Source organism: Pseudomonas sp. TE24901, from assembly GCF_054058375.1.
The window spans coordinates 57,672-98,313 of record NZ_JBSSAF010000021.1 but is presented as its reverse complement, the minus strand read 5'-3'; the positions used below and the strand labels follow the sequence as shown (position 1 = coordinate 98,313).

Annotated in this window: 10 protein-coding genes (1 of these 10 running past the window's edge); 5 read left to right on the top strand and 5 right to left on the bottom strand. The window is 65.3% G+C overall.

The window, feature by feature from the left end; all coding sequences use genetic code 11:
* Positions 1 to 235 precede the first annotated feature (235 nt).
* The 3 genes from ACVWVP_RS29125 to pvdP form a co-directional block, all read right to left on the bottom strand.
* Positions 236 to 11,569, bottom strand: coding sequence for an amino acid adenylation domain-containing protein (locus tag ACVWVP_RS29125; protein ID WP_457409492.1), 11,334 nt, complete (start codon positions 11,567 to 11,569; stop codon positions 236 to 238).
* On the bottom strand, positions 11,566 to 24,477 hold the full coding sequence (locus tag ACVWVP_RS29120; protein WP_457409491.1) for an amino acid adenylation domain-containing protein: 12,912 nt from the start codon (positions 24,475 to 24,477) through the stop codon (positions 11,566 to 11,568). The genes ACVWVP_RS29125 and ACVWVP_RS29120 overlap by 4 nt, the downstream gene beginning before the upstream one ends.
* A 264-nt stretch (positions 24,478 to 24,741) precedes the next feature.
* Positions 24,742 to 26,361, bottom strand: a complete 1,620-nt coding sequence (gene pvdP / locus ACVWVP_RS29115) for a pyoverdine maturation tyrosinase PvdP (protein ID WP_178924904.1) — start codon at positions 26,359 to 26,361, stop codon at positions 24,742 to 24,744.
* A gap of 142 nt (positions 26,362 to 26,503) precedes the next feature.
* Here pvdP and pvdM point away from each other — a divergent pair, with 142 nt between their 5' ends.
* Genes pvdM through pvdO form a run of 3 tightly spaced genes read left to right on the top strand, consistent with a single transcriptional unit; the run spans position 26,504 to position 30,046 of the window.
* On the top strand, positions 26,504 to 27,853 hold the full coding sequence (gene pvdM, locus ACVWVP_RS29110; protein ID WP_457409489.1) for a pyoverdine-tailoring dipeptidase-like protein PvdM: 1,350 nt from the start codon (positions 26,504 to 26,506) through the stop codon (positions 27,851 to 27,853).
* A 19-nt stretch (positions 27,854 to 27,872) separates the two neighbouring features.
* A complete protein-coding gene (gene pvdN, locus ACVWVP_RS29105; protein WP_457409487.1) occupies positions 27,873 to 29,141 on the top strand; it encodes a pyoverdine-tailoring periplasmic protein PvdN in 1,269 nt (422 codons plus the stop codon).
* 32 nt (positions 29,142 to 29,173) lie between these two features.
* Positions 29,174 to 30,046: a dihydropyoverdine dehydrogenase gene (pvdO, locus tag ACVWVP_RS29100; protein ID WP_457409485.1), complete on the top strand. Its 873-nt coding sequence runs from the start codon at positions 29,174 to 29,176 to the stop codon at positions 30,044 to 30,046.
* Between the two features lie 242 nt (positions 30,047 to 30,288).
* Here the strand turns inward: pvdO and ACVWVP_RS29095 are convergent, their stop codons facing one another.
* On the bottom strand, positions 30,289 to 31,116 hold the full coding sequence (locus ACVWVP_RS29095) for a N(5)-hydroxyornithine transformylase PvdF (RefSeq protein WP_259175722.1): 828 nt from the start codon (positions 31,114 to 31,116) through the stop codon (positions 30,289 to 30,291).
* Positions 31,117 to 31,315: 199 nt separating this feature from the next.
* Here ACVWVP_RS29095 and ACVWVP_RS29090 point away from each other — a divergent pair, with 199 nt between their 5' ends.
* Both ACVWVP_RS29090 and ACVWVP_RS29085 read left to right on the top strand, forming a co-directional pair.
* Positions 31,316 to 32,968 carry a cyclic peptide export ABC transporter gene (locus tag ACVWVP_RS29090; protein ID WP_178925977.1) on the top strand — a complete coding sequence of 551 codons (1,653 nt, stop codon included), beginning with the start codon at positions 31,316 to 31,318 and terminating at the stop codon, positions 32,966 to 32,968.
* Positions 32,969 to 33,077: 109 nt separating this feature from the next.
* Entirely contained in the window at positions 33,078 to 35,519 is a 2,442-nt protein-coding gene (locus tag ACVWVP_RS29085; RefSeq protein WP_178925978.1) for a TonB-dependent siderophore receptor, read from the top strand.
* A 140-nt stretch (positions 35,520 to 35,659) separates the two neighbouring features.
* Here ACVWVP_RS29085 and ACVWVP_RS29080 read toward each other — a convergent pair whose 3' ends face one another.
* A protein-coding gene (locus ACVWVP_RS29080) for a non-ribosomal peptide synthase/polyketide synthase (protein ID WP_457409481.1) crosses the window boundary here: on the bottom strand, positions 35,660 to 40,642 show its 3' portion. Its footprint extends 6,864 nt past the window's final position; only the last 4,983 of its 11,847 coding nucleotides appear in the window; its start codon lies beyond the right edge, outside the window — the gene reads right to left on this strand; its stop codon occupies positions 35,660 to 35,662.

Sequence of the window (40,642 nt, the reverse complement as noted above, 5' to 3'; positions counted from 1 at the left end):
GCGCTGGGCCAAGGATGGCCCATCGCGGCGGCCCACGCTCCAAAGCCTTCGTTCGGGCACACCGAGCCTAAGCGAGGTGCCGAGTGGTGGGGCGAGGACCTTTTGGTTACTTTTGGGTCCTTCCAAAAGTGACCCGCTGTAAGAGCGGAACCATAAGCCGCCGTTACCGCAGCAACGGATATGTACACAGACAGATCGCTATCGCAGGCAAGCCCGCTCCTACAACGTACCCCCCTCACGAAACCACCTCCCCAACCACCACCCCATCCAACCACCACCGCGCCAACCCCTGCACATTCGGCGCCTTGAGCAACGTAAAGTGATTCCCTGCGCCATACCACACCTGCAACCCACTCCCCTGCCTCCCCCAGCCCTCAACCATCAACCCCTGCTCCCGCTGATTCCCCGCCGCATCCAGGGCCGGGTCCTGGGCCAACACCAACCGCACCACCCCGCGATACCGCTGCCCCGGCCGATACACCGTACGCAACGCCGCCGCATAGGTCCGCGCCGGCCCCTCCATCGCGTCCACCGAAGCACGCCCCGGCAACAACCCAACGTTCACCATCCCCCCATGCAACAGCTGCCGCTGCACACCTTCATCACACCCGGCAAAGTCCAAAGTATCGATCCCCAACGACTTCCCGGCCGACACCTGCATCGCCTCGATCAAACGCAACAACGCCGCCGTCGTCGTATACGGCCGCCCCACCACGCCATTGCCACCGGGCGACTCACTGTCGATCACCGTCAACGACGCCACCTCACGCCCCATCGCCTGCAACCGCAGCGCCATCTCCAGCGCCACCCAGCCACCAAACGAATGCCCCACCAGGTGCACCGGCCCGTGCGGGCACTCGTGCGCCAGCGCCGCCAGGTAACACTGCGCCGCCGCTTCCACCTGGCTGTGGGGCACCGCCTCGCCGTCCAGGCCGCGCGGCTGCAGGCCGTACAACGGCCAGTCACGCCCCAGGGCCTCGCCGAACCCGACGAACCCGGTGACGCTGTCCCCCGCCCCTGGCACGCAGAACACCGGGGCGTTCCCCGCCCGGCCACCCTGGATACGCAACAACGGTTGATGCACCGCATGCGCCATCGGCACAGCACCCGCCAAGGCGTCGGTCATCGCACGGCCCAGAGCCTGGATATGCGGCGCCTGCATCATGCTCTGGTGATCGCCCGGCACGTCCACCTGGCGCAACTGCCCCGGTGCCAACGCCTCGCTCCAGCCCAGGGACTGGCTGCGACGGGACAGTTCGGTCGGCCGCTGCTCGGCGCTGAACAGGTGCACCGGGATTGGCAGCGGGAACAGGCTGTAGTGCGCCAGCGCATGCCCATGCCCCACTTCGCGCTCGATGAAGCTCAAGAGGTCGGCGTCCGACGCCGCCGCCATTTGCGCGTATAGCAAACCTTGATCGCGACAGCGTTGCAGCAAGCCCGCAAAGTCCAGCTGTCCAAGGCTCGCCTCCAGTTGCCCAAGGCTTTCCAGTTCATTTGCACCTCCCTGTGCTTTCCAATACGCCGTGCACTGCAACAGCAAATGCCGCTTGAGGGCCTCGGGCCCGCTCCAGCGCGCTTTGCCCTGGTCGGTCATGCGAGGCACGTAGCTGTCGATCAAACCGAGGAACGCCACCGGCTCATCCAGCCCGAGCAATTGCATGGCGACCTCATAGGCCAACACACCACCAAACGACCAGCCCGCCACGCGATACGGCCCGTGGGGTTGCAGGCTGCGGATCAGCCCGACCATCCGCGCCGCCAGGCCTTCCAGGGTGTACAAGTGCGCTTCACCCAGCGGCACGCCCGGCAGGCCATAGATGGGATAATCCCCCGGCAGGTGCTGGCCCAAGGCAGGGAAATACACGTCCATGCCGCTGAACTCATGCACCAGGAACAACGGCGGTTGCGCGCCGCTGCTGCGCACGGTGATCACCGCGGGATCACGCTCCGGCTCACCCGTGCGCTGGCGCAGCAGGTTCGCCACGCCGGCCACGCTCGCGTGCTGAAACAGCTCCGCCAGGGACACCGGTAACCCGGCCTCTTCCAGCAGGTTGACCAGACGGATTGCCAGCAACGAATGACCGCCCAGCTCGAAGAAGCTGTCGTGCCGGCCCACGTGTTCCACCTTCAACACCTCGGCCCAACGTTGCGCCAGGGTCTCTTCCAGTGCGTCGGCGGGTGCTTCGAAATCGCGGCTGCACAGGGCATCCATGACCGGAACAGGCAGGGCTTTACGGTCGACTTTACCGTTGGCAGTCAGCGGCAGTTGCGCCAGCGGCACATAGGCCGAAGGCAGCATGTAGTCCGGTAACTGGCCGTGCAGGTGGCCGCGCACGCGATCAATGTCCAGCGCCTCTGCCGCCCAGGTGAAATAGGCCACCAGGCGTTTGTCTCCGGGATTGTCTTCACGGGCCAACACCACCACCTCCCGGATGCCGGCGAAGGTGGCGAGACGCGCTTCGATCTCACCCAGCTCGATGCGGAAACCGCGAATTTTCACTTGGTCGTCGTTGCGCCCGATGCATTCGAGCAAGCCGTCCGGCGTCCAGCGTCCCAGGTCACCGGTGCGGTACATCAGGGCACCCGGGTTGAACGGGTCGCTCACAAACTTCTCGGCCGTCAGCTCGGGACGGTTCAAGTAGCCCCTGGCGACGCCGTCACCACCGATACAGATTTCACCCGTCACGCCCAGCGGTACCGGCTGCAAGTGCGCGTCCAGCACATGGATGTGGGTATTGGAAATCGGCCGGCCCACCGGCACGCTTTCCGCATCAAAGGCAATGGCGCGCACTTCATAGGTGGTGGCGTAAGTGGTGGTTTCCGTCGGCCCGTAGCAATGCACCAGGCGCAACGCCGGGGCTCGCGCCAGCAGGCTGCGGAATGCGGCCGGGTCAGCGCGCTCGCCGCCGCACAGCAGGATGCGCAACCCGGCCAGGGCATCGGGGATCATCTGCACATACTGGTTGAACAGCGCCGTGGTCACGAACAGCACCGTCGCGCCTTCCAGGGCCGCGCCGAACGCAGCCGGGGCGAGCAAGGTGGCGTGGTCGATCACCTGCACCTGGCCGCCGTTGAGCAGCGGGCCCCAGACGTCCATGGTACTGGCGTCGAACGCCGGGTTGGAGGCGAACGCCACGCGGTCGGCGGCGTTGAAGTCGGCATAGCCGTTGTTGATCACCAGGCGTGTGATGCCACGGTGCGGCACCAGCACACCCTTGGGCGTCCCGGTGGAGCCGGAGGTGTACATAATGTAGGCCACGCTGTCCGAGGACTGCGACAGGTCCGGGTTGTGGCTGGGCTGCGGGTCGAGGACCAGGGTGTCCAGGTCCAGGCGTCGCGCCGGGTAGCCGACTGGCATATCGCTGCGGGTCAACAGCCACGCCGCACCGCTGTCCTGCAGCATGAAGCCCTGGCGTTCGGCCGGCGCATGGATGTCCAGCGGCACATAGGCCGCCGCGCACTTGAGCACGGCCAGTTGGCTGACCAGCAGGTCGACAGAGCGCGGCAGCAGGATCGCCACGTTGTCGCCCGGCAGCACGCCCAGGCCCAGCAGGTGATGGGCCAGATGATTGGCGCGAGTGTTCAACTCACCGTAGCTCAGCGTCTGCTCGCCATGACGCACGGCCAAGGCGCCTGGGCGGGCTTGGGCCTGGGCTTCGAACAGGCGCTGCACGGTGTGTTCACGAGGGAACGTGCGCGCCGTGGCGTTGAAACCTTGCAGTTGCAGAACTTCGGTCGCCGGCAGCACGGGCAAGCGGCCGATAGCAATCTCGCTGCGTTGCTCCAGGGCCTGCACCACCTGCTCCAGCGCCACCTGCAAGTACTCGCACAAACGCCGTGCGCCCTGCCCCGTGGCCTTGAGGCTGAACCCGGCGCCGAGGTCATCCACGCTCAACGACAGGCCATAGTTGGTGTATTCCTCGGCCTTGAGCACTTGAATGCCCTGCCACGCCTCGGCCACACCACCGGCCTGCGGCGCGCTGTGCCGGTAATTGAACAGCACGCTGAACAGCGGGGTGCCCACCGGCACGCCACTGCAACGCTGGGCCAGCGCCAGCGGCGCGTGTTCATGGCTGAGCAGTTGCGTCAGCCGCGCATGGGTGGCCCGCAGCGCCTCACGCACCGGGCGCTCGCCCAGGTCGACGCGCAGCGGCAGGGTGTTGATGAACACCCCCATGGCCCGCTCGGCACCCTCGCCGCCTTGCAGGCGACCGAGCATCACCGTGCCAAACACCACCTGCTCACGCCCGGAGACTTTGCCCAGCACCTGCGCCCACGCCAGGTGCATCAGGCTGGCGCTGCTCACGCCGGCCTCACGGGCCTGGGTACGCAAGCGCAGGCTCAACTGTGGGTCGAGGGCCAGTTGCGCGGGTTCGTCATCGTCCAGCGCTTCGACCTCGGTCGGCTCGTCGATGTCGCCCAGCATCTCGCGGAAGAACCCTTCGTGATCACCGCCACCCAGGCGGGTCTGGGCCACATAGTTGCGATACGGCACCGCCGCGCCCAACCGGTCTTGCTCACCCAGCAGGAACGCCTGCATGTCGTGTTGCAGGATCTCCAGGGCGATGTGGTCCATCACCAGGTGATGGAACAGCAAGGTGGCAACCACCCGCCCGGGTTCTTGGACATACACCAGGCGCATCAACGGGGCCTGGCCCACGTCCAGGCGCAGGGGTAACGGCCCGGGTTCAACACGCAGCGCCGCATCGCGCCACACCACTTGCACCGGTTCTTCCAGGCCGTCCCAGTGGAACGACGAACGCAGGATGTCGTGCCGTTCGATCACGGCCTGCAAGGCCATGGCGAACGCTTCCAGGCGTTCGTGATGATCGAAGGCAAATTGCGCCTGCAACAGGTAGGCATCGCCTTCGGGCACCGCGCGATGGTGATAGAGCATGCCCGCCTGCAACGGCGCCAGCGGGTAGATGTCTTGCACATTCGCCGCACCACCGGGGATGCACGCGACGATGCGGTCGATGGCTACTTGCTCCAGGGTGATCAGCGGCAACAGGTCCGGGGTGATATGCGTGCAACCAGCGCCAATTCGATTAGCGGGCACAGCCACTTCACGGCTGCCGCCCAATGCCGCCGCCAAACCGGCCAGCGTCGGCTGGGCAAACAGCACTTTCACATCCGCCGACAAGCCCAGGCTGCGCAAGCGCCCCATCAGGCTGACTGCCAGCAGCGAATGCCCGCCCAGCTCGAAGAAATTGTCGTGACGACCCACGCGCTCCACGTTGAGCAACTCGGCCCACACACTCGCCAGGGTCACTTCCGTGTCGCCCTGGGGTGCCTCGTACTCGCGCACGGCCAGCGATTCCAGGCCCGGCGCCGGCAGCGCCTTGCGGTCGAGCTTGCCGTTGGGGCTCAGGGGCAGCGCATCGAGGTGGACAAAGGTCGTAGGCACCATGAATTCCGGCAGGTGCTGCAACAGGTGGGCACGCAAGGCCTTGATGTCACTGTGTTCACCGGTGTAGTACGCCACCAGGCGCTGCTCGCGGGCGATGACCGCCGCTTCGTTGATCGCCGGGAACTCGGTGAGCCGCGCCTGGATTTCCCCCAGTTCGATGCGCAAGCCACGGATCTTCACCTGATCGTCATTGCGCCCCAGGTATTCGATGGTGCCGTCAGGCAGGTAGCGGCCCACGTCACCGGTGCGGTACAGGCGGCCCTCGGTGAACGGGTCCTTGAGGAAGCGCTCGGCGGTGAGTTCCGGGCGGTTCAGGTAGCCCCGCGCCACTTGCACACCACCAATGAACAGCTCGCCCACCACGCCCAGGGGCACCGGCTGCAACTGGGCGTCCAGCAGGTACATGCGCGTATTGGCAATTGGCTTGCCGATGGGCGTGTTGTCCGGCGTCACCGGCCCCGCGCAGTTCCACGCGGTGACATCCACCGCCGCTTCCGTCGGGCCATACAGGTTGTGCAGTTGGCTGCCCGGCAGTTGCCGCTTGAAGCGCCGCACCAGGCTGCCCGGCAAGGCTTCGCCGCTGCAGATCACCCGCACCAGCCCGGCGGCCTGGCTCAACTCGCCATGGGCGAGGAACACGTCGAGCATCGACGGCACAAAATGCAAGGTGGTGACCTGCTCCGCCGCGATCACCCGGCACAGGTACTGCGGGTCCTTGTGCCCACCCGGCGCAGCCATCACCAGGCGTGCGCCAGTCATCAACGGCCAGAAGAACTCCCACACCGACACGTCGAAGCTGAACGGGGTTTTCTGCAAGACCGTGTCGTCGGCCGTCAGCCGGTATTCGTCCTGCATCCACAGCAGGCGGTTGACCACCCCGGCGTGATCGTTGATCACCCCTTTAGGCTGCCCGGTGGAGCCGGAGGTGTAGATCACATAGGCACTCACGGCCTCGGTGTGCGGATTATCAAGGGACAGGTGCTGCCAGGTCGGCTGCTCCAGGTCGATCACCGGCGCGTCGCCCAGCAAGCCCCGCGTGCTGCCTTGGGCCAGCACCACCTGGGGGGCGCTGTCATGCAGCATGTAGGCGATACGCTCCGGCGGATAGGCCGGGTCCAATGGCACATAGGCGGCGCCGGCCTTGAGGATCGCGTACAGGCCGATGACCATCTCCAGGCCGCGCTCCACGCAGATCGCCACCCGCGAATCGACGTGCACGCCCTGCGCCAGCAGGTGGTGAGCCAGACGGTTGGCCTGGGCGTTGAGTTCGGCGTAGGTCAACGTCTGCTCGCCAGCCTTGAGCGCCACGGCCTGGGGCGTGCGCGCCACTTGCGCTTCGAACAGGCCGTGCAGCGTCTGGACGAGGTTGTAAGGGACATCGGTGGCGTTGAAGTCGAACAGCACCTGCTGACGCTCCCGCTCGCTCACCAGGGGGATGTGGTCCAGCACCGCCTGATCGTTCTCGACCATGGCCTGCAACACGCGAACGAAGTACCCCACATAACGCTGCATCGTGGCTTCATCGAACAGCGCCACCGCATATTCCAGCGCGCCGAGAATGCTGCCCTGCACTTCGCCCAGGTTCAGCGACAGGTCGAACTTGGCAAAGTGACTGTTCTCCACAATGCCTTCCAGCGCCAGGTCGCCCAGGGCCAGTGTGGGCGCGCTGCTGTCCTGCCAAGTCAGCAGGGTCTGGAACAACGGGCTGTGGGCCAGGCTGCGCACCGGCCGGGTGATTTCCACCACCTGCTCGAACGGCAGGTCCTGATGGGCCTGGGCTTGCAGGGTCTGGGCCTTGACCTGGGCGAGCAACCCCTCGACGCTCAGCTCGCCCGAGGTGTCGATACGCACTGCCAGGGTGTTGACGAACAGGCCGATCAGCCCTTCCACCTCGCTGCGGGTGCGGTTGGCCACCGGCGAGCCGATCACCAGGTCCGGCTGGCCGGACAACCGCGCGAGCAAGGCCGCCCAGGCGCTCATCAAGGTCATGTACAAGGTGGTGCCATGGCGTTGGCTCAAGGCCTTGAGCCCGGCCGTGAGGCGTTCGTCCAGGCGCACGTCGACGCTGCTGCCGGCGTAGTCCTGCTGCGCCGGGCGCGGGCGGTCGGTGGGCAGCGTGAGCAAGGCCGGCGCACCGGCCAGGGCCTGCTGCCAATAGGTGCTTTGGCGGTGCAGCACCTCGCCGCTGAGCCACAGGCGTTGCCACACGGCAAAGTCACCGTACTGGATCGGCAAGGCCGGCAGCGGGTCCGGCAGGCCGTGGCTGAACGCCTGGTACAGCGCCATCAACTCGCGGGTCAGCACGCCCATGGACCAGCCATCAGAGACGATGTGGTGCAGGGTCAGCAACAGCACATGGTGATCGTCGGCCATCACCACCAGACGCCCGCGCAGCAACGGGCCACGCTCCAGATCGAAGGGCGCCGAGGCTTCGCCATGGATCAACGCGTCCAGCGCCTGTTGCGGCTGCGGGTGGCGGCGCAGGTCCTGCACTTGCAGGGGCAGCACGTCTTCGGCCGGCACGATCAGCACCTGGGCGGTGTCGCCGTGCTGGGCAAAGCGACTGCGCAGGGTTTCGTGGCGCGCCACAATGCGCGCCAGCGCCCGTTGCAGGGCCTGCACATGCAGTTGCCCACGCAGGCGCAGGCCGATGGGGATGTTGTAGGCGGTGTTGGCGCCTTCCATCAACGCCAGGAACCACAGGCGCTGCTGGGCGAACGAGAGCGGTACGTCTTCATCGCGGTTGGCCGGCAGGATATCCGGCAAGGTGCTGCGCCCGGCCTGGGCCAGCACTTCGGCGACCGCGCACAGTTCGGCGTTGGCAAACAGGTCGCCCAGTTGCAGCTCTACCCCCAGGCGCTGGCGCACCTGGGAAACCATGCGCATGGCCAACAGCGAATGCCCGCCCAGTTCGAAGAAATGATCGTGGCGCCCGACGCGTTCGACTTGCAGCACGCCGCTCCAGATACTCGCCAGCACGCCTTCGATCTCGCCCTCGGGCGCGGCGTATTCGCGGGTGAACACGGCGGCCTGGTCCGGCGCCGGCAAGGCCTTGCGGTCGAGTTTGCCGTTGGCGGTGAGGGGCAACGCATCCAGCTTCATGTAGGCCACCGGCACCATGTAGTCCGGCAGATGCGCCACCAAGTGGGCGCGGATATCGCCCACCGCCAGCGGATCGAGCTGTGGGTTCTCGGTGAAGTAAGCCACCAGGCGTTCTTCACGCACCAGCACCACCGCTTCAAGGATGCCGGCCAATTGGTTGAGCTGGGTTTCGATCTCCCCCAGTTCGATGCGCACACCACGGATCTTCACCTGGTCATCGTTGCGCCCCAGGTATTCAAGATTGCCCTCCGGCAACCAGCGCGCCAGGTCGCCGGTGCGGTACATGCGCCCGCCGTTGAACGGGTCATCGAGGAAGCGTTCGGCGGTGAGCTCCGGGCGGTTCAGGTAACCCCGCGCCACGCCCTTGCCGCCCACGTACAGCTCCCCCGCCACGCCCAACGGCACCGGGCGCCGTTGTTCATCGAGCAGGTACACCGTGGCATTGGCGATGGGTTTGCCGATATGCAGCACCCCGCCCGCCTCCACCTTGCCGGACGTGGCGACCACCGTGGCCTCGGTGGGGCCGTAGTTGTTGATCAGCTCGAAATGCTGCGCCCGGCCGAACTGGCGCAAGCGATCGCCGCCGATCAACAGGGTGCGCAACGTAGGGTGTTCGATCTGCTGGCTGAAGGCGTACTCGGCCACCGGCGTCGGCAGGAAGCACACGTCCAGCGGCTGCGCGCACCACCAGGCCAGCAGGGCGTCGATATCTTCGGCGCCGTCATTGGCCGGCGGCAGGTGCAAGGTCGCCCCCACGCACAGCGCCGGCCACACTTCCCAGGCCATCGCATCAAAGCCGAAACCGGCGACGCTGGCGGTGTGGCGCCCGGCGCACAGGTCAAAGGCCGCGCAGTGCCAGTCCACCAGGTTGGCCACGGTGTGGTGCTCCACCATCACCCCTTTGGGCAGGCCGGTGGAACCGGAGGTGTAGATCACATACGCCAGGTGCGAGGGGGTGATGGCCACCTTGGGGTTGCTCGCCGAATGGTGCTGCCAGGTGTAGCGGTCGAGGTTGATCACCGGCACTTCCAAGGCGGGCAGGCGATCAAGCAGGGCATGTTGGGTCAACACCGCCACTGGGGCGCTGTCGCTCAGCAGGTAGTTCAAGCGCTCAGCCGGGTGCGACGGGTCCACCGGCACATAGCAGCCACCGGCCTTGAGGATCGCCAGCAACCCGGCCAAGGTGTCCAGGCCACGGCGGGCGACGATGGCCACGCGGTCATCGGGCTTCACGCCCAACGCCAGCAGGTGATGGGCCAGCAGGTTGGCCTGCTGATTCAGCTCGGCGTAGGTCAGTTGGCGGCCTTGATACACCGCAGCGATGGCCTCGGGGGTCTGGGCCGCCTGGGCTTCGATGCGCCCGTGCAAAGTGGTGCCCTGGGGGAAGTCGGTGTGGGTGGCATTGAACTGTTCGAGCAGCAACTGCTGTTCGGCGGCGGGCATCACGGCCACCTGGTTCAGGGCGGTGTGGGGCGCCTGTTCCAGTGCCGTCACCAGGTTTTCCAGGGCGGTGCGCAGGTAGGTACACACGCGCTGCGGGTCTACGGCCGTGCTGGCGAGCAGGCTCAAGCCAAATCCTTCGCCCAGGTCATCCACACTCAAGGTCAGCGGGTAGTTGGTACGTTCTTCGGCACTCAGGGCCGCGATGCCCTGCCAGGCCGATGCGGCGTCGGCACTGGCGGCCGGCGCACTGTGGCGGTAGTTGAGCAAGGCACTGAACAGCGGCGTCGGCGCCACCACCCCACTGCAACGCTGGGCCAGGGCCAGGGCCGCATGCTCATGGCGCAGCAAAGTGGTCAGCCGCGCGTGGGTGGCCTTGACCCCGGCGCGCACGTCGGTGGCGTCCACGTCCACGCGAAACGGCAAGGTGTTGATGAAAATGCCCAGGGCCCGCTCGGTGTCATGACTGCCCTGCATGCGCCCCATCAACACGGTGCCGAACACCACCTGCTGCTTGCCGGCCAACGCCCCCAGCACCTGCGCCCAGCCCATATGGAACAGGCTCGCCGCGCTCACCCCCAATTGCCGGGCCTGGGCGCGCAAACGCTGGGCCAACGGCGCAGGCAGCGGCAGGCTGATCTCGGTAATGCCACGGGCATCGCCCTGCACATCCTGCAGGCCGAACGGCAAGGTCGGCTCGCTGATGTCGCCGAGCATCTGGCGGAAGAAACTTTCGTGCTCCTGCTCACTGATCCCCAGCCGCGCCTGCGCCACATAGTTGCGAAACGGCACCGCCTGACCCAGCGCCGCGCCCTGCCCCAACAGGCACGCCTGCAGCTCATGGCACACCACTTCCAGCGCGCTGTGATCCAGGGCCATGTGGTGGAACAGCAAGGTTGCGACGATGCGCTGATTGGCCGGGTCGTCGGCGCGCACCAGGCGCAGCAACGGCGCCTGGGTCACGTCCAGCCGGTAGTGGCGGGCATCAAACAATGCATGCAGTTGCGCGGCAATGTCGCCGTCGGCCGGGTCCAGTGCCAGGGCCTGGATCGGCAACTGCGCCTGGCGCCACACCACTTGTGACGGTTCTTGCAGCCCTTCCCACACCACCCCGGTGCGCAGGATATCGTGGCGGTCCATCACCGCCTGCAAGGCCTGGGCGAACGCGTCGAAACGCGCCAGGTTGTCGAACGAGAACTGCGACTGCATCACATACGGGTCGCCCCTTTCGGCACTTACGTGGTGAAACAGAATGCCTTCCTGCAACGGCGCCAGCGGGTAGATGTCCTGGATGTTCGCCACGCCGCCGTCGACCGTCGCGACGATGCGCTCGATCTCCTCCTGGCTCAACGTCGACAACGTCAGCATGGCCGGGGTGATGTGCTCGGTGCCGGGCACGATGCCATTGGCCGGCACCTCGACGTCACCGGCCTTGGTCGCCGTGTAGTCGCCGGCCTTGATCAGCTCGATCAGCTCCGGCTTGTGCTCGCGCAACGCGGCCATGATGGCCGGGTCACTCAGCGCCTGTTTGTTGCCTTGCACCGCCAACTGTTCGCCCTTGAGCGCCAGTTGGATGTCTTTGCTCTTCAGCGTCGCCAGCAGTTCGAGAATGCTCACAGGACGATCTCCATTCGTTCGGTTATGGCGGCGTAGCCAGCCAGGGTCGGCTGTTCGAACAACGCCCGCACATCGGCTTCCATGCCTTCCTGGCGCAAGCGCCCGATCAAGCTCACGGCGAGCAGCGAATGCCCGCCCAGTTCGAAGAAATTGTCATGCCGCCCTACCCGCTCCACGCCCAGCAGTTCGGCCCACAGCCGCGCCAACAGGGTTTCGGTTTCGCCTTGCGGTGCGGCGTACTCACGTACGCTTAGCGCCGCCATGCCCGGGGCCGGCAGGGCCTTGCGGTCGAGCTTGCCGTTGGGGCTCAGGGGCAGCGCCTCCAGGTGCACGAACAGCGCGGGCACCATGAAGTCCGGCAGGTGCTGCAGCAGGTGGGCGCGCAGGCTGTCGATGTCGGTGTGCACGCCGGTGTAATAAGCCACCAGCCGGTCTTCGCGGGCCACCACGGCGGCTTCGCTGACCTGGGGATGGTCGAGCAGGCGCGCCTGGATTTCCCCCAGTTCGATGCGCAGGCCACGGATCTTCACCTGATCATCATTGCGCCCCAGGTATTCGATGTTGCCGTCGAGCAAGTAGCGGCCGACGTCACCGGTGCGGTACATCCGGCCGCGGGTGAACGGGTCCTTGAGGAAGCGCTCGGCGGTGAGGTCCGGGCGGTTGAGGTAACCGCGCGCCACTTGCACACCGCCGATGAACAGCTCGCCGACCACGCCCAGGGGCACCGGCTGCAACTGCGCATCGAGCAGGTACATGCGGGTGTTGGCGATGGGTTTGCCGATCGGCGTGTTGTCCGGCACTTGCGGCCGCGCGCAATTCCACGCGGTCACATCCACCGCGGCTTCAGTGGGGCCGTACAGGTTGTACAGGCCGATCTCCGGCAATTGCTGCTTGAAGCGCCGCACCAGGCTGCCCGGCAGGGCTTCGCCGCTGCACATCACGCGCACCAGCCCGGCCGCCTGGCTGACGTCGCCGTGGGCGAGGAACACATCGAGCATCGACGGCACGAAGTGCAAGGTGGTGATGTGCTGCGCCGCGATCACTTCGCACAGGTAGGCCGGCTCCTTGTGCCCGCCCGGACGTGCCATCACCAGGCGTGCACCGGTCATCAGCGGCCAGAAGAACTCCCACACCGACACGTCGAAACTGAACGGAGTTTTCTGCAGCACCGCGTCATGGGCCTTGAGGCCATAGGCGTCCTGCATCCACAGCAAGCGGTTGACCACCCCGGCGTGCTCGTTGATCACGCCCTTGGGCTGGCCGGTGGAACCGGAGGTGTAGATCACGTAAGCCTGGTGCTGCGCCGTCAGGCCTGGCACCTCAGGGTTGCTGCAGGGCTGGTGCTGCCAGGTCGGTTGGTCGATGTCGATCACCGGCACATCGCCCAACAAGCCTCGGGTTGCGCCCTGGGCCAGCACCACCACCGGCGCACTGTCTTGCAGCATGTAGGCGATGCGGTCGAGGGGGTACGCCGGGTCCAGCGGCACGTAGCCGCCGCCGGCCTTGAGGATGGCGAACAGGCCGATGACCATGTCCAGGCCGCGCTCAAGGCAGATGCCCACCCGCGAATCCGGCTGCACGCCCTGCTCGCGCAGGTGATGGGCCAAGCGGTTGGCGCACTCGTTCAGTTGTTGATAGGTGAGGTGCTGGTCTTCGGCCTTGACGGCGATGGCATCCGGCGTGCGTCGTACCTGGGCTTCGAACAGGCCATGCAGGGTTTGGTCGAGGTCGTAACTCACCTCGGTGGCGTTGAAGGTCACCAGCAGCCTGTGCCGTTCTTCTTCGCCCAGCACCGGCAGGCGATTGAGCGCGTGCTGCGGCGCCTGCTCCAGGGCCTCGACCAGGCCGCACAGGGCCACGTGCAGGTAACCGCAGACCCGTTGTGGGTCGAGTTGCGCCAAGGCCGTCACGTCAAAGCCGTCGCCCAGGTCATCCACGTTCAGGGTCAACGGGTAGTTGGTGCGCCCGTCATTGACCAGCGTCTGCATGCCTTGCCACGCCTGTTGCGCGCCCACCGAGCGGGTCGCCGCGCCGCGATGGCGGTAGTTGAGCATCGAACTGAACAGCGGCGCGGGTGCGGCCACTCCGCTGCAGCGCTGTGCCAGGGCCAGGGACGCATGCTCATGCCCCAACAGCGCACTCAGCCGTGCATGGGTGTCTCGCACGGCAGCGCGAGCGCCTTGCGCGTCGATATCCAGGCGCAGCGGCAAGGTGTTGATGAACACCCCAAGGGCACGGTCGGCGCCCTCGCCCCCTTGCAGGCGGCCCACCAGCACGGTGCCGAACACCACGCTGTGACGGCCGGAGGTGGCCGCCAGCACTTGGCCCCAGGCCAGGTGGAACAGGCTGGCGGTGCTCACGCCCAACAGACGGGCCTGGGCACGCAAACGGCGATTGAGGTCGCTGTCCAGGTGCAGGGTGTGTTCGGTGATCGCGCTGCCGTCGCCGCGCACATCCTGCAAACCGAACGGTAGGGTCGGTTCATCGATATCGCCGAGCATGCCGCGGAAGAACGCCTCGTGCTCCTGCTCGCTGATCCCCAGACGCGCCTGGGCCACGTAGTTGCGGTACGGCATCGGTGCTGCCGTAGGGGCCGGCTGGCCGAGCAAGTGGCCCTGCATTTCGCGCAGCACCACGTCGAACGCGGTGTGGTCCAGCGCGATATGGTGATACAGCAGCACCATCACCACCCGCGCATTGGCCGGGTCTTTGGCATACATCAGGCGGATCAGCGGCGCCTGGCTGATGTCCAGCCGGTAGCGTCGCGCATCGAACCGCTCATGCAGGCCCGCCAGCACATCGCCTTGCAGGTGCAGCTCCTCCACGCTCAGCTGCGCGCGGCGCCACACCACTTGCAGCGGTTGCGCCAGGCCTTCCCAGACCACGCCGGTACGCAGGATGTCGTGGCGGTCGATCACCTGTTGCAGCGCCTGGGCGAAGGCGTTCAGGCGCTCGACGCTGTCAAAGGCCAGGTGCGATTGCAGCAGGTACGGGTCGCCACTTTCGGCGGTGATGTAGTGGTAGAGAATGCCTTCCTGCAACGGTGCCAGTGGGTAGATGTCTTGCACATTCGCTGCGCCACCCGGGACGCGGGCGACCACGTCGTCGAGGGTCGCCTGGTCCAGCGTCACCAGCGGCAACAGGTCCGGCGTGATGCGCTGGCAGCCTGCCGGGATAAGGTTGGCCGGCACTTGCACCTCGCGACCACTGCCCACGGCGGCGGCCAAAGCGGCCAGGGTCGGCTGGCTGAACAGCACGCGCACATCGGCGCTGAGGCCCACCTGACGCATGCGCTCGATCAGGCTGACGGCCAGCAACGAATGGCCGCCGAGTTCGAAGAAGTGGTCGTGCCGACCGACCTGCTCCACCTGCAACACCTCGGCCCAGATTCGCGCCAGGGTGGTTTCAACCTCGCCCTGGGGCGCCTCGTAGTCGCGGCTGAGTAAGGCGGCCTGATCGGGTTCGGGCAGGGCCTTGCGGTCCAGCTTGCCGTTGGCGGTCAGCGGGAGCGCGTCGAGTTTCACATACGCCACCGGCACCAGGGCGTCGGGCAATACGGCTTGCAGCTGTTCGCGAAGGGCCTCGATCGCCAGCGGCCGTTGCTCGGTGAACCACGCCACCAAGCGGCCGTCGCGCACCAGCACCACCGCTTCACCAACACCGTCCAGAGCGGCCAGGCGGCTTTCGATTTCGCCCAGTTCAACCCGCACACCGCGCAACTTGACCTGGTCATCGTTGCGCCCCAGGTACTCAAGGTTGCCGTCGGGCAGCCAGCGCACCAGGTCGCCGGTGCGGTACATGCGCCCCGGGTTGAACGGATCTTGCAGGAAGCGTTCGGCCGTCAGGTCTGCGCGGTTCAGATAACCCCGCGCCACGCCGCTGCCGCCCACGTACAACTCACCGGCCACGCCCACCGGCACCGGGCGCTGTTGCGCGTCCAGCACGTAGGCGTAGGCATTGGCGACCGGCCGGCCGATGTGCAAGCACTGGCCAGCCCGCACACGCCCGGAGGTGGCGACCACCGTGGCTTCGGTGGGGCCGTAGTTGTTGATCACGGCAAAACGCCGTTCCTGGGTGAACTGGCGCAGGCGATCGCCACCGATCAGCAGGATGCGCAAGCTCGGGTGCTGCAGGTGCTGGCTGAAAGCGTATTCGGCGACCGGCGTCGGCAGGAAGCTCACATCCAACGGCTGCGCCAGCCACCAGGCGAGCAGTTCGTCGATGTTCTCGTTGCCGACGCTGGCGGGCGGCAGATGCAGGGTGGCACCCACGCACAGCGCCGGCCAGACCTCCCAGGCCATCGCATCAAAGCCGAAACCGGCCACGCTGCTGGTGTGGCTTGCATGGTCCAGGCCGAAGGCTTCGCAGTGCCAGTGCACCAGGTTTTCCACGGTCCGGTGTTCCACCATCACGCCTTTGGGCTGGCCGGTGGAGCCGGAGGTGTAGATCACGTAGGCCAGGTGCGCCGGGGTCAGCGCAGGCACTTGCGGGTTGTGGGTGGGTTGCTGCTGCCAGCTCGAATCCTGCAAGTCCACGCTGGCCACCGATCCCAACAATGCGCGGGTGCTGGCTTCGGCCAGCACCGTTACCGGGGCGCTGTCTTGCAGCAGGTAGCGGATACGCTCGGCGGGGTATGCCGGGTCGATGGGTACGTAGCCGGCGCCGGCCTTGAGAATGGCCAGCAAGCCCACCAGCATCTGCGGGCCACGCCGGCAGCAGATCGCCACGCGGTCGTCCGGTTGCACGCCGAGCGCCAGCAGATGATGGGCCAGTTGGTTGGCGCGTTGGTTGAGTTGCGCGTAGCTCAGCGCTTCGCCGTCTTGCACCACGGCAACCGCGTGGGGTTGGCGCTCGGCCTGCACCTCAAACGCGCCGTGGAGGGTCTGGCCCGTCGGGTAGTCTGCGGCAGTGGTGTTGAAGTCAAGCAGCAGAGTATCGCGCTCGGCCACCGGCAGCACGGCCAGTTGATTGAGCGCAGTGCCCGGTGCGGTTTCCAGTGCTGTCACCAGTTGCGCCACCGCGTTGTGCATGTAGTCGCATAGGCGCCTGGCACCGATCTGCGGCAAGGCCAGCACCGTCAGGCCAAACCCGCTGCCCAGGTCGTCCACACTCAACGTCAGCGGGTAATTGCTGCGTTCTTCACCGCCCAGCAACTGCACGCCTTCCCAGATGCCCTGGCCATCGCGGGCCATTTCGCCCGGGCTGCTGTGACGGTAATTGAGCAAGGCACTGAACAACGGCAACGCGGCCGCCACGCCACTGCAACGTTGGGCGAGTGCCAGGGAGGCGTGCTCATGCCCGAGCAAAGCGGTCAAGCGTGCATGGGTGGCCTTGACTGCCACGGCCGCGCCAGCCGCCACGTCGACCCGCAATGGCAGGGTGTTGATGAACATGCCCAGGGCCCGGTCCGCGCCCTCGCCGGCCTGCATGCGGCCCATCAAGACGGTGCCGAACACCACCTCATCGCGCCCGGCCACCAGCCCCAGCACCTGCGCCCAGGCCAGGTGCATCAGGCTGGCCGCGCTGACGCCTGCCAGTCGCGCCTGCTCGCGCACCCGCTGGGCCAGCGTGGCGTCCAGCGCCAGCTCGGCTTCTTCGATATCACGCCCGTCGCCCTGCACATCCTGCACACCAAAGGGCAAGGTCGGCTCATCGATGTCGGCCAGCATGTCGCGGAAGAATTGCTCGTGCTCGGCCACGCTCACGCCGAGGCGCGCCTGGGCCACGTAATTGCGGAACGGCGCGGCCGCCGGCAAGTCTTGCGCCTGGTTGAACAGGAAGGCGCGCATTTCCTGACCGACCACTTCCATGGCGGTGTGGTCCAGCGCCAGGTGATGGAACAGCAGGATCGCCGCCACCCGCCCGTTGGCCGGGTCATTGGCATAGACCATGCGTAGCAACGGCGCCTGGGTGATATCAAGGCGGTAATGACGCGCATCGAAACGCGCGTGCAGTTGCTCGATGATGCCGCCGTCTGCCGGGTCCAGCGCCACTTCTTGCACCACCAGTTGGGCGTCGCGCCACACCACTTGCACCGGGCTGTCCAGCCCCTCCCAGACCACGCCGGTACGCAGGATGTCGTGGCGCGCAACCACCTGTTGCAAGGCGCCCATGAACCCGTGCAGGCGCTCCAGGCTGTCAAAGGCCATGCGCGATTGCAGCAGGTACGGGTCGCCGTGTTCGGCGCTGATGTGGTGATACAGGATGCCTTCCTGCAAGGGCGCCAAGGGGTAGATGTCCTGCACATTTGACGCGCCGCCTGGCACGCTGGCGACGACTCGGTCGATGGCCGCCTGGTCGAGCTGCACCAGGGTCAGCATGTCCGGCGTGATCCGGGTGCAGCCCGCAGGAATGCCATTGGCCGGCACCACCACTTCGCGCCCACTGCCCACCGCCGCTGCCAGCGTGGCCAGGCTCGGCTGGCTGAACAGCACGCGCACATCGGCGCTCAGGCCGACCTGGCGCATGCGTTCAATCAGGCTGACCGCCAGCAACGAATGCCCACCCAGCTCGAAGAAGTGATCGTGACGCCCTACCCGCTCAAGCTTGAGCACGTCCTGCCAGATCTGCGCCAGCAGGGTTTCCACTTCGCCTTCCGGTGCTTCATAGCCACGGCTGAGCAGCGCGTTCTGGTCCGGCACCGGCAGGCCCTTGCGGTCGAGCTTGCCGTTGGCGGTGAGTGGCAACAGCTCCAGCCACACATAGGCAGACGGCACCATGTAGTCGGGCAAGCGGCCTTGCAGGTGGCTGCGCAGCGCTTCGATGTCCAGCGTCGCCTGCGCGGTGTAGTACGCCACCAGGCGCTTGTCGCCCGGTTCGTCTTCACGCACCAACACCACGCTGTCGTTCACCCCAGGGAAAGCGGCCAGGGCCGCTTCGATTTCCCCGGGTTCGATGCGGAAACCACGAATCTTCACCTGCAGGTCGTTACGCCCCTGGTACAGCAAGGTGCCGTCCACCTGCCAGCAGGCCAGGTCGCCGGTGCGATACAGCAGACCGTCGCCGAACGGGTTGGCGATGAATTTTTCGGCGGTCAATTGCGGCTGGTTCAAGTAGCCCTTGGCCACGCCCGCACCGCCAATGTACAGCTCGCCGACCACCCCCAGCGGCAGCGGCTGCTGGCGCGCATCGAGTACATAGGCCTGGGCGTTGGCGATGGGCCGGCCGATGGGAATGCCGCCCTCGCCCACGGCGGTGATTTCATGGGTGGTGGAAAAGGTGGTGGCTTCGGTCGGCCCGTAGCCGTTGAGCAGGTGCTGGGGCTTGCCGTGCTGGAGCACGCGACTGATCACCAGCGGGTCGAGCACATCGCCGCCGACGATCAGGTAGCGCAGTTGGCGCAAGTGCGGCATCAGCGCATCGGCGTATTGGTGGAACAGGCCCGCCGTCATCCACAACACGCTGACGGACTGCTCCTGCAACAGCTGGGCGAACGCGGCCTGGGACAGCAACACCGCGTGTTCGACCACCACCACGCAGCCGCCGTTGAGCAGCGGCGCCCACACTTCCAGGGTGCTGGCGTCGAAGGCCGGGTTGGAGGCGAAGGCCACGCGGTCACGTTCGTTGAACTCGGCATAGCCGTTGTTGAGCACCAGCCGCGAGATGGCCCGGTGCGGCACCTGCACACCTTTGGGCACGCCAGTCGAGCCGGAGGTGTAGAGGATGTACGCCACACTTTCTGCCGACTGGGGCAGTTCGGGATTGCGTGGGGACTGCGCGTCCAGGTTCAAGTCGGCCAAGGTGTTGAGCACCCGGCGCGCGCCGCTGTCCTGCACGATAAAGGCCTGGCGCTCGACGGGGGCGTTGACGTCCAGCGGCACGTACACGGCGCCGCACTTGAGGATCGCCAATTGGCAGACCAGCAGGTCGAGGGAGCGCGGCAAACCGATCGCTACGCTTTCGCCGGGCTGCACGCCTTGGCCGATCAGGTGATGAGCCAGGCGATTGGCACGACGGTTGAGGTCGCGGTAACTCAGGGACAGCTGGCCATGCACGGCGGCCACCGCTTCGGGTCGGGCCAACGCCTGGGCTTCGAACAACTGGTGCACGGTGAGCTGCGCCGGGTAGTCGCGGGCGGTGGCGTTGAAGTCCACCAGCAGTTGGTGACGCTCGGCGGGTGGCAGAATCGAGATAGCCTGCAACGGCGTGGTAGGCGCCTGTTGCAGCGCGGTCACCAGGTGGCGCAGCGCGGTGAGCATGTAGTCGCCCACCCGTTGCACATCCAACGTGGCCAGCCCTTGCACGGTGAGGGCGAAGCCGCTGCCCAGGTCATCGACGTTGAGCACCAGCGGGTAGTTGCTGCGCTCTTCGGAGCTGAGGATTTCGATACCAGACGCCGCGAATGGGCTGGCCCCCGGTGCTTCGCCCGGGGCGCTGTGACGGTAGTTGAGCAGTGTGCTGAACAACGGCAGCGACGCCGGCACACCGCTGCAACGCTGGGCCAGGGACAACGAGGCATGCTCATGCCCGAGCAGCTGCGCCAGGCGCGCGTGGGTGGCGCGCACCCCGGCTTGAACGCCGAGCGTGCCGAGGCTGACTCGCAGCGGCAAGGTATTGATGAACATGCCGAGGGCGCGGTCGGCGCCCTCACCGCCCTGCAGGCGGCCCAGCAGCACCGTGCCGAAGACCACGTCCTGCTGGCCCGATACCTGGGCCAGCACCTGCGCCCAGGCCAGGTGCACCAGGCTGGCGGTGCTCACGCCCAATTGCCGTGCCTGCTCACGCAGGCCCAGGCTCAACGCCGGTTCCAGCGGCAAGTGCACCTCGACGATGCCACTGCCGTCGCCATTGATGTCCTGCAGGCCGAAGGCCAGGGTCGGCTCGTCGATGTCGCCGAGCATCTCGCGGAAAAACCCTTCGTGTTGCGCCTGGCTCACCCCCAGTCTGGCCTGCGCCACGTAGTTGCGGTACTGCACCGCGTCGGGCAAGTGCGCGCTGCTGCCTGTCAGGCTGGCGCTCATTTCCTCCACCAGCACCTGCAACGCGGTGTGGTCGAGCAGGATGTGGTGCAGCAACAGGATGCCGACAAAACGGCCCTGCTGCTCGCCATAGGCCAGGCGCATCAACGAGGGGCGCGTCAGGTCCAGTCGGTAGTGACGCGGGTCGAAGCGTTGTTGCAGGGTGGCCAGGGCATCAGCGCCCGCCGCCTCGATACGCTCGACCACCAACGGCGCGTGGCGCAGCACCACTTGCACCGGCTCATCCAGGCCTTCCCAGAGGATGCCGGTGCGCAGGATGTCATTGCGCTCGATCACGCTGTTCAAGGCGCGCGCGAACGCGTCCACCGCGCCTTGGTCGGCGAAGCTGAGTTGCACCTGCAACACGTAGGGGTCGCCTTCGGTGGTTGCCAGGTGGTGATAGAGAATGCCCGCCTGCAAGGGGGCCAGGCCGTAGATGTCCTGTACGTTGCCCAGGCCACCGGGCACGCTGGCGAGTATATGGTCGATGGCTGGCTGTTCCAGCGCCACCAGGGGCAACATGTCGGGGGTGATGCGTTGGCTGGTTGCGGTAATCCGATTGGCCGGCACCGCCACCTCCTGCTGCCCGCCCACCGCCGCCGCCAATGCCGCCAGGGTGGGTTGGCCGAAGAGCACGCGCACATCGGCGCTCAGGTCGAGCTGGCGCATGCGTTCGATCAGCTTGACCGCCAGCAGGGAGTGCCCGCCCAGTTCGAAGAAATTGTCGTCGCGGCCAACACGGTCAAGGGTGAGCAACTCTTGCCAGAGCCCCGCGATGGCGGTTTCCACCGCGCCCTGGGGCGCTGCATAACCGCGCCGCACCAACGCCTCGGCATCGGGTGCGGGCAAGGCCTTGCGGTCGAGCTTGCCGTTGGTGGTGAGGGGGAATTGGTCCAGCAGCACGAACGCGCCAGGCACCATGTAGTCGGCCAGGCTCAGCAGCAGATGGTCGCGCAAGGCGGCGACACTCAGCTCACCTTCGGCAATCACATAGGCCACCAGGCGCTTGTCCCCCGGCACGTCTTCGCGGGCCACCACCACGGCGTCGCGCACGCCGGGCGCGGTGGCCAGGCGCGCTTCGATTTCCCCCAGCTCGATGCGGAAACCACGGATCTTCACTTGGTCATCATTGCGCCCCAGGTACTCGACACTGCCGTCGGCCTTGAGGCGGCCCAGGTCGCCGGTCTTGTACATGCGCAAACCGGTGGCGGGGTCGGCCAGGAAGCGTTCGGCGTTCAGCGCGTCACGGTTGAGGTAACCCCGCGCCACCCCGGCGCCGCCCACGTACAACTCACCCACCACGCCCACCGGCAACGGCTCGCGCTGCTCATCCAGCACGTACAGCTGCAGGTCGGGGATGCGCACGCCAATCGGGCTGACGCCGACCAATTGCGCATCTGCTGCTTCCAGCGCGCGATAGGTCACGTGCACGGTGGTTTCAGTGATGCCGTACATGTTCACCAGTTGCGTACCGGCGTTGATCGCACGGGCATACCACGGCTTGAGCATGCCCGGTTCCAGGGCTTCGCCGCCGAAAATCACCTGGCGCAAGGAGTGGGCCTGGGGGCTGTCGGCCTGGGCCGCGATCAATTGGCGGAAGGCGCTCGGCGTCTGGTTGAGGATGCTTACGCCCGCTTCGCACAGCAGCGTGTAGCACTCGTCCGGCGAGCGGCTGACCAGTTGCGGCACGATCAGCAACTGGCCGCCGTGCATCAGCGCGCCCCAGATCTCCCACACGGAGAAGTCGAAGGCAAAGGAGTGGAACAGCGCCCACACGTCGTTGCTGTTGAAGCCGAACCAGTGCGCGGTGGCGGTGAACAGACGCGCCACTTGGCGGTGTTCGATCATCACGCCCTTGGGCTGGCCGGTGGAGCCCGAGGTGTAGATCACGTAGGCCAGGTTGGCCGGGCTGACGCTGACACGCGGGTTGACCAGGGACTCGCCGCGCAGGCCGTTGAGGTCGATCTGCGCCAGGTCACCGACCAGGTGGCGGGTGTTGGCTTGCACCAGCACGGCCAAAGGCGCGCTGTCGGCCAGGGTGTAGGCAATGCGTTCCAGCGGATACGCCGGGTCAATCGGCACGTAACCGGCACCGGCCTTGAGGATGCCCAGCAGGCCGATGATCATCTCCGGGCCGCGATCGACGCAGATCGCCACGCGGTCGTCCGGGCGAATGCCCTGGGCCAGCAGGCGATGGGCGACCTGGTTGGCGCGTTCATTGAGCTGGCGGTAGGTGAGCCGTTGGTTGTCGAAACGCAGTGCGACCGCCTCGGGCTGAGCCGCGGCGTGGGTTTCAACGAGGTGGTGGATCAGGGCCGTATCGGCGTAGTGCGCAGGGCTGTGATTGAGGGTGTGCAGCAGGTGATGGCGTTCGGTGTCGGGCAGGATGTTCAGGCCGCTGAGCGGCGAATCCGGTCGCTGCTCCAGGGCATCGGCCAAGCTTTCCAGAGCCGTGTGCAGGTAGCTCGCAACGCGCTGCGCGCCGATGGCGACGTCGACCATCACGGTCAACGCGAAGTCTTCGCCCAGGTCATCGACATTGACCGTCAGCGGGTAATTGGTGCGCTCTTCGGCGCCCAGCACCTGGATACCGTCGGCCACCTCGATGACCTCGTCCATGTCGGTTGCCGCGCTGTGCCGGTAGTTGAGGATGGCGCTGAACAACGGCGTCGGCGCGGCCACCCCGCTGCAACGCTGGGCCAGGGCCAGGGACGCATGCTCGTGATGCAGCAAGGTGGTGAGCCGCTCATGGATGGCCTTGACCCCGGCACGCACGCCCTGCCCGCCCACATCGGCGCGCAACGGCAAGGTGTTGATGAACATGCCCAGGGCGCGTTCGCCGCCCTCGCCCGCGCCCATGCGCCCGAGCATCACCGTGCCAAACACCACGGCCTCGCGACCGGACACCACGCCCAACACTCGCGCCAGGCCCAGGTGCATCATGCTCGCCACGCTCACCCCCAGCGGCCGCGCCAGGCTGCGCAGGCGGCGGCTCAGCGCACTGTCGACGGGCAGGCGCGCCTCATCGATGCCCTGGCCATCGCCCTGCACATCCTGCAGGCCGAAGGGCAGCGTCGGCTCATTGATGTCACTCAGCATGTCGCGGAAAAACGTCTCGTGAGCCTCTTCGCTGACGCCGTGGCGCACCTGGGCGATGTAGCGGCGAAACGGCACGGGTTCACCGGCCTGGGCCTGCTCGCCGGCCAGGTACAGCTGGATTTCATGGCGCACCACGTCCAGGGCCGTGTGGTCGAGGATGGTGTGATGGAACAGCAGCATCGCCACCACCCGCTGATTGGCCGGGTCGTCGGCGAACACCAGGCGCAGCAGTGGCGCCTGGCCGAGGTCCATGCGGAACGTGCGTGCGTCATAGCGGGCGAGCAATTGGGCGAAGATGTCTCCACCGCTCAACGACACTTCTTCGCAGACCAGCGGTGCCTTGCGCCATACCACTTGCAGCGGCTCGTCCAGGCGCTCCCACACCATCGAAGTACGCAGGATGTCGTGGCGGTCGATCACCCATTGCAGCGCCTGGGCAAAGTGCTGCAGGCGCGCGCGGCTGTCGAACACGAACTGCGCGTGCAGCACATAGGGGTCGCCCTGCTGGGCGGACAGGTGGTGATAGAGCATCCCCTCCTGCAGCGGTGCCAAGGGGTACACATCCTGCACATTCGCCGCGCCACCGGGGATGGCGGCGACGATCCGGTCGATGGCCGGCTGGTCGAGGTTGACCAGCGCCAGCATGTCCGGCGTGATGCGGTAGGCCGGGCTCAGCCAGTCACCGCCATGTTCGGCAACCAGCTCCAGCAGCTGGGTTTTGTGGGCGATCAGTTGATCCCACAGGGCGTCATCCAGTGCTTCGTCATCGCCGAGGATGATCAGGTCGCCTTCTTCAGTTTGCAGACGGATCGCATGGGTGGAAATCGCTGCCAATAATTCGCTGAACTGCATGGGGGTAACCTGCCTGATAAGTCACGGTTGAGGAGAAAGTCCGTTTTCAGCTGCCGCTTGGATCGGGGTGTGCTGGTGGCCCGGTAAAAAATGCGGGCGCAGCCGGGGGCCTGGAGGGGCTTCCGACAGGGTTGGGAAATTAAGGGATTTGCAGCGCGGGGGGTGACATGGGAAGCGGGGACAAGCGCGGATCAGAGCGGGTTCAATTTAAATTCAGGTTTTTTTGAGCGCTCCCACGATAAAGCGTGGGAGCGATCGAATGACTCACTTGAGCTTCAAGTTGCGTGCATACCACGGCCGTTTCGGCACACGCTTGAACAAGCCCTTGAGCACGTCTTCATCGGCGCCAAAGGTAATGCGCAGGGCCAGCTTCATGACCTCCGGGTCCATCTCCATCGACTTGCCCACCTGCAGCCCGGGGGTGGTGCTGCAACCGTGGGTGTCCGGGCCCAGCCAGGGGTCTGCCACTTCCACCCAACGGCCCGGGGCGAACCAGGCGACGCCGTTGACCTCCAGCCGGCTGACCTCGCCCGGGTTGAAGCGCTCGTGGGCGCGGAACCAGTCTTCGATGCGGTCGTCGATCCAGCCGTGGAAGTGCCAGAACACCGGGTTTACGTGGGAAGAAAACGGGTCGCCAAGGAAGTCGTTCTCAGCCGCGTACCAGCGGGCGGCGAAGTCCGCGGGGTCGCGGGCAAAGGGCACCGGGCCGCCGTTGGACGGGTCGCGGGGCACGGAGGCCCAGCGCATGTGCAGCCAGTCGTGCAGGCCCAGTTCCATCTCGGAGCCCAACTGGCCCAGGGTCAGCTTGGCCAGGTAGCGCGGGTCGCGGTATTGGGATTCCCACACCTGGAAATTGCTGTGGTAGGTCTCGGCGGCCTTGATGTCGCTGACCCACTGGGTGTAGTCCGCATCGTCGGGGGCTGACCAGGTGGGTGGCAGGGCAAAGCCGTCGCTGTTGTCGAAGTAGCGCACGAAGCCCAGGCGGTCACGCTCCAGCGCCGGCTGCGGTTCGGGAAACTGCGGCCAGGACGGCAGGTCTTGCATGGAGCGCGCCGTGCCGAGCATGTGGCGGTGCATGAAGAAGAAGTCGATGCCCGAGCCGTTGCGGTCCTTGCGCTTGCCCCGGGCGTCACGCTCCTGGCCACGCGGGCCGGGTTGCCAGCCAATGCCGCGCAGGGCCTCGCGTTTTTCTTCGGTGAGTTTGTGCCATTGATCGCGGGAGGCGTGCCACAGCTGATGGAACAGGCGGTGCTCGGGGGAAATCAGCCAGGCCAGCAAGGTCGGGTTGAGGCCGATGCGCTGGCGGGCTTCGGGAAACAGCTGTTTGTGCGCAACAAAGCGGTTGTCACGCTCGGTCAACGCCAGCGGGCGGTCGAGGTCGAGGATCTGCCCGCTGAGGGTGCCGCTGCCAGCGTTGCCAAACTCGCTCCAGACTTCGTCGAGGGTCATCTTGAATTCATAGGCAGGCTCACCCGCCGCCGCATCGCGGTCGATCAACCGCCAGTAGAGCACCGCGCCATCGCCCGTCAGCAGGTCACCCAGTACACGGTAGCGCGGCTCACCTTCGGCGCGCAGGTTGGCCCCAGTGTCCAGATAGCCACGCAGGCCACGGCCCCGGGGGGCGATGTCGAGCAACAGTTCAAGGCCTTCGAGCGGCAAACCCTTGAGCCCCGCATCGCGGCCTTCCAGGCGCAGGCTCCAGACACCCCGCAGCGTATTCGCCAGGTGCTGGCCACGGGTGTCGGCAAGGTCAACCGTGGCCTCGCCGGGGGTGATCGGGAATTCTTCTTCACGCGTCAGCTCGCGATGGGCATAAAGGGCCGCTGGCACGGCTGCGCCCGTCAGCGCCAGGCCTGCGATGAACCCACGTCGAGAGATCGTCATTGTCTACCTTAGGAAACGGCTTAATCAGAGCTAGAACGTTTGCAGCCCGGTGAAATTTACCGGCGTGGCGCCGCCACCTAAATTTCCCCTGCCATCGCTCGTTCTTCCCTGATAGCAAAGGCCTCAACTGACTGAGATGGCAATGACAAAACCACGTTCGAAAAAGGCGCTGTTCATCGGCCTGCCATTGGCATTGGCCATCGGTGCCGGTGCGGGTTTCCTGGCCTGGGACCATTGGTTCCGTGGCAATGCCGGCTACCCGCTGGAAGTGATCAAGCAGGCCAACGAGATGCAGGATCGCCTGCTGTCGTTCGACAGCCACATCACCGTGCCCCTGGATTTCGGCACGGCCGGGAACGAAGCCGACAAGGACGGCAGCGGCCAGTTCGACCTGGCCAAGGCAGCACGCGGGCGCTTGTCGGGGGCGGCCCTGACGATTTTCGGCTGGCCCGAGATGTGGAACGGCCCCAACGCCCCGCACAAGCCCACCGACGGTTTTGTCGAAGAGGCCCGGCACCAGCAGGAGGTGCGCTACAAGATCCTCTCGGGCATGGTGCGCGACTTCCCCAACCAGGTGGGCATTGCCTATACACCGGATGATTTCCGTCGCCTGCATGGCGAAGGCAAGTTCGCGATCTTTATCAGCATGCTCAACGCCTACCCCCTGGGAGACGACCTGAACCAGCTGGACCTGTGGACCGCGCGCGGCATGCGCATGTTCGGCTTCAGCTACATCGGCAACAACGCCTGGTCCGATTCGTCGCGCCCGCTGCCGTTCTTCAACGACTCGCCGGACGCCCTCGACGGTTTGTCGAACATCGGCAAGCAAGCGGTGCATCGCCTGAATGACCTGGGGGTGATCATCGATGTGTCGCAGATGTCGACCAAGGCGCTGGAGCAGGTGGCGCAGTTGAGCCGCACGCCGATGGTCGCGTCCCACTCGGCGCCGCGTGCGTCGGTGGATATCCCGCGCAACCTCAGCGACAAGGAACTGCAGCTGATCAAGAACAGCGGCGGCGTAGTGCAAGTGGTGGGCTTCCCGGCTTATCTGCGCCCGCTGAGCCAGCCGACCCAGGACAAGCTCAACGCCCTGCGCGCACGTTTCGACCTGCCTCCCCTGCCCAACCTGGCCATGGCCTTGATGCCAGGTGACGCGATCATCAGCGCCTGGCCCGAGCAGAAGTTCGGCCAGTACGCCCAGGGGCTGTACGCCATCCTCGAAGAGGAACCCAAGGCCAGCCTCAAGGATTGGGGCGATGCGATTGATTACACCGTGCGCAAGGTCGGCATCGATCACGTCGGCATCGCGTCGGACTTCAACGACGGCGGCGGCCTGCAGGGCTGGGAGAACGTCGGCGAGGTACGCAACGTGACGGCCGAACTGATCCAGCGCGGCTACTCCGAAGCCGACATCGCCAAGCTGTGGGGAGGCAACTTCCTGCGAGTGTGGGACCAGGTACAAAAAGCCGCCAAACCCTTGGCCAATCGCTAATCACCCACGAAGTGTGTCCATGACCGACCGCCGTACGTTTCTCAAGCAGGCCGGCGTATTCGCCGCCAGCCTGCCGTTGCTCCCTCAGGCATTGGCCGCCGCGCCAGACCTTGCAGCAAGCTCGCCATGGACAGGGCTCAAGCAGCTGTTCAACCAGGACCCGGACTACCTGCACTTCTCCAACTTCCTGGTGGCCTCGCACCCCAAGCCGGTGCGCGAGGCCATCGAGCGTTATCGCCTGCAAATCGACCGTAACCCGGGTCTGGCGATGGACTGGGGCCTGGAGGAAACCTGGAAACGCGAAGGCCAGGTGCGTGAATGGGCGGGTCGCTACCTGAACGCCACGCCAGCGCAGATCGCCCTCACTGGCAGCACGTCTGAAGGCCTGGCGATGATTTATGGCGGGATCAAGGTGCGTGCCGACCAGGAAATCCTCACCACGGTTCACGAGCATTACGCCACCCAGAACGTGCTGGATTTTCGTGTGGCCAAGGAAGGCACACAGGTGCGCCGGATCACGCTGTTCGAAGACACCCAACACGTTTCCGCCGATGAAGTGCTGGGCACTATCGAGCGCAGCATCCGCCCCAATACCCGAGTGCTGGGCATGACTTGGGTGCAGTCCGGCAGTGGCGTAAAGCTGCCGATCGGCGAGATCGGCAAGCTGGTGCAGGCACTCAACCGCAATCGCGACGACAAGGACCGCATCCTCTATGTGGTCGATGGCGTGCATGGCCTCGGCGTGGAAAACCTGGACTTTCCGGACATGCACTGCGACTTCTTTATTGCCGGCACCCACAAATGGATGTTCGGCCCGCGCGGCACCGGCCTGGTCTGCGCCCGCGACAGCGAGAACAAATACGTCACGCCGATGGTGCCGACCTTTTCCGAAGACACCAACTTCGCCACCACCATGACTCCGGGCGGCTACCACGCGTTCGAGCATCGCTGGGCGGCGGACGAAGCCTTCAAGCTGCACTTGCAGTTGGGCAAGGCGCAGGTGCAGGCGCGCATCCATGCACTCAACACTGAACTCAAGAGTGAGCTGCTGACGCGGCCCAACATCGAACTGGTCACCCCGCGCAGCCCCGAGCTGTCGGCCGGGTTTACGTTCTTTCGGGTCAAGGGCCAGGACAGCGAGGCCGTCGTCGCGCACATGATGAAAAACCGCGTGGTGATCGATGCGGTGGACCGCGACGTTGGTCCTGTGATCCGCACCTCCCCCGGCCTGCTGAACAGCTCGGATGAGATCCATCGCTTCATGACCCTGCTGAGCCAGCGGCTATGAACCCCTTTTCTTCCTTTGAACGAGGCGCCCACATGATCCCCTCCCGACTCAAACCCTTGGCCGCATTGACGCTGACCGCGCTGTGCGGCGCCTGGCTGCCAGGCCTGGCCCAGGCGGCGACGCCGCAACCGGGCAAAGTCTTCAAGGACTGCAAGGACTGCCCGGAAATGGTGGTGCTGCCCGCTGGCACCTTCACCATGGGCACCCCGGAAGATGAAGTCGGCCGCGAGCCCGACGAAGGCCCGATGCATGAAGTGACCTTCGCCAAGCCGTTTGCCATGAGCCGCTTCCACGTCACCGCAGGCGAATGGGACAGCTATGTGCGCCAGACCGGGGTCAAGATCGCCGATGGCGACACCCGCCCGGGCCGCGAGTGCATCGCCAGCAAGCCGCGCTACCCCCAGGGGCCGCGCCAGCCGGCGGTATGCATGGACATGGACGACATAAAGAACTACGTGGCCTGGCTGTCGAAAAAGACCGGGCAGAAGTACCAGATGGTCAGCGAAGCCCAGCGTGAATACGCCGCACGCGCAGGCACCACCGGGCCGTTCCCGTTCCCGTTTGATGCGGGCAAGGGCTACAGCATCGCCGAACATGCCAACACCTACGGCCCGGCGGACGGCTACAGCTTTTCCTCGCCGGTCGGCAGCTACCCGCCGAACGCGTTTGGCATGTATGACATGCACGGCAACGTGTACGAGCGGGTGGCTGACTGCGAACACCCCAACTACATCGGCGCGCCTACCGATGGCAGCGCGTGGATGGAGCCGAACTGCGAGAGTTACCAGATTCGGGGCAATGATTGGGGTGAGGCGCCGGTGTTTTCGCGCTCGGGTAATCGCAACAACATCTACCCGCAGACGCGCGGGGACTGGATTGGGTTTCGCGTAGTGCGCGAACTGTAAACACCTCCCCTTGTAGGAGCCGGGGGGGGGGGGGGGGGGGGGGGGGGGGGGCCACCACCCCCCCCCCCCCCCCCCCGGGGGGGGGGGGGGGGGGGTGGGGGTGTGGGGGGGGGGGGGGGGCGCGGCCCCCCCCCGACCCCCCGCGCCTGCCCCCCCCCCCCCGCGGGGGGGGGGGGGGGGGGGTGGGGCCCCCCCCCCCCCCCCCCCCCCCCCCCCCCCGGCTCCTATAGGGATGGGGTTGTTCAGGCCTGTTTGGCCAGCAGTTCCAGGCCTTCGTGCAGCGCCGGGAACAGGCTGTTGTTGAAGTTGTTCCAGCGCAGTTCGAGGATGGTGTCTTCCGGGGAAATCTCGGTTTTCAGCACGTCGTGGAACACCTCGCCCGAGTCGATGCCATTGTCCACGTAGTGGAACGAGGCGCCGGTGAGGTACAGCGGCTCGCACGGTTTGGTTTCCTTGGTCGCCCAGTCCACCACCGCCTGGCCCCGTGCGCCGTACAGGGCGTTCCAGGTGGCGTACGCGCCACGACGTTCGTAAGGCGATTCGATACGGGTGATGCCCGGGTGGATGTTCATGATGCGCCGCGCAAACGGCGCGCCCGGGCGCACCAGCTCATCGAGGATCACCAGCAAGCCATCGAGCACCACGATGTCTGCCTTCAGTTCCACCAGGGTGTCGTACAGCCGGCGTTCGAAATCCTGTTTGCCGGCGATATGCTCGGCGCTGCCCCGTGGCAGGCGGCGGTAGGTGGACGGCACGCTCAATAGCAAGTCGTTGACCAGGTTGCCCTGCACCCGCAGGTCGGCGGGGTACAGCCACTGGCGGCCCGGCTGGTAGGCAAAGCCATAGTCCTTGACCAACTGCTGATCGCGCGGGTTCTGCTCGTCATCGTCGTACACCACGCCCACCAGGTTGTAGGCCTGGCCCAGCGGCGTGTCGTTGAGCGACCCCACCAGAAACTCCAGCACCGATTTCATGTAGCGCTCATGGTCCTTGTAGGCCACTGGCTGCCCGGCCTTGTCGGCGGCGGCATTTCTCAGGGACCAGACATACACCAGGTTCTTTTTCGTCATTGTTTCGCTCTCGCTGGATGAACTGCGCGCGGCCTTGATGCACGTGCGCCTACAGAACAAGAACGAACCAGCCCCCCGCCGATTTATCCACCACGGCCACCGCCTGGCACATCGCGCTAAATACTCGCCCCGGCGCTTCGTTTGTCATGGGTAAGGGTCTGTGTGCCCAGCCCCATTTTTCACTCTCCGGGATGTATTTATGACCAACCCCAAACGCGGCGCCTTCCATGGCCTGCTCGCCCTGCTCAGGCCTTTTCGTGCCATCGTGACGGTTTCCGTCGCCCTCGGCATGGTCGGCGGCCTGGCCATCACGTTGCTGCTGGCCACCATCAACAATGCCCTGCACTCGGCCAACGGCATGACCCAGGGCGTGGTCCTGACCTTTGCGGCGCTGTGTGTGGTGGCACTGGTCAGTTCGATCATTTCGGACATCGGCACCAATTACGTCGGGCAACGCATCATTGCCGCCCTGCGCAAAGACCTGGGCGAGAAGGTGCTGTCGGCGCCCATCGGGCAGATCGAGCGCTACCGCTCCCACCGGCTGATCCCGGTGCTGACCCATGACGTCGACACCATCAGCGACTTTTCCTTCGCGTTCACGCCGCTGGCGATTGCCGCCACCGTGACCCTCGGTTGCCTGGGCTACCTGGCCTACCTGTCGGTGCCGATGTTCCTGATGATGGTGGTGGCAATCATCATCGGCAGCGCCGTGCAGTTCATTGCCGGTGGCAAAGGCATCCAGGGGTTCGACCTGGCGCGCACCCACGAGGATGAGTTGCAGCGCTACTACAACGCGATTGCCTCCGGCGCCAAGGAACTGCGCATGCACCGGCCGCGACGCTTTCGCATGAACACCCACCGCATCCAGGAAACCGCCGACCGCATCAGCGATATCCAGGTGCGTTCGGTGAACATCTACATCCTGGCCAAGACCTTTGGTTCGATGCTGTTCTTTGTGGTCATCGGCCTGGCATTGGCGATGCAAGCCTACAACCCCAACCCGGACCCGACGGTGATCACCGGTTTCGTGCTGGTGCTGCTGTACATGAAAGGCCCACTGGAACACTTGCTGGGTTATCTGCCGGTGGTGGGCAAGGCGAAGATTGCCTTTGGCCGCATCAGCGAGCTGTCCGAACGTTTCTCGTCGCCTGAGCCGCACCTGTTGATGGACGACAGCGAAGCACCCACGCCGGTGGTCAACAGCCTGGAACTGCGCGAGGTGAGCTACAGCCCACCGGCCGTGGAAGGCAGCGCGCCCTTCCACCTGGGGCCGATCAACCTGAGCATCAAGCAGGGCGATATCGTGTTTATCGTCGGCGAAAACGGCAGCGGCAAGACCACGCTGATCAAGCTGCTGCTGGGCCTGTACCCGCCCCACTCCGGTGAAATCCGCCTCAACGACGAGGCCGTGAGCGCGCCGGATCGCGATGATTATCGCCAACTGTTCACGACCATCTTCTCCGACTACTACCTGTTCGATGACCTGGTGCAGGGCAGCGCCACGCAGTCGCTGGACAGCGCCGCCAAGTACCTGGAGCGCCTGGAGATCGCGCACAAGGTCAGCGTGAAGGATGGGGTATTCAGCACCACTGACCTGTCCACCGGCCAGCGCAAGCGCCTGGCCCTGGTCAACGCCTGGCTGGAAGAACGCCCGGTGCTGGTGTTCGACGAATGGGCCGCCGACCAGGACCCGGCGTTCCGCCGCATTTTCTATACCGAGCTGCTGCCGGACCTCAAGCGCCTGGGCAAGACCATCATCGTGATCAGCCACGACGACCGTTATTTCGACATCGCCGACCAACTGGTTCGCCTGCGTGCCGGGCAAGTCGTGCACGCGATGGAACCGGCGTGAATTTTGTTTTCCGGTTTTCCCAGGTAGGAACGTCTCACTAGTGGTAATGAGAACTAACCTCAATAAACACCTAGAACTGCCCACTTAAAACATAGAAGAGAAAGCATCCATGTCAGCACGACTCGGTCTCAGCCCCCTGAGCAAAGCGTTATCCATGCGACGGGCCCTGAACATCAACCTCCTTCCGAGTGCCCTGGCACTGGCGGTGTCACTGCCGATCGCAGGCTATGTACAGGCTCAAGAGATCGAGTTGAATATTCCCGCCCAGTCGCTGGGGAGCGCGCTGCAGGAATTCGGTCGCCAGACCAACGTGCAAGTGCTGTACAGCCCGAGTGATGTCGAGGGCAAGAACAGCACCGCGATCAAGGGCAAGATGGAGCCACAACGGGCCATCGACACCCTGCTGGGCGGAACCCAGACCACCCACAGCCTCAACGGCAACACCCTGACGGTGAGCGCTGTCGGCGCGACGACCGGGCTGGAACTGAGCCCCACCCAGGTGACCGGTAACATGCTGGGCAACGTCACCGAAGGCTCAGGCTCCTATACGCCGGGCACCATTGCCACCGCGACCCGCTTGACCCTGACCCCACGCCAGACCCCGCAGTCGATTACGGTCATTACCCGTCAGCACATGGAAGACTTCGGCCTGAACAACGTCGATGACGTGATGCGCCACACCCCGGGCATCACCGTGTCGGCCTATGACACCGAACGTACCAACTACTATTCCCGGGGTTTCTCGGTCGACAGCTTCCAGTACGACGGCATCCCGTCCGCAGTGCGCAACGTGGGCTACTCGGCGGGCAACACCCTGAGCGACATGGCCATCTATGACCGCGTCGAAATTCTCAAGGGCGCTACGGGCCTGCTCAATGGTGCGGGCTCGCTGGGTGCGACCATCAACCTGATCCGCAAGAAGCCGACCTCGGAGTTCAAGGGCCATGTGGATGTGGGCGCCGGTTCCTGGGACAACTACCGCAGCGAAGTCGATGTCAGCGGCCCGCTGACCGACAGCGGCAATGTCCGCGGGCGCGCCGTGGCGGCGTACCAGGACAAAAAGTCCTTCATGGACCATTACTCGCGCAAGACCGAGACCTATTACGGCATCACCGAATTCGACCTCTCCCCCGACACGATGCTGACCCTGGGCTTCGACTACCAGGACAACACCCCGAAAGGTTCGAGCTGGTCCGGCTCCTTCCCGCTGGTCAACTCCAACGGCAGCATCAACAAGATGCCGCGTTCCTACAACAACGGTACCGACTGGAGTTCCTGGCAGCAAAACACCCGTACCGCCTTTGCCATGCTCGAACATGACATGGGTGACGGCTGGGTCACCAAGTTCCAGCTCGACCACAAGATCAACAGCTACCATGCCGACCTCGCGTCCATCCAGTTCGTGCAACCCGCGGCCGATGGCACGGCAGAGATCAATGCACAGAAGTACACCGGCGAAACCAAGAGCACCACAGCCGACCTGTACGCCACCGGGCCTTTCAGCCTGTTCGGCCGCGACCATGAACTGGTGGTGGGCGGCTCGATCGGCACCTCGCGCTGGCAGGGCAAAGGCTATTGGTCGCCGGAATGGCCAGGCGGCAACAAAGTCGACTTCTACAACTGGAACGGCAACCTCGGCAAACCTATCTACGGCCCGCCCCAGCAGTACACGGACGACGTCGTTCGCCAGACCGGCTACTACGTGACCACGCGCCTGAACGTGATCGATGACCTGAACGTGATTCTGGGTGGCCGCGTGGCCAACTACCACATCACCGGCAATAACCCTTCCTACAAGGAAACCGGACGGTTCATCCCGTATGCCGGCGTGATCTACGACCTGAACGACAACTTCTCGGCCTACGCCAGCTACACCGACATTTTCAAACCGCAGGAAAGCTATATCAAGGATCGCAACGAGAAACTGGTGGATCCGGATGAAGGCCAGAACTACGAGCTGGGTCTCAAGGGCGAATTCTTCGGCGGACGCCTGAACACCAGCATTGCCTACTTCGAGGTTCACGAGAGCAATCGCGCCATTTCGGATGATGCCTGGAACAATTCGAACCCTACACCACCGAACTACGCGTTCAAGGGTTCCAAGGCCATCACCAAGGGTTACGAGGCTGAGATTTCCGGCGAGCTGAGCCCGGGCTGGCAAGTCCAGGGCGGGTACACCCACAAGGTGGTACGCGACGACGACGACAAGAAAATCTCCACCTTCGAGCCCGAGAACCAGGTCAACCTGAACACGACCTACAAGCTCAAGGGCGATCTGGACAAGTTCACCATCGGCGGCGGTGTACGCTGGCAGAGCAAGGCCTGGAACGAAATCTATAACCAGCCGCTGGACAGGAACCAGGACATCACCCAGAAATCCTACTGGCTGGTTGACCTGATGACCCGCTACCAGGTCACCAAGAACCTGTCGGCGACCGTCAACTTCAACAACATCTTCGACAAGTCCTACTACACCAACGTGGGCTTCTACAACTCGGCCATCTACGGTGAGCCGCGCAACGTGATGGTCAGCACCCGCTGGGACTTCTGACCTGACACCTTGATCGCCTGAGGCGGTCCAACGAACGCCCGATGAGCGCCCTGCTTTCATCGGGCGTTTTTGCAGGTGCGCCTTAATATCCGTGCATAAAAAAACCGGATCATGGATCCGGTTTTTTCATGCCCCTCCCGTTACTCCATGGCATTCACCAGGCTGGCGATGAACACCGCGCTGTCGATGATGCCGTCATGGTCCGTGTCGATCACCACCGAACGCTCAATGCGCCCCTGGCCGAGCACCGCTGCCATGTGCTGCTCGATCAGGTCCTTGAAGCGCCCTGCCCGACTCATGGAAGCCCACCAGCAACTGACCGGCGCCTTGATCGGCTTGAAATCGGCTGCGCTCATGCGCTCGCTCAGGGCGCGGTCGACGTCCCAGGAGATCTGCGCTTCGTTGCCGCGCAACAACTCCTCCTTGACGTCGGTGAACGCCTCGCCCAGGGTCTGTTCAGCCCAGACCACGAACGCCCGCCATTGGCCGCCCTCATCGTCAACCGCGCGTTGGCACTGCTGCCAGGCGCCCTGAATCTGCTCGGCAAACGCCGGGAACATCACGCCCAGCAAGGCAGCGCGTCGCTCATTCGCCGACACGACGCGATCCTCTTCGGTGACCACTGCCTCCCAGTAAGGCGTAAGCCATTGCGGCGGCGCCGCATCGATCCAGCCCACAAACTCCACCTCGCGCCCCTCTTGCTCCAGGCCATGGGCGACTTCCATCGCCAGGTTCCCGCCCAACGACCAACCCGCCAGGCGGAATGCGCCCTGTGGCTGGGCCGCCAGCAGCTGCGCGGTGTAGTCCTCGACCATCACCTGCCATTGCGGCACCGCCGCGCCCTCTTCCGCCAAGGCACGGCACATCACGCCATACACCGGGCGTTGCTCGCGCAGCGCCAGAGCGATGGCGGTGTAGCAATGCACCGAGCCAAAGCTTGGGTGGAACAGGAACAACGGCGTGCCTTCGCTGCGGTTATTAAGCTTGACCAGCAATGAGCTGCGCCCATCGCCCTGCAGGCAACTGACTTGCCCGCGCACCGTCGGGTTGAGCATCAACTGGCTGACGGACAAACCGACGCCACTGACCTTGCGGATGCGCTCCTTGAGCATCAGCACCAACAGGGAATGGCCCCCGAGTTCGAAGAAGTTGTCGTTCATCCCGACACGCTCCACCCCCAGCACCTCGCACCAGAGGGCCGCGACTTGCCGCTCGATCTCGCTCCGGGGCGCCTCGTACTGCTCGGCGCCCTGGGCTTGCGGCTTGGGCAGCGCCTTGCGGTCCAGCTTGCCGTTGGGGCTCAACGGCATCTGCGCCAGCAGCACCCATTGCGCCGGCACCATGTAGTCCGGCAACTGCGCGGCCAGGTGCGCGACCAGCGGCTCTTTCCAGTCCTCACAAGGCTGTTGCAGCACCAGGTAACCCACCAGGTGCGTGCCCTCCACCGCCAGCACAGCGGCTTCACGCACACTGGCATGCTCCAGCAGGCGCGCTTCGATTTCACCCAGCTCGATGCGCAACCCGCGCAGTTTGACCTGATGGTCAATGCGCCCGGCGTATTCGATCACGCCGTCGTCGCGATAGCGCGCCAGGTCCCCGGTGCGGTAAAGGCGCTCGCCGCTGCCGAACGGGTCGGTCACGAAGCGTTCGGCGGTCAGCGCGGCACGACGGTGATAGCCGCGCGCCAAGCCCATCCCGCCCAGGTACAACTCACCCAACACGCCGACCGGCGCCGGCGCCAGGTTGTCGTCCAGCACGTAACAACCCAGGTTGGCGATCGGCCGGCCAATCGGCACAGCGTCACGGCCTTCTTCCACACAGGTCCAGTGGGTCACATCGATAGCGGCTTCGGTCGGCCCGTACAGGTTGTACAACCCGGCCTGGGGCAACTTGGCGAAGACTTGCTGCTGGGCGTCGGCAGGCAAGGCCTCACCGCTGCACACAATGCGTTGCAGGCTCAGGCACGAAGCAACCGTGGCGTCCTGCAGGAAGGCCTGCAACATCGACGGCACAAAATGCAGCGTGGTGATCCGTTGCCCGTTGATCAGGCTGACCAGCTTGGCCGGGTCACGATGATCGCCAGGCGCGGCCACCACCAGGCGTGCGCCGGTCATCAACGGCCAGAAGAACTCCCACACCGACACGTCAAAGCTGAACGGAGTTTTCTGCAGGACGCTGTCGCTCGCCTCCAGGCCATACGCCTGCTGCATCCAGCACAACCGGTTGGTCAGCGCGGCATGGCGGTTGCCGGCGCCCTTGGGTTGGCCGGTGGAGCCCGAGGTGTAGATCACGTAGGCCAGGTTTTCGCGGTCGACCGGCACGTCCGGGTTGTGCTCGCTGTAGGCATGCAACCAGGCATCGCCCTCCTCCAGCACCAGGCTTTGCACGCCAGCGGGCAGCGGCAATTGCGCCAACAGGTGCGCCTGGGTCAACAGCAGTTGCACGCCACTGTCCTGCAGCATGTAGGCAAGTCGTTCACGCGGGTATTCCGGGTCCAGCGGCACATAGGCACCACCGGCCTTGAGCACCGCCAACAGGCCGACCACCATTTCCATCGAGCGCTCCACCGCCAGCCCCACCAGCACATCCGGGCCAACACCCGCCGCGATCAAACGATGGGCCAGGCGGTTGGCACGCGCATTCAACTGGGCGTAACTCAAGGCCTGCCCGGCAAACGCCAACGCAGGCGCGTTCGGCGTGCGCACCACTTGGGCTTCGATCAATTGGTGCACGCCCTGGTCCAGCGGGTACGTTTGGGCCGTGGCGTTCCAGGCCTTCACCACCACCTCGCGCTCAGCGCTTGGCAGGGACGGCAACGCCGCCAGCCGTTGGGACTCATCGCTGGCCATCGCGTGCAGCAACTGCACGAAATGCTCGGCCAGGCGTTGAATATGCGCGGCACTGAAGCTGTGGCGGTCGTAATTGAATTCCAGGCCCAGTGTGTCGCCAATCGCCAACAGCACGGTCAGCGGATAGTGGGTCTGCTCCAGGCTTTGCACCGCACCGAAACGCAGCCCCGACGGCGCGCTCTGCTCCAGCGCCTCGGACACCGGGTAGTTTTCGAACACCAGGATACTGTCGAACAACGCCTCACCGCCCAACGCGGCCCAGCGCTGGATCTCGAACAGCGGCGTATGCTCCTGCTCGCGCAAGCTCACGTTCTGCGCCTGCACCTGTTGCAGCCACTGGCTGACCGGCAGTTGCGCATCCGGGGTTGCCACCACCGGAAGGGTGTTGATAAACAGACCCACCTGCTGTTCGATCCCGCGCAGTTCCGTCGGGCGCCCGGCCACGGTGGCACCGAAGGCCACGGTCGCCTGGCCGGTGTGGTGCGCCAGCAGCAAGAGCCACGCGCCTTGCACCAGGGTATTGAGGGTCACTTTGTTGCGCTGGGCAAACACCTTCAGGTGTTCGGTCTGCGCGGCATCCAGGCTCAACCGATGCTCGCCGTTGGCTTCGGCGCCATCGCCTTGTGTGCCATGGGCCAGGCGGGTCGGCTGCTGCAAGTGCTTGAGCTGATCTTTCCAGAACGCTTCGCTGACCGATTTGTCCTGTGCCTGCAACCACGCGATGTAGTCGCGGTAACGCCCGGCCGGTGCCGGCAAGGATTCCCCTGCGTACTGCTGCAGCACTTCGCCGAACAGTTGGGAGCCACTCCAGCCGTCCATCAGGATGTGGTGGTTGGTGTAGATAATGTGGTGACTGGACGCGCCGGTGCGCACCACCGACAGGCTCAGCAACGGCGCCTGTTCCAGTACAAAGCCCTGGGTCCGGGCCGACGCGGCCAGGGTCTCAAGGGCCTTGTCCAGGTCCGCGCGCTGCTGCCAATCCAGCGTCTCAAACGGCATGCGCACCTGTTTGTGGACCACCTGCAGAGGTTGCTCCAGCTCGGCCTGCCACAGGAAACCACTGCGCAGGATTTCATGGCGATCAACCGCCGCCTGCCAGGCCTGATCGAAGCGCGCGACATCCAGGCCTTGCACATCGATGCGCATCTGGTTGATGTAATCACCGGAGCCTTCGCCATACAACGACTGGAACAACATGCCCTGCTGCATGGGCGATAACGGGTAAAGGTCCTCGACCTCGGCGACGTTCAGCGCCAAGCCATCCAGTTGGTCTTGGGAGAGTCGTGCCAGGGGGAAGTCAGACGGTGTCACACCCTGGTGGGCCGACTCGCAGCAGTGGTCGATCAAGGCCTTGAGTTCCGTGGCGTAGTCATCGGCCAGGCGTTGCACCGTCGCTTCAGCGAACATCTCGCGGCTGAAACTCCAGTTCAGTTTGAGTTCACCACCGTAGACCTGGCCATTGAGCTCCAGCCAGTTCCCCAGCGGCGCGTCCGGGCTTTGCTCGGCGCCGCTGGCGTCGCCGGAAGGCACGAACAGACCGTCCTGCTCGGCGCTGTCGAAGCTGGCATCGAACTGCCCCAGGTAGTTGAAGGTGATGCGTGGCCGAGGCAACGCGGCCAGCGCCTGTTGCGCCTCGGCAGTGCCCAGGTAGCGCAGCGCACCGAAGCCGATGCCCTTGTCGGGCACTGCACGCAGTTGTTCCTTGATCTGCTTGAGGGAATCGGCCAGGGAGTCCTTCGGCACCAGTTTCAGCGGATACAGGCTGGTGAACCACCCCACGGTGCGGGTCAGGTCGATGTCGTCGAACAGGTCTTCACGGCCGTGGCCTTCCAGGCGAATCAGCAGCGCTTCATCACCGGTCCAGCGCACGATGACCCGGGCCAGCGCCGTCAGCAACAGGTCGTTGATCTGGGTGCGGTAGGCACTCGGCGCGTCTTGCAACAAGCGACGGGTGTAGCCGCCGTCCAGGTGGGTGCTCACGCTCAGCGCCAGGTGGTTGCTGAGGCTGGCGTGCGGGTTGGCGACAGGCAAGCCGGTCGGGCTGCCTTGCAATTGCGTCTGCCACCAGGCCAGTTCGTGTTCCAGCGCCGCGCTGCGGGCGTAGGTTTGCAGCCGTTCGGCCCAGGCGCGCGTGGCGCTGGTCTTGACAGGCAGCACCACGGCAGCGCCTTGAACGAGTTGCTGATAGGCGCTTTGCAGGTCTTCCAGCAGGATGCGCCAGGACACGCCGTCCACCACCAAGTGGTGGATCACCAACAGCAAACGCTGGGAGCC

Bases quoted from the DNA above. Each gene is read 5' to 3' on its own strand.
- ACVWVP_RS29120 (WP_457409491.1), bottom strand. From the start codon at position 24,477: ATGCAGTTCAGCGAATTATTGGCAGCGATTTCCACCCATGCGATCCGT.
- pvdP (WP_178924904.1), bottom strand. From the start codon at position 26,361: ATGACGATCTCTCGACGTGGGTTCATCGCAGGCCTGGCGCTGACGGGC.
- pvdM (WP_457409489.1), top strand. From the start codon at position 26,504: ATGACAAAACCACGTTCGAAAAAGGCGCTGTTCATCGGCCTGCCATTG.
- pvdN (WP_457409487.1), top strand. From the start codon at position 27,873: ATGACCGACCGCCGTACGTTTCTCAAGCAGGCCGGCGTATTCGCCGCC.
- pvdO (WP_457409485.1), top strand. From the start codon at position 29,174: ATGATCCCCTCCCGACTCAAACCCTTGGCCGCATTGACGCTGACCGCG.
- ACVWVP_RS29095 (WP_259175722.1), bottom strand. From the start codon at position 31,116: ATGACGAAAAAGAACCTGGTGTATGTCTGGTCCCTGAGAAATGCCGCC.
- ACVWVP_RS29090 (WP_178925977.1), top strand. From the start codon at position 31,316: ATGACCAACCCCAAACGCGGCGCCTTCCATGGCCTGCTCGCCCTGCTC.
- ACVWVP_RS29085 (WP_178925978.1), top strand. From the start codon at position 33,078: ATGTCAGCACGACTCGGTCTCAGCCCCCTGAGCAAAGCGTTATCCATG.